The organism is Nitratireductor arenosus, assembly GCF_009742725.1.
Classification (GTDB): Bacteria; Pseudomonadota; Alphaproteobacteria; order Rhizobiales; family Rhizobiaceae; genus Mangrovimarina; species Mangrovimarina arenosa.
This window is the reverse complement of record NZ_WPHG01000005.1, coordinates 115343-172691: the sequence shown is the minus strand read 5'-3', so window position 1 is coordinate 172691 and position 57349 is coordinate 115343. Positions and strand designations below refer to the sequence as shown.

At 65.1% G+C, this 57349-nt stretch carries 51 protein-coding genes (1 of these 51 only partly in view); 27 read left to right on the top strand and 24 right to left on the bottom strand.

The window, feature by feature from the left end; genetic code table 11:
- On the bottom strand, positions 1-470 hold the 5' end (the start) of the coding sequence (locus tag GN330_RS19545; protein ID WP_343040946.1) for a glutamine synthetase family protein. It extends 841 nt beyond the left edge of the window; 470 of the gene's 1311 nt are visible here — the first part of the coding sequence; it begins with the start codon at positions 468-470; the stop codon falls past the left edge of the window.
- Between the two features lie 281 nt (positions 471-751).
- Complete coding sequence (locus GN330_RS19540) at positions 752-1036, bottom strand: acylphosphatase (RefSeq protein ID WP_156714617.1); 285 nt, start codon at positions 1034-1036, stop codon at positions 752-754.
- Between the two features lie 95 nt (positions 1037-1131).
- Between GN330_RS19540 and GN330_RS19535 the strand changes: the two genes are divergently transcribed.
- Entirely contained in the window at positions 1132-2109 is a 978-nt protein-coding gene (locus tag GN330_RS19535; RefSeq protein WP_343040944.1) for an NADPH:quinone reductase, read from the top strand.
- Between the two features lie 15 nt (positions 2110-2124).
- On the opposite strand, the gene GN330_RS19530 is transcribed toward GN330_RS19535, so the two are convergent.
- Positions 2125-2532: a hypothetical protein gene (locus GN330_RS19530; protein ID WP_156714615.1), complete on the bottom strand. Its 408-nt coding sequence runs from the start codon at positions 2530-2532 to the stop codon at positions 2125-2127.
- Positions 2533-2791: 259 nt separating this feature from the next.
- Between GN330_RS19530 and GN330_RS19525 the strand changes: the two genes are divergently transcribed.
- Positions 2792-3733, top strand: a complete 942-nt coding sequence (locus GN330_RS19525) for a LysR family transcriptional regulator (protein WP_156714613.1) — start codon at positions 2792-2794, stop codon at positions 3731-3733.
- 60 nt (positions 3734-3793) lie between these two features.
- Here GN330_RS19525 and GN330_RS19520 read toward each other — a convergent pair whose 3' ends face one another.
- A complete protein-coding gene (locus tag GN330_RS19520) occupies positions 3794-5242 on the bottom strand; it encodes a helix-turn-helix domain-containing protein (protein ID WP_156714611.1) in 1449 nt (482 codons plus the stop codon).
- 248 nt (positions 5243-5490) lie between these two features.
- Between GN330_RS19520 and aceA the strand changes: the two genes are divergently transcribed.
- From aceA to GN330_RS19490, 6 genes are all read left to right on the top strand, one after another.
- Positions 5491-6780, top strand: coding sequence for an isocitrate lyase (aceA, locus tag GN330_RS19515; RefSeq protein ID WP_156714609.1), 1290 nt, complete (start codon positions 5491-5493; stop codon positions 6778-6780).
- Positions 6781-6860: 80 nt separating this feature from the next.
- Complete coding sequence (locus tag GN330_RS19510) at positions 6861-7100, top strand: SMc00767 family acetate metabolism repressor (protein ID WP_156714607.1); 240 nt, start codon at positions 6861-6863, stop codon at positions 7098-7100.
- A gap of 260 nt (positions 7101-7360) precedes the next feature.
- Positions 7361-7765 (top strand): response regulator, encoded by a 405-nt coding sequence (locus tag GN330_RS19505; RefSeq protein WP_156714605.1) that lies wholly within the window; start codon positions 7361-7363, stop codon positions 7763-7765.
- Positions 7766-7838: 73 nt separating this feature from the next.
- Positions 7839-9272, top strand: a complete 1434-nt coding sequence (locus GN330_RS19500) for a glutamine synthetase family protein (RefSeq protein ID WP_156714602.1) — start codon at positions 7839-7841, stop codon at positions 9270-9272.
- Positions 9273-9416: 144 nt separating this feature from the next.
- Positions 9417-10703: an NAD(P)/FAD-dependent oxidoreductase gene (locus tag GN330_RS19495; protein ID WP_156714674.1), complete on the top strand. Its 1287-nt coding sequence runs from the start codon at positions 9417-9419 to the stop codon at positions 10701-10703.
- 142 nt (positions 10704-10845) lie between these two features.
- Positions 10846-11628: a DUF2189 domain-containing protein gene (locus tag GN330_RS19490; protein WP_156714600.1), complete on the top strand. Its 783-nt coding sequence runs from the start codon at positions 10846-10848 to the stop codon at positions 11626-11628.
- A gap of 10 nt (positions 11629-11638) precedes the next feature.
- Here the strand turns inward: GN330_RS19490 and GN330_RS19485 are convergent, their stop codons facing one another.
- Positions 11639-12715, bottom strand: a complete 1077-nt coding sequence (locus GN330_RS19485) for a hypothetical protein (RefSeq protein ID WP_197435247.1) — start codon at positions 12713-12715, stop codon at positions 11639-11641.
- 237 nt (positions 12716-12952) lie between these two features.
- Here GN330_RS19485 and GN330_RS19480 point away from each other — a divergent pair, with 237 nt between their 5' ends.
- Positions 12953-14407, top strand: coding sequence for a TrkH family potassium uptake protein (locus GN330_RS19480; RefSeq protein ID WP_156714595.1), 1455 nt, complete (start codon positions 12953-12955; stop codon positions 14405-14407).
- A 43-nt stretch (positions 14408-14450) separates the two neighbouring features.
- On the opposite strand, the gene GN330_RS19475 is transcribed toward GN330_RS19480, so the two are convergent.
- The 4 genes from GN330_RS19475 to GN330_RS19460 all read right to left on the bottom strand — a co-directional run bounded on the left by GN330_RS19475 (position 14451) and on the right by GN330_RS19460 (position 19814).
- Positions 14451-15575 (bottom strand): beta-ketoacyl-ACP synthase III, encoded by a 1125-nt coding sequence (locus GN330_RS19475; protein ID WP_156714593.1) that lies wholly within the window; start codon positions 15573-15575, stop codon positions 14451-14453.
- Positions 15576-15665: 90 nt separating this feature from the next.
- The gene (locus GN330_RS19470; protein ID WP_156714591.1) at positions 15666-17435 is read right to left on the bottom strand and encodes an SLC13 family permease; all 1770 of its coding nucleotides are present in this window, start codon (positions 17433-17435) and stop codon (positions 15666-15668) included.
- Between the two features lie 78 nt (positions 17436-17513).
- Entirely contained in the window at positions 17514-18263 is a 750-nt protein-coding gene (locus tag GN330_RS19465; RefSeq protein WP_156714589.1) for an SDR family oxidoreductase, read from the bottom strand.
- 75 nt (positions 18264-18338) lie between these two features.
- Positions 18339-19814: an aldehyde dehydrogenase family protein gene (locus tag GN330_RS19460; protein WP_156714587.1), complete on the bottom strand. Its 1476-nt coding sequence runs from the start codon at positions 19812-19814 to the stop codon at positions 18339-18341.
- A gap of 196 nt (positions 19815-20010) precedes the next feature.
- On the opposite strand from GN330_RS19460, the gene zwf reads away from it, so the two are divergent.
- The 3 genes from zwf to edd are packed head-to-tail and all read left to right on the top strand — an operon-like array spanning position 20011 to position 24022.
- Positions 20011-21483 (top strand): glucose-6-phosphate dehydrogenase, encoded by a 1473-nt coding sequence (zwf, locus tag GN330_RS19455; RefSeq protein ID WP_156714585.1) that lies wholly within the window; start codon positions 20011-20013, stop codon positions 21481-21483.
- Complete coding sequence (gene pgl, locus GN330_RS19450; protein WP_156714582.1) at positions 21483-22211, top strand: 6-phosphogluconolactonase; 729 nt, start codon at positions 21483-21485, stop codon at positions 22209-22211. Before zwf ends, pgl begins: the two co-directional genes overlap by 1 nt.
- Positions 22208-24022, top strand: coding sequence for a phosphogluconate dehydratase (gene edd, locus GN330_RS19445; protein ID WP_156714580.1), 1815 nt, complete (start codon positions 22208-22210; stop codon positions 24020-24022). The genes pgl and edd overlap by 4 nt, the downstream gene beginning before the upstream one ends.
- A gap of 47 nt (positions 24023-24069) precedes the next feature.
- Here the strand turns inward: edd and GN330_RS19440 are convergent, their stop codons facing one another.
- On the bottom strand, positions 24070-25851 hold the full coding sequence (locus tag GN330_RS19440; RefSeq protein ID WP_156714578.1) for a vWA domain-containing protein: 1782 nt from the start codon (positions 25849-25851) through the stop codon (positions 24070-24072).
- A gap of 209 nt (positions 25852-26060) precedes the next feature.
- Between GN330_RS19440 and GN330_RS19435 the strand changes: the two genes are divergently transcribed.
- Positions 26061-26243, top strand: coding sequence for a hypothetical protein (locus tag GN330_RS19435; RefSeq protein ID WP_156714576.1), 183 nt, complete (start codon positions 26061-26063; stop codon positions 26241-26243).
- Between the two features lie 58 nt (positions 26244-26301).
- Here GN330_RS19435 and GN330_RS19430 read toward each other — a convergent pair whose 3' ends face one another.
- On the bottom strand, positions 26302-27264 hold the full coding sequence (locus GN330_RS19430; RefSeq protein ID WP_156714573.1) for a GlxA family transcriptional regulator: 963 nt from the start codon (positions 27262-27264) through the stop codon (positions 26302-26304).
- A gap of 236 nt (positions 27265-27500) precedes the next feature.
- Between GN330_RS19430 and GN330_RS19425 the strand changes: the two genes are divergently transcribed.
- Positions 27501-28229 (top strand): GntR family transcriptional regulator, encoded by a 729-nt coding sequence (locus GN330_RS19425; RefSeq protein ID WP_156714571.1) that lies wholly within the window; start codon positions 27501-27503, stop codon positions 28227-28229.
- Positions 28230-28283: 54 nt separating this feature from the next.
- On the top strand, positions 28284-29876 hold the full coding sequence (gene ggt / locus GN330_RS19420) for a gamma-glutamyltransferase (RefSeq protein ID WP_156714569.1): 1593 nt from the start codon (positions 28284-28286) through the stop codon (positions 29874-29876).
- Positions 29877-30025: 149 nt separating this feature from the next.
- Here ggt and GN330_RS19415 read toward each other — a convergent pair whose 3' ends face one another.
- Entirely contained in the window at positions 30026-30724 is a 699-nt protein-coding gene (locus tag GN330_RS19415; RefSeq protein ID WP_197435246.1) for an FCD domain-containing protein, read from the bottom strand.
- A 174-nt stretch (positions 30725-30898) separates the two neighbouring features.
- Here GN330_RS19415 and GN330_RS19410 point away from each other — a divergent pair, with 174 nt between their 5' ends.
- The 7 genes from GN330_RS19410 to GN330_RS19380 are packed head-to-tail and all read left to right on the top strand — an operon-like array spanning position 30899 to position 37614.
- Positions 30899-31963, top strand: coding sequence for an ABC transporter substrate-binding protein (locus GN330_RS19410; protein ID WP_197435245.1), 1065 nt, complete (start codon positions 30899-30901; stop codon positions 31961-31963).
- Between the two features lie 34 nt (positions 31964-31997).
- The gene (locus GN330_RS19405) at positions 31998-32837 is read left to right on the top strand and encodes an ABC transporter permease (protein ID WP_197435244.1); all 840 of its coding nucleotides are present in this window, start codon (positions 31998-32000) and stop codon (positions 32835-32837) included.
- The gene (locus GN330_RS19400) at positions 32834-33610 is read left to right on the top strand and encodes an ABC transporter permease (RefSeq protein WP_156714560.1); all 777 of its coding nucleotides are present in this window, start codon (positions 32834-32836) and stop codon (positions 33608-33610) included. Before GN330_RS19405 ends, GN330_RS19400 begins: the two co-directional genes overlap by 4 nt.
- A 36-nt stretch (positions 33611-33646) precedes the next feature.
- Positions 33647-34819 carry a M24 family metallopeptidase gene (locus GN330_RS19395; protein ID WP_156714558.1) on the top strand — a complete coding sequence of 391 codons (1173 nt, stop codon included), beginning with the start codon at positions 33647-33649 and terminating at the stop codon, positions 34817-34819.
- A 16-nt stretch (positions 34820-34835) separates the two neighbouring features.
- On the top strand, positions 34836-35924 hold the full coding sequence (locus GN330_RS19390) for an ABC transporter ATP-binding protein (RefSeq protein WP_156714555.1): 1089 nt from the start codon (positions 34836-34838) through the stop codon (positions 35922-35924).
- Positions 35925-35963: 39 nt separating this feature from the next.
- Positions 35964-36311, top strand: coding sequence for a cupin domain-containing protein (locus GN330_RS19385; protein ID WP_156714553.1), 348 nt, complete (start codon positions 35964-35966; stop codon positions 36309-36311).
- A gap of 4 nt (positions 36312-36315) precedes the next feature.
- Entirely contained in the window at positions 36316-37614 is a 1299-nt protein-coding gene (locus GN330_RS19380; protein WP_156714551.1) for an FAD-dependent oxidoreductase, read from the top strand.
- Positions 37615-37649: 35 nt separating this feature from the next.
- Here GN330_RS19380 and GN330_RS19375 read toward each other — a convergent pair whose 3' ends face one another.
- From GN330_RS19375 to GN330_RS19355, 5 genes are all read right to left on the bottom strand, one after another.
- Positions 37650-38570 carry an ABC transporter permease gene (locus tag GN330_RS19375; RefSeq protein ID WP_156714549.1) on the bottom strand — a complete coding sequence of 307 codons (921 nt, stop codon included), beginning with the start codon at positions 38568-38570 and terminating at the stop codon, positions 37650-37652.
- Positions 38570-39637, bottom strand: a complete 1068-nt coding sequence (locus GN330_RS19370) for an ABC transporter permease (protein ID WP_156714546.1) — start codon at positions 39635-39637, stop codon at positions 38570-38572. The genes GN330_RS19375 and GN330_RS19370 overlap by 1 nt, the downstream gene beginning before the upstream one ends.
- Positions 39621-41162: an ABC transporter ATP-binding protein gene (locus GN330_RS19365; RefSeq protein WP_156714543.1), complete on the bottom strand. Its 1542-nt coding sequence runs from the start codon at positions 41160-41162 to the stop codon at positions 39621-39623. The genes GN330_RS19370 and GN330_RS19365 overlap by 17 nt, the downstream gene beginning before the upstream one ends.
- A 125-nt stretch (positions 41163-41287) precedes the next feature.
- Positions 41288-42382, bottom strand: coding sequence for a BMP family ABC transporter substrate-binding protein (locus GN330_RS19360; protein ID WP_156714541.1), 1095 nt, complete (start codon positions 42380-42382; stop codon positions 41288-41290).
- Positions 42383-42400: 18 nt separating this feature from the next.
- Positions 42401-43192 (bottom strand): GntR family transcriptional regulator, encoded by a 792-nt coding sequence (locus tag GN330_RS19355; RefSeq protein ID WP_246188764.1) that lies wholly within the window; start codon positions 43190-43192, stop codon positions 42401-42403.
- 245 nt (positions 43193-43437) lie between these two features.
- On the opposite strand from GN330_RS19355, the gene GN330_RS19350 reads away from it, so the two are divergent.
- The 5 genes from GN330_RS19350 to GN330_RS19330 all read left to right on the top strand — a co-directional run bounded on the left by GN330_RS19350 (position 43438) and on the right by GN330_RS19330 (position 48924).
- On the top strand, positions 43438-44295 hold the full coding sequence (locus GN330_RS19350) for an aromatic ring-hydroxylating oxygenase subunit alpha (protein ID WP_156714672.1): 858 nt from the start codon (positions 43438-43440) through the stop codon (positions 44293-44295).
- A 33-nt stretch (positions 44296-44328) separates the two neighbouring features.
- Entirely contained in the window at positions 44329-45234 is a 906-nt protein-coding gene (locus GN330_RS19345; protein ID WP_156714539.1) for an aromatic ring-hydroxylating oxygenase subunit alpha, read from the top strand.
- 21 nt (positions 45235-45255) lie between these two features.
- Positions 45256-47022 (top strand): Rieske 2Fe-2S domain-containing protein, encoded by a 1767-nt coding sequence (locus GN330_RS19340; RefSeq protein WP_156714536.1) that lies wholly within the window; start codon positions 45256-45258, stop codon positions 47020-47022.
- 10 nt (positions 47023-47032) lie between these two features.
- Positions 47033-47680, top strand: a complete 648-nt coding sequence (locus GN330_RS19335) for a glutathione S-transferase family protein (protein ID WP_156714533.1) — start codon at positions 47033-47035, stop codon at positions 47678-47680.
- 119 nt (positions 47681-47799) lie between these two features.
- Positions 47800-48924 carry an S-(hydroxymethyl)glutathione dehydrogenase/class III alcohol dehydrogenase gene (locus tag GN330_RS19330; protein ID WP_156714531.1) on the top strand — a complete coding sequence of 375 codons (1125 nt, stop codon included), beginning with the start codon at positions 47800-47802 and terminating at the stop codon, positions 48922-48924.
- A 120-nt stretch (positions 48925-49044) separates the two neighbouring features.
- Here GN330_RS19330 and GN330_RS19325 read toward each other — a convergent pair whose 3' ends face one another.
- From GN330_RS19325 to GN330_RS19295, 7 genes are all read right to left on the bottom strand, one after another.
- Entirely contained in the window at positions 49045-49938 is an 894-nt protein-coding gene (locus GN330_RS19325) for a LysR family transcriptional regulator (protein ID WP_343040936.1), read from the bottom strand.
- Between the two features lie 145 nt (positions 49939-50083).
- Positions 50084-51628, bottom strand: a complete 1545-nt coding sequence (locus GN330_RS19320) for an ABC transporter ATP-binding protein (RefSeq protein ID WP_156714529.1) — start codon at positions 51626-51628, stop codon at positions 50084-50086.
- A gap of 10 nt (positions 51629-51638) precedes the next feature.
- Complete coding sequence (locus GN330_RS19315; protein WP_156714527.1) at positions 51639-52571, bottom strand: ABC transporter permease; 933 nt, start codon at positions 52569-52571, stop codon at positions 51639-51641.
- 7 nt (positions 52572-52578) lie between these two features.
- Positions 52579-53616: an ABC transporter permease gene (locus GN330_RS19310; protein WP_246188762.1), complete on the bottom strand. Its 1038-nt coding sequence runs from the start codon at positions 53614-53616 to the stop codon at positions 52579-52581.
- 138 nt (positions 53617-53754) lie between these two features.
- A complete protein-coding gene (locus tag GN330_RS19305; RefSeq protein WP_156714523.1) occupies positions 53755-54735 on the bottom strand; it encodes a BMP family lipoprotein in 981 nt (326 codons plus the stop codon).
- A gap of 147 nt (positions 54736-54882) precedes the next feature.
- Positions 54883-55833, bottom strand: coding sequence for a BMP family protein (locus GN330_RS19300; protein ID WP_425487186.1), 951 nt, complete (start codon positions 55831-55833; stop codon positions 54883-54885).
- A gap of 87 nt (positions 55834-55920) precedes the next feature.
- On the bottom strand, positions 55921-57222 hold the full coding sequence (locus GN330_RS19295; RefSeq protein ID WP_156714518.1) for an amidohydrolase family protein: 1302 nt from the start codon (positions 57220-57222) through the stop codon (positions 55921-55923).
- Between the last annotated feature and the right edge of the window lie 127 nt (positions 57223-57349).

Sequence of the window (57349 nt, the reverse complement as noted above, 5' to 3'; positions counted from 1 at the left end):
TCCGGCCCGGCGGTGGCACCGACCGGAGCCGGCATGCCGTCGTCCCAGTCGGTTTCGGGATCGAGCAGGTAGAATTCGAGTTCGAAGGCGACGACCGGGAAAAAACCCTTCTCGTTGACCTCGGCGATCTTCTTCTTCAGCACCTGGCGCGGATCGGCCAGAAACGGCTCGCCCTCCGGCGTGAAGGTCTGCAGCAGGACCTGCGCGGTCTTGCGTTTGGCCCAGGGCACGATCGACAGCGTGCCGCGCGTGGCCCGGCAATAACCGTCCTTGTCGCCGGTCTCGATATGCAGCCCGGTCTCGTTGACCTCGCGTCCCCATACGTCGAGCCCGTGCAGCGACATGGGAAAGTTCACCCCGCCGAGATAGGCCTTTTTCAACGCATCGCCGGGCGCCCATTTGCCACGCATGACGCCGTTGGGATCGACCAGCAGAAATTCGACAGCTTCGAGATCGGGATGCTTTTCCACGAATGCGCGATATTCGGCCTCGTGTTCGGCCGAGGCAAACCCTTCACCGTCATCGGCCGTACTTGAGGCAATGCGGGGCTCTATCGCTGCCGCGACCTTGACTGGCGCTGCTTTGGAACCGGCGGGAGCCGTACCGGATGCGGGAAGGGGCAAAATTGGCCTGTTTGGCTGTTGCTGATCGCCTAAGCTGCCAGCGCGACTGCGAATTTGTCAATCGCCGTTTGCCGCGATCCGCAACCGCCCGCCCGCCGCCAATCCCGGATCGCACGCAGACCGGCACATCAGCCCAAAATCACAAAGCCGCCGTCCATGTCGCCGGGATCGGCATTCTCGACCGCAACGCGCTCCACCGCCGCATGGCGCGGTCCCTGGCGCAGCCGCGCCAGCAACGCCTCGACGCTTTCCGCTGTTCCCGCAATCAATGCCGTGACCGAACCGTCGGCCTCGTTGCGCACCCAGCCCGACAGGCCGAGAGCCTGGGCCTCGGCCCGGGCCCAGGCGCGATAGCCGACGCCCTGAACCCGTCCGGTTATCCGCGCCACCACGGCCTTGTGCTTGTCGCTCATGGCGCCCTCTTGTGCTTCACGGCCGAAGTGTGGAGGCTGTTTGCCGCCGGCGCAAGCATGCGCGACGCGAACAGGGACAGGATCGGAGAACGGGCGTGAAAGCGGTCTGGTACGAGAAGAACGGCGTGGCGCGCGATGTGCTGGTCGTCGGCGAGATGGAGACGCCGAAACCCGGGCCGGGCGAGGTCCTGGTGCGGCTGGCCGCGTCCGGCGTTAACCCGTCCGACGTCAAGAGCCGGGCCGGCCGGCCGCTGGTCGCCCCGCGCATCGTTCCCCATTCCGACGGCGCCGGCGTGATCGAGGCCGTCGGCCAGGGCGTCGCGCAACGCCGTCTGGGCGAACGCGTGTGGATCTGGAACGGACAATGGAAACGCCCATTCGGCACCGCGGCGGAGTTCATCGCCCTGCCTCACAATCAGGCCGTTCCCCTGCCCGACACGATCGACTTTTCCGTCGGCGCCTGCCTCGGCATTCCCGCGCTGACGGCCCTGCGCGCCGTCGACCTGCATGGCGCGGTCGCCGGGCGCACGCTGCTGGTCACCGGCGCGGCCAACGCGGTCGGCCACTACGCCGTGCAGATCGCCAAACGCCGCGGCGCCCGTGTCATCGGCACCGCTTCCGCCGCCCGCCGCGACCACGCGCTCGATGCAGGCGCCGACGCGGTGATCGACTACCGCGCAGAAGATGTCGCGGCGCGGGTGCAAGAGCTGACGAATGGAAGGGGCGCCGACGGCATCGTCGACATGGACCTGTCGTCGACCGCCGCCCTGCTGCCGCACGGCGTGTTGGCCGCCCACGGCAAGCTCGTGTGTTATGGGTCCAATCTCGCCGCCGAGATCCCGGTTTCGTTTCCCGCCATGCTGTGGAACAGCCTGACGCTGCAGGTGTTCGTCGTCTACGAATTGCCTGCCGACGTCAGGAGAAAAGCGATCGTCGAACTGACCCGCATGCTGGCGGCCGGCGAATTGCGCCACGCGATCGGCGCGACCTTTGCGCTGGAAGAAACCGCCGCCGCGCACGAGGCGATCGAAAGCGGCGGCACTACCGGCAATGTCGTCCTGTCGATCGGATGATCCTACGGGTCGCTTCTATTCAGCCGCTAACGGCATGTCGGCGTCCGCACGCCCGGACTGCCGATTGCCGACGACCAGCCAGCCGAACAAAAGCATGTCGGCGAAAACGACGATCGAGGAAACCGCCGCAATCGGCTCGCCGATCTCGCTCCCCGTCATGATCAGCGCGATACCGACGGTCATGACCGCGGTCGCGACGATCCAGACGCCGGCCTGCACCAGCGCCACGCGGCTGCGATCGAGCACCGGGTGCAGCCGGTAGAACACGCCAATCAAAAACAGCGACACCCATCCCAATAGATTGAGATGGGCATGGGCGGGCATAGTCGAATGGTCCTTGGAGATCGCCATGTAGATGCCCCAACCCATGCCGATTGCAGCCATCAGCACGGCGGCGGGAAAACTCACGGAGGAAGCGGTCATGATTCAATCCTGCGGTTTGGAAGCGGTTTCTCAAAACGTCCCTGATAGGCACGGTACAGCAGTTGCGAACCCGCGGACACGAAGCAGGCCGTCGTCGACCGGCGCATGTTGCGCGGCGGCGGGCCGCTCTATACCGTTTTACGACTGTCGGCCGCGCCGGGCCCTGCCCTTGCATGGCGCCAATCATCTGCACGGCAAACGGTAACCCGCGGGGATCGCGGACGGGAAATTGAATGTTGATATGGGGTGCATCACGATTATGAATTTTGCATCCTTCGACCTCAACCTCCTGCGCGTCTTCGATGCGCTGATGCGCGAGCGCAGCGCCACCCGCGCCGGCCAGACGATCGGCCTGAGCCAGCCCGCCGTCAGCAACGCGCTCGGCCGTCTGCGCCTCACGCTCAAGGACGAGCTGTTCATACGCCGGGGCAACGACATGGTGCCCACTCCGTTCGCCGAATCGCTGGCCGGCGCGGTCCGTGACGCACTGGCGCAAATCGAGCAGGCGCTGGCTGGAGACGACTCCTTCGACCCCTCAAGCGCCGAGCGCCTTTTCACGCTCTACGGCGCCGATTTCTTTTCCTCGCTGACGATGCCGCCGTTATTTGCCCGGGTCGCGGCATGCGCCCCCGGCGTTGCGCTGCGGCTTTTGGAAAGCGCGACCGGCGAGGTCGAGCGGTTGCTGCGCGACAACGTCATCGACGCGGCGCTGGAACGGCGGATGCCAATGCCGGACTGGGTCTCGAGCCAATCTGTTCTGCTTTCCAGCTTCGTGGTCGTGGCCGCGCGCGACAATGCCGAGATCGCCGCGACTGGCGTCAAGTCGGGTGACACCCTGCCACTGGCGCTTTTTTGCCGGTTGCCACACGCGCTGCGTTCGGTCGATGGCAGTATGTCGGGCATGGTGGACGAGGCGTTGCATGAGGCCGGCTTGGCCCGTCGCGTGATGCTGGCGCTGCCTCATTTCCACAGCGTCGCCGTCGCCGTTGCCCGCAGCAACCTGATCGCCGCCCTGCCGCGCCAGATGGCGGCGGCGATCGCCGAGCATCTGGGCCTGGCGATCTATCGTCTGCCCGTGGACGTGCCGGCCCAGGAGTTGCACCTCTATTGGCACCGTCGCCACGACCGGCACCCCGCCCATTGCTGGCTGCGCCAACAGGTCGTCGAGGTCGTCGGCACGATAACGGAAAGGCCGGCATGAGGCCCCGGCACTCCGCGTCCGGTCGTCGGGTTGCCGTCCCTATGCGGACGTAAACCGTTCTCAGCGGAAATCGAACGCAGAAAGCCCCGTCACCATCTCGTCGAGCCCGAGCGGTCGCGTCACCGGCGGCTCGGCGCGCGCCAGGCATCCGGTGCGCTCGCACAGCCGGCAGGCCGGCCCGACCGGGGTGGCCGCGACATCGCCGGGTTTGCCCGCACTTGCCGGCGCAGCGGCCGGCAACGCGGCCGCATAGACGATCTCCTCGCGAAAGCCGATGTCACAGCCGAGCAGCAAGGCGGTGCGGCGCGGCCGTTCGTTGAAGGCGCCTTGCGGGCCTTCCAGCGTGCGCGCGATGGTCAGGAACTCGGCCCCGTCGGGCATCTCGACCGCCTCGACCAGAATCCGCCCCGGCTGCTCGAAGGCGGCGTGAACGGGCAGTTTCGGACAACCGCCGCCGAAGCGGCTTTGCGGAAAACCCTGCGCGCCGGCCTTGCGGAAACGATGGCCGGCATTGTCGACCTCCAGCATGAAGAACGGCACGCCGGCGGCACCAGGCCTCTGCAACATGGTCAGCCGGTTCGCCGCCTGCTCGAAGGAAACCCCGAACCGCGATTTCAACACATCGATATCGTAACGCGCGCGCGCCGCCGCCGACTGGAACGCAGCATAGGGCATCATCACCGCATGCGCGGCGTAGCGCCCGAGCTCGAAACGGGCCAGCCGCCTTGCCTCGTCGCCGGACAGTTTCAGCGCCTCGATTTCCGCGCCGATCACGACGCTCATCCGCATCGCGCACGCCTCCATCGCGATCTCGCGCAACTGGTCGAAGGGCGACAGGCGCTCGGAGATGAACAGACGCTGCGAATGTCGGTCATAGCGCCGACGCCAGTTGGGCATGGTCGCGACCGGCAGAACGCGCACGCCGATACCATGCTCGCGCCTGAGCCAATCTTTCAGTGCGCCGGCCAGGTCGTCGCCGGCGTCGAGCACGGTCACGAACGCCTCCGCCTCTTCTTCGATGCGCAAAAAATGGTTCGGTCGGCGCTCGAAGACCTCATGCACCTCGTCGATCGGCAGCCGCGTGGCCGATAGCGCGGTCGCGTGGCCCTCGCGCGCCAGCAATTCCGACAGGTCCGAAAGCCGGCCCGCCTGCTCGCGATAGGCTCGGTAAAGCTTGACGACGGCGCCCGACACGTTCGGCGCCGCCTCGGCGATCTCCACCAGTTCCTGCTCGCCGGGCAGTTCGTCGGACAAGAGCGGGTCCGCGAACACCTCGCGCAGCGCCGCGATCGAGCCCCCGGCTTCGGCCTGCAGTTCCTCGGGTTCGACCTTGTAGACCGAGGCGAGCTTGAGGATCAGCTGGACCGTCAGCGGGCGCTGGTTGCGCTCGATCAGATTGAGATAGGACGGCGAAATGCCGAGCCCGCTCGCCATCGCCGTCTGGGTCAGCCCTTTGGCGTTGCGGATACGCCGGATACGCGGGCCGGCAAAGATTTTTCGTTCCGCCATGCGATGCCCTTTGTAAGGATTTTACATCTTCGGCACGACCAAGCGCCCAGGACAATTTTTTACAAGTTTGACAATTTTACGAGCCCTTACTGTCAAACACAAGACAGATTTTCCCGATTTTCCGCCGCCAAAACGATGATTTACTGGTGTCTTTTGCGCTGCAATGTAAATGAAGTCACACACGAAAGCGGATCAAGCCTCCCATAACCGCATTCGATGCAACGCCAATTGCCGCCAGGAGAATTGTCATGACCGATTTTTACAACCTCGTCCCATCCGCGCCCGAAGGCCGTTATGACGGGATCGAACGCCCCTATTCGCCCGATGACATCAAGAAACTGCGCGGCTCGGTCCATATTCGCCATTCGTTGGCCGAGATGGGCGCCAACCGGCTGTGGAAGCTGATCCACGAGGACGATTTCGTCAACGCGCTCGGCGCGCTTTCCGGCAACCAGGCCATGCAGATGGTGCGCGCCGGGCTGAAGGCGATCTACCTGTCCGGCTGGCAGGTCGCCGCCGACGCCAACACCGCCTCGGCGATGTATCCGGACCAGTCGCTCTATCCGGCCAATGCCGGTCCGGAGCTCGCCAAGCGCATCAACAAGACCCTGCAGCGTGCCGACCAGATCGAGACGGCGGAAGGCAACGGCCTGTCGGTCGACACCTGGTTCGCGCCGATCGTCGCCGATGCCGAAGCCGGGTTCGGCGGCCCGCTCAATTCCTTCGAGCTGATGAAGGCTTATATCGAAGCGGGCGTGGCCGGCGTCCACTACGAGGATCAGCTTGCCTCGGAAAAGAAATGCGGCCATCTCGGCGGCAAGGTCCTGATCCCGACCGCGGCCCATATTCGCAATCTAAACGCGGCACGCCTTGCCGCCGACGTGATGGGTGTGCCGACCCTGGTGGTCGCGCGCACCGACGCCGAAGCGGCCACGCTTTTGACCTCCGACATCGACGAGCGCGACCGGCCTTTCGTGAACTATGACGAAGGCCGCACGGTCGAGGGGTTCTACAAGGTCAAGAACGGGCTCGAACCGTGCATCGCACGCGCCGTCGCCTACGCCCCCTATACCGATCTGATCTGGTGCGAGACTTCCAAACCGGATCTGGACCAGGCCAAGCGGTTCGCCGAGGGCGTGCGCAAGCACCATCCCGACAAGCTGCTGGCGTATAATTGCTCGCCCTCCTTCAACTGGAAGAAGAACCTGGACGACGCCACGATCGCCAAGTTCCAGCGCGAGCTCGGCGCGATGGGCTACAAATTCCAGTTCATCACTTTGGCCGGTTTCCACCAGCTCAACTTCGGCATGTACGAGCTCGCCCGCGGCTATAAGGACCGCCAGATGGCCGCCTATTCGGAATTGCAGGAAGCCGAGTTCGCCGCCGAGACCAACGGCTACACCGCCACCAAGCACCAGCGCGAGGTCGGCACCGGCTATTTCGACGCGGTGTCGATGGCGATCACCGGCGGCCAATCGTCCACGACGGCCATGAGGGACTCGACCGAACAGGCCCAGTTCAAGCCGGCCGCCGAATAAGCCGGTGACAGGACAGGCTTCCGGGCCTCGCCCCGGAAGCCTCCGCGGCAAACGAGGCCAGAACACAAAGGAGAGCGCAGATGGCGCCGAGAACACGTGTTAAGGAACGCGCCGAAGAACAGGCTTCCAGCATGAATGCCGACCAGCAGGCGGCGATCCGCATGGTGGCGAACGATCTCCACCGGTTGAACCAATCGGTGATGAAGGCCGTCGAGGCCGGTGTGTCGGTGGAGCTCGTCCGCTCCGCCCGCCACCATGGCGGCAGCGGCAATTGGGGCGATCTGCTGATTCCGGTGATCGTGACTCAAGGACGAGACTGAGACCGCATCGCGGCCCGACCCGCAAGCGGCCAGGCCGTGCCAAAACAACCAAGCCGCGCGCCACCGGGCGCGCGGCTTGGTTGTTTTGGTCGCTAGCAAGAAAAATACGGCGGCAAACAAGAAAAGCCTTGCTTAACCGCCCATACTTTCCTTATGAAGCAGGCCATCGAAAATACAACCCTACATTGAATTTCCGCCATTGCTATCGGCGGCGACGCGATTTTGCGCGCCTGGACGGCTGAAACGACGGAAGCGACACCATGACAGGTAGTGCGAACAAGGCTCCCGCGGTCCTGGTGATCGGCAGATCGACGATCAACGGCGTCGTGGTCTCGCGGATCGTCGAGCGGGTCGGGCTGAGAGCACGAACCGAAACGCCGGAGCGCGCCGCGCAGGCCCTGGAAACGGACGCCCCGTCGATCGTCATTCTCGATCTGCTGCCCGAAGACCCGGTCGGCGCCGTGCTGTTCGAACGGCTCCGCGCGCAACGCGCAGCCCGCGCGCACGCCCTACCGGCTGTGATCCTGCTGTCGACCACGACCGACCCCACAAAAATCCCGAACGGCGTTGCCGTCATCGACATCGTGGTGGCCCGCCCGATCACGGTAGACCGGCTTCAGCCGGCGATCGAAGCGGTGCGGGCTCGCAATGGCGACTATGGCTGACCTGATCCAGGCCCTTCCCTAGCGGCCCGGCCGGCGTCTATAGTCGTCCCGTCCAAAGAACCATTGGTGATTGATGCCCCCCCCAAAGAAGGACGTCCGGGCCGCAGCGCGCGCGAGCAAGAAGCGCCCTCCCGCTTTTTTGAAGAATCTTCGCGGCGTGAAGAACTGGAAGGAGGCTGGCGCTTGGCTGGAGTGGCGGGATATCGAGGACATCGAGTGTATCACGCCCGATCAGGCAGGCGTGGCGCGCGGCAAGATGATGCCGTCGAGCAAATTCACCTCCAATACCTCCCTCGCCTTGCCGTCCGCTGTCTTCATGACCACTATTTCGGGCGGTTACCCGCAGGATCGCGGCGACTTCACCTATCCCGCCGATGACGGCGACCTGAAGCTGCTGCCCGACCTGTCGACCCTTTCGGTGGTACCGTGGGAATCCGACCCCACCGCCCAGGTGATCTGCGACCTCGTTCATCAGGACGGGCGTTCGGTCGAATTCACCCCGCGCAATCTGCTCAAGCGTGTGGTTCGAGCCTATGAGGAGCGGGGCTTGCGTCCCGTGGTGGCGCCGGAGATCGAGTTTTATCTAGTCCACAAGAACCCCGATCCCGACTACCCGTTGACCCCGCCGGTGGGACGCTCGGGCAGGCCCATCGGTGGCGGCCAGGGTTATTCCATCGCCGGCGTCAACGAATTCGACGAATTGATCGACGACATCTACCATTTTTCGGAGATGCAGGGTCTGGAGATCGATACGCTGATCCACGAGGAAGGGGCCGGCCAGCTCGAAATCAACCTGCGCCATGGCGATCCAGTAGAACTCGCCGACCAGGTGTTCCTGTTCAAGCGCACGATCCGCGAAGCGGCTCTCAAGCACGATACCTACGCGACCTTCATGGCCAAGCCGATCCAAGGGCAGCCGGGATCGGCCATGCACATCCACCAGTCGGTCGTCGATCTGGCCAGCGGCCGCAACATCTTCTCCGACGAAAGCGGCGATGAGACCGATGCCTTCCGCCATTTCATCGGCGGGATGCAGCGGCATATGCCGAGCGCGCTGGTGATGATGGCGCCCTATGTCAATTCCTACCGGCGGCTGACCAACGCGGCATCGGCCCCGGTGAATACGAACTGGGGTTACGACAATCGCACCACCGCCTTCCGTATCCCGCGCTCCGACCCGTCGGCGCGCCGGGTGGAAAACCGCATTCCCTCCTCGGACGCCAATCCCTATCTCGCGCTCGCCGGCTCGCTTGCCTGCGGCCTGATCGGCATCGCCGAACAAATCGAGCCCGAAACGCCGGTCGGCAAGGCCGCCAACGAGGATGAGATCGACCTGCCGCGCGGCCTGCTCGAGGCGGTCGGCCTGCTTGAGAGCGACGACGCTTTGCAGGCCATGCTCGGAGCGCCCTTCATTGCAACCTATGGCGCGATCAAGAAGGCCGAATTCGAGACCTTCATGGAGGTGATCAGCCCGTGGGAGCGCGAATATCTGCTGCTGAATGTGTGATGGCAGGGCGACCCGTGACGATCGAAGGCGCAAAGATGCGATGAATGCACGATTTCGCCTGAAGGACCAGTCCGGAAACGGCACGCCATGGACGCAGCGCGCGACTGGACTTCAGTCGCACCGATCTTCCTTCCCGGCCGGCACATGAGCGAGCAGACCTCCATCTCGCCGGGCTCTTCCTGGTACGAGGCGACCATCGGCAAACGGCCCCGTTATGCGCCGCTCGACGGCGATTGCCGGGCTGACGTCGCTATTGTCGGCGGCGGCTTCACCGGGCTTTCGGCCGCCGCGCATCTGGCCCGGGCCGGCGTCAATGTCGTCCTGATCGAGGCGCGCCGCTTCGGTGACGGCGCCTCGGGGCGCAATGGCGGCCAGCTCGGCACCGGCCAGCGCGCCTGGGCGGAGGAACTCGAGGCCGAGCTGGGTCTGTCACGGGCCAAGGCGCTGTTCGACCTTGCCGAGGAAGCCAAGGCGCATCTGCTGGACTTTGCGGCCACGTACGCGATTGACATCGACTACCGGCCGGGCCAGCTCTCGGTCGCCCACAAGCAGCGCTATGTCGACGACTACCGCGCCCATGCCGACATAATGGCGACGCGGTTCGGCTACGAGCACCTGACCTATATGGACGCCGACGAAACCGCCCGGCGGGTCGGCTCGACGCGCTATTTCGGCGGCGTGCGCGATACCGGCACCGGCCATATCCACCCGCTGAAGCTCGTCGTCGGCACCGCGCGCGTCGCCGGCCAGGCCGGCGCGCGCCTGCACGAACAGACGCCGGCGACCGGGATCGGCACCGCTGGGGGCTTGGTCAAGATAACCACCGGCAGCGGCACCATAACCGCCGAAAAATGCCTGGTCGCTGTCAACGCCTATGGCGACGGCCTCGAACCCGTCAGCGCCGCGCATGTCATGCCGATCGGCTCCTTCATCGGCGCCACGCCGCCGCTTGGCGAGGATAGTCCCGTCATACCGGGCGGCGAGGCGGTCGATGATTCGCGCTTTGTCGTGCGTTATTTCCGCCGCTCGGTCGACGGACGGCTTCTATTCGGCGGCCGGGAGATATACTCAACCGACGATCCGCAGGATATCGGCAAACAGATCCGCCGCCAGATCGTCGAAATCTACCCCGTTTTGCGCGATGTCGAAATCACCCATGCCTGGGGCGGTTTTGTTGGCATCACCATGCCGCGTAAACCGTTTGTGCGCGAGGTGATGCCGAACGTGATCGCAGCGGGAGGCTATTCGGGCCACGGGGTGATGCTGTCCAACTTCACCGGCAAGCTCTACGCCGAAACGGTCGCCGGCAATCGCGACCGGCTTAAATTGCTCGAGGACCTGAAAGTCCCGCCATTTCCGGGCGGTCGGCGCTTGCGCGCGCCGCTGTTGTTTCTGGCGCTGAACTGGTACGCGCTGCGCGACCGCATCTGAGGCCGGCTACACGAAGGCGACACCCGCCTTGATCCTGGTCAAGGCCGATTGCCGCCCCCGACACCATAAGCGACCATGGGAGAGAAGTCGGTGCTTTGGGCGATGTCCGCCTGGGTGGCACCGTGCTTTTCGGGAGGAGACCATGGCCAATCCGAACGATGGCGCTAAGCCGGCAATGCCCGAGGTGGTGGCGATCACCGGTGCGGATATTCGCGCGGCGATAATGCAGGGGCTGAACGATTTCGCGCGCGCACCGCTGTTCGGGCTTTTCTTCGGCGGCGTGTTCGCGCTCGGCGGCATGGTTATCGTGCTTGGTCTGACGATCTGGCGGGTGCCGTGGATGATCTATCCCTTCGCCATCGGCTTCCCGCTGATCGGGCCTTTCGCCGCCGTCGGTCTTTACGAGGTCAGCCGCCGGCTCGAGCAGGGCCAGCCGCTCGACTGGAAGGCGGTCCTGGCCGTGGTCTGGCACCAGCGCACGCGCGAATTGTCATGGATGGCGTTCGTGATGCTGTTCGTGTTCTGGATCTGGATGTATCAGATCCGCCTCCTGGTCGCGCTGGTCCTGGGGCGGATGTCCTTCGCCACGCTGGAACGGTTCCTCGACGTGGTCTTCACCACGCCGCAAGGCTGGACCTTCCTGGCGGTCGGTCATGTCGTCGGCGCGATATTGGCGATGGTGCTGTTTTCGATCACCGTCATCTCGATCCCGCTGCTACTGGAGCGCGAGATCGATTTCGTCACCGCCATGATCACCAGCGTGAAGTCGGTGCTGGCGAGCCCGGTGGCGATGATCGGCTGGGGCGTCACGGTGACGGCTTTGGTGCTTTTGTCATGCGTGCCGTTCTTTCTCGGCCTGTTCGTCACCCTGCCCGTGCTCGGCCACGCGACCTGGCATCTCTACCGGCGCACGGTCGTGGCCTGAGGCCAACCGGTCATCCCCCTTTAACCCGGCGTGGCATCGTGAATAGCCGGGCGCTGATCCAGATCAGATAGGCCAGCATCAGCAGCGAGATCAGGAACTCGCGCACTTCCGACAATTCGTGTCCCTCGCTCATCCGCCCGCCGAAAATCAGGAATATGGCCTGCGACGCGACCATCAGCATCGCCCACAGCCCAACGAAGGCGCGCTCCCCACGCGTTCCGCGCCGTTTATCGAGCGCGCAGTCGACGAGCAGGATTACGCCGAGCGCGAAGGCCACCTGCATCGGCACCACGTTCCAATATTCGTAGAACAGGCCGGAAATCGGCGCCGCCAGGAGGACGAACCCCGCCGGCGGGACGAAAAACGCGAAAGGCTTCAGCCACAACCCCGGCTGCTTCGGCCATGCATAGGGCAGGACGAAAAACAGCAGAAGCGCCGACAGATAATAGGCCGTTTCGAAGCGATACGTGTAGAAATTGTGGAAATTGGTTTCGTTCTGGATGTTTCCGGCGAAGGTTTCGGGCGTTTGCCAGCCGATCAGATGCTGACCCCATGACATTTCCTCGCCGAGGATCAGAAAGGCGACCAGCGCCATGGCAACGAAAGCCAGCGGGGCGGGAATAATGCCGATCCGTGCCGCGCCGACCGTGCGCGAACGTATTGCCGAAAACACGGCAAGCCCGATCGTGCCCGCCAAAAACAATTCGGAGACGATCTGCACCACTGCACCGTCGGTAACAAGCGGATAAAGCGCCTCGGGAACGAGGACGACGCCGATTATCGTCGCGATCATGGTAAAAAGGCTTGCCCAGGCAAAAGGTTTGCCCAATCGCGTGCCGGCGAGATCGGCAAGGAAGGGTCGTGTCTGGTCCCGAGCCGGCTTGAGCGCCAGATAGATCAGGAAGGCCGCGGCTGTCGAACCGGTGAAACGCAGCCAGCCGACAGTCGAGAAATCGGGCGGAAACTTCTCCAGAAACCGATAGCCCTGTGCGAGCGTGCCGACGCGTATCATGACGATCACGGCGGCCAGGCCGATGAGAAGCCCCGTCGCACGCATAAAATATGAATGCCGATATATCGCGGCCATGACCGTCCCCCTTTGCGCCGTTCATTCAAGCGACCGCCAATACATCTAATGCAACCACGTCCTTCGGCGGAAAAATTGTTAAGATATCGTTAACCGACAAACAGCCCGGACAGACCGCCGCGAGCCCCCCGCGATCAGCATGGATGGAGCCTTGCCGTCGGTGATGTAAGCCAATAACGTGGCCTGCCGCCGCGGGAGGAAGGCCGGCCAAAGCGAGGCATCCCAAAAGACCGCCTGATGTCGGAAACGCAGCTTCGGTTCTCCGCCTTTCTCACGGCGGTTTTCGCGCTTTACTTCGCCGCGGCAATGCTTGTGCCAGCGGCCGTCGACTATTTCCTCGACAATCCGGACTGGCGGGTCTTTGTCTCCTCGGCGCTGCTTGTCGGCGCGCCGGCAGCCGCCTGCGCGCTCGCTACACGCGCGAGCGCCCCGCGCGTCAATATCCGATTCGGCTTCCTTCTGGTCAATCTGTTGTGGACCGCCTCGGCGATCATCGGCGCCATTCCCTTCATGCTCGCCTCGATCCGCCTCGATCTGACCGACGCCGTGTTCGAATCCGTATCGGCTCTGACGACAACGGGATCGACCGTCATTTCGGGCCTCGACGCGCTGCCGCCGGGGCTGCTTTTATGGCGCTCGCTGCTGCAATGGATGGGCGGGCTCGGCGTCGTTGCTCTGGGCCTGTTCGTGCTGCCGCTGCTGCGTATCGGCGGCATCTCCTTCTTCAGGATCGAATCTTCCGACACCTCGGACCGGCCCTTCGCGCGATTTTCGACCTTCACCGTGGCTCTGATCGGCATCTACGTCGCGCTTACCCTGATTTGCGCGCTGCTCTATGCCGCCGCTGGAATGACCGGTTTCGACGCCGTCAACCACGCCATGACGACCCTGGCGACAGGCGGATTTTCGACCCACGACGCCTCGCTCGGCTATTATGGCGACAACGGCGCCGTGATCTGGGTGGGAACGGTCTTCATGTTCATCGCCGGCCTGCCGTTCTCGATCCTGATGCTGCTCGTCCTGCGCGGGCGTCTGGAGGCGCTCCGCGACCGGCAGATCCTTGTCTATGTCGGGTTTTGCGCGATCTTCACCCTGTCGGTCGGAGTCTATTTGCGGGTCAACTCCGACTACACGCCCTTCGAGGCGCTGACGCATTCGGCCTTCAATTTCGTCTCGCTGATCACCACCACCGGTTTCGCCAGCGCCGACTATTCTCTGTGGGGCGCCTTTCCCGTCGCCTGCGCCTTCCTGGCCACGATCCTCGGCGGCTGCTCCGGCTCCACCGCCGGCGGCATCAAGGCCTATCGCTTCCTGATCCTGTTCGAGATGGTGCGGCTCGGTCTCCGGCAATTGATTTATCCAAGCAGCATCGCGACCGTCCGCTACGGCGACCGGCGCGTCGAGCCCGACATGCAGAGCACGGCGGTGCTCTTCATCAGTGCATTCGTTGTCATCTGGGCGATCGCCCTCATCCTGCTGGCCGCCACAGGTCTCGACTTCATGACCGCTGCCACCAGTGCCCTGACCGCGCTGACCAATGTCGGCCCCGGCCTGGGAGACATCGTCGGTCCGGCCGGCAATTTTGCCACGCTCCCGGACGCGGCGAAATGGATTCTTGACGCCGCCATGATCCTCGGCCGCTTGGAAATACTCGCCGTTCTGGTGCTGCTTTCACCGGCATTCTGGTCATAGGCCAAGGCCAACCCGCTTCTCACGAGCGCGCGTGCCGCCCCCCCTACAACCGCCTGACGATCACGCTGCCGGCCGAATAGCCCGCGCCAAAGGAACAGATCACGCCGAGGCTGCCCGATGGCAGATCGTCGGAATATTTCGAAAACGCGATGATCGAACCGGCCGAGGAGGTGTTGGCGTAGTCCTGCAGCACGTTGGGCTGCTCGGCCCGGCTCGGGGCACGCCCGAGCACTTTTTCGCCGATCAAATCGTTCATGCTCTTATTAGCCTGATGCAGCCACAGACGCGTCAGTTCGGACGGCTCCACCCCCTCGTCGCTGAGATGCGAGCGCATCAGATCGACCACGACCGGAACGACCTGCTTGAAGACCTTCCGTCCCTCCTGGTAAAATTGCATGTCGCGCCGATCGGCCATGTGGCCGGCGCGGGTTCGACGCAGAAAGCCGTTATTGTTGCGGATATTGTTGGAATAGAGCGTCAGGCATCGCGTCGACAGCACCTCCCAGGCATTATCCGAGGCGAGATCGTCGGCCCGTTCGACCACCACCGCCGTGCATACGTCGCCAAAGATGAAATGGCAGTCGCGGTCGCGCCACTCGTGATGGCCGGACGTGATTTCCGGATTGACCATCAGGATCGCCCGCGCCGAGCCGCAACGGATCATGTCCGCGGCGGCCTGGATGCCGAACGTCGCCGAGGAACACGCGACATTCATGTCGAAGGCGAAGCCTTCTATGCCCAGCGCTTGCTGGATCTCGATGGCGACCGCCGGATAGGCGCGTTCGAAGTTGGACGCCGCGCAGATCACCGCATCGATATCGGCGGCGGTGCGGCCCGCGCGTTCAAGCGCCTTTCCAGCCGCCTCGACCGCGATCTCGGCCATCATCGACAACTCGTCGTCCGCCCGCTCGGGAAACACCGGATGCATGATCTGCGGGTCGAGTACGCCGGACTTGTCGATCACGTAGCGGCGTTCGATGCCGGATGCCTTGAGGATGAACGCCTCGCTCGACATCGGCTTGGCCTCCGCCTCGCCGGCCTCGATCGCCGCGCCGTTCGCTTCGTTCCAACTAGTGGCGTACTCATTGTAGGAGGCGACGAGCTCGGCATTGGTAATGATCTGATCCGGCGTGAAGATGCCGGTGCCGCTGATGACGACCTTGTGCATGATGTTCCCCCGACCCCGGTTTTTCCGAGGATCGGGCCGGGTTCGCCCCCGGTCAAGCCAAAAGGCGCCTCTTGCCCGCCCGAACCAGTCCTAAAGCGGCCAGAAGAATAGGATCGCCGGGACGGAGACCACGATAATCAGAATTTCCAGCGGCAGGCCCATGCGCCAGTAATCGCCGAAACGATAACCGCCCGGTCCCATGATGATGGTGTTGTTCTTGTGCCCGATCGGGGTCAGGAAGGCGCAAGAAGCCGCGACCGCGACGCCCATCAGGAACGGGTCGGGCGAAACGCCGATCGAACTGGCGATGCCGACGGCGATCGGCGCCGCAATCAGCGCGGTGGCGACGTTGTTGAGAAAGTCCGACAACGTCATGGTGACCACCATCAGCACCGCCAGAATGGCCCAGGTCGGCAGGAACGAGGTCTGCGCAACGATGGCGTTGGCGATCAGTTCGGTGCCCCCCGATTCCTCGAGCGCGAGCCCCAGCGGGATCAACGAGCCGAGTAGCACCAGAACGGGCCATTCGACCGATTCGTAGACCTCGCGCGCATTGACGATGTTGAAAAGCGCGTAAAGCGCGACGGCTGCCGCAAGCGCGATCGGCAAGCTGATCAGCCCGATCACCGAGGCCGCGATCGCAGCAGCGAAAATGCCGATGGCGAGCAGCGCCTTGCTGCGCTGGATCACCGCATGGCTGCGGTCGGCGAGCGCCATCGCTCCCATCCAGTCGACCGCGTCGGCGACCCGATTTTCCGGTCCGAGCAAGAGCACGACATCGCCGGCCTGGATGGTGAGGTTGCGCACACGCTCACGAAAACGGGTGCCCTGACGCGAAACACCGATCAGGGTCACGCCCCGCCTGGCCAGTAGACGCATGTCGAGCGCGGTGCGACCGACAGCGCGCGCCCCCTGCGGCACGATCGCCTCGGTCAGCGTCATCGAACGGCCAATCAGCCCGTCCTCCTTCGGCTTGACCGCGATTTCAAGCTTGGCCGCGCCAGTGAAGGCTTCGATCGATTTCGGATCTCCCTCGAGCACGAGGCGGTCGCTCTTGCGGATCTCCTCACTCATCGCGAAACCCGGCAGGCGCTTGCCGCGACGCACGAGGCCGAGAACGGCGACATCCAGCTCGTCGGCTTTTTCGACAAGGTCGCGAGGCGTTTGCCCCACCCACTCGGAATCAGTGGGAAATCCGGCCTCGGCGACGAACATCCCGCTTCCGGTTTCACCCGCCTTTTGCGGCGCGATGCGCTCCGGGATCAGCCGCCAGCCGACACCGGCCACGAACGCGATACCGGCAATGGCGCACACCAGACCGACGGGGGAAAAGTCGAACATCGAAAACGGCTCGCCCAGCGCCCTGTCGCGAAACTGCGCAATCACGATGTTGGGCGGCGTTCCGATCATCGTGACCATGCCGCCAAGGATGGTGGCGAAAGAAAGCGGCATCAGCGACAACGACACCGAGCGGCCCGCTTTCTTCGCCGTTTCCATGTCGAGCGTCATCAGAATAACGAGCGCGGCGACGTTGTTGATGATGGCCGACAGCGCTGCGCCGGCCACCGACATCACGCCGATATGGGTGGAGAGCGAGCGCCCGGCATCAACGACATATTGCGCGATCAGCTCGACCGCGCCGGAATTCATCATGGCGCGCGAGGCGATCAACACCAGGGCAATGATGATGACGGCTTCGTGGCCGAAGCCGGCGAAGGCATGCTCGGCCGGGATCGCACCGCCGGCAACGCCGATGATCAGCGCCGCGAAGGCGACCAGATCGTAGCGGATGCGCCCCCAAACCAGGAAAGCGAACACCGCGCCCAGCAGGCAGAAGATGAAGATCTGTTGCCCGGTCATGAAATCGCTATGCTCCTGCTGCTGGGGCCTTGTTTGAACGTTTCGGGAGAGGTCCGGTTCCGCGAGCGGGACACGCGATCAGATGCAGCGGCCGCCATCGACCTCAAGCGCGACGCCGGTGATGAAGGCGGCCTCGTCAGAGGCAAGCCACAGGGCGGCATTGGCGATGTCGAGCGGCGTCGAAAGCCGCCCGAGCGGGACCGATGCACGGAACTGGGCGCGCTTTTCGGGCGTGTCCTCGCCCATGAACTGGGCCAGCATGCCGGTTTCTCCGGCCACCGGGCACAGGCAGTTGACGCGGATGTTCTTCGGCGCGAGTTCAACCGCCATCGACTTTGTGGCCGTCACCGCCCAGCCCTTGGAGGCGTTGTACCAGGTCAGCCCCGGGCGCGGCCGGAGCCCCGCCGTCGAGGCCGTGGTGATGATGGAGCCGCCACCCTGTTTTTCCATGATCGGCACGACGGCGAGCGCGGCGAAATAGATCGCCTTCATATTCACCGCCGCGATCAGGTCGAACGTCGCCTCGTCGACGTCCAGCATGCTCTGATTGGTGTGGGTGAAGCCGGCATTGTTGACCATGATGTCGATGCGGCCATGAGCGTCCATCGCCGTGGCCACCATGGCGTCGATATCGGATTTCAGCGACACGTCCGCCGTCACCGGCAGCGCCGCCTGACCGATCTCGCCCGCCACCCGCTCGGCACCCTTGGCATTGAGGTCGGCCACGACCACCTGCGCGCCCTCCTCGGCAAAGCGTTTCGCCATGCCTTCGCCGAAACCCGACGCCGCACCGGTGATCACCGCAACCTTGTTTTTGAGACGTGCCATTCTCGTTCCTAACTTTCGTCCTTGGGCCGCGTTGCGGGCGATACCGCCCTGCTTTGCGCGGCATTTATCCCATTCTTACCCGTGATTGAACACGACCGTCTTGGTGGCGCTCATGTCGTAAAGCGCTTCAAAGCCCTTTTCGCGACCGTGGCCTGATTTCTTGAAACCGCCGAACGGCAGTTCGATGCCGCCGCCGGCGCCATACCCGTTGACGAATACCTGGCCGGCCCGCACGCGCTTGGCAACACGATGCTGGCGCGCGCCGTCGCGGGTCCATATGCCGGCAACCAGGCCGTAATCGGTGCCGTTGGCAAGCCGCACCGCGTCCGCCTCGTCCTCGAACGGCATCACCGCCAGCACCGGGCCGAAGACCTCTTCGCGGACGAGCGGCTGGTCGGGGTCCACCGAACCGAACAGAACCGGCGCGAAATAATAGCCGGCTGACGGTGCGTCGGCATGAACCGAGCCGCGCGCCAGAACCGGCACGCCGGCGTCCTCGGCCGCCGCCACCAGACCGGCGACGCGTTCCTTCTGGCGTTGATTGATCAGCGCGCCGAGATCGAGATCGGCATCGTGCGGGCCGGCCGTCAGCTTGGAAAACCGTTCGGCCAGGGCGCGCGACACGGTCTCGTAGACCGGGCGCTGCACCAGGACCCGGCTGCCGGCGGAGCAGGTCTGGCCGCCGTTCTGGATGATGGCGTTGACAAGCACCGGCAGCGCCGCCTCCAGATCGGCGTCCTCGAACACGATTTGCGGCGACTTGCCGCCGAGTTCCATCGTCACGCCGCGATTGTTGACCGCGGCGGCCTGCTGGATCGCGGTTCCCGTCAAGGTCGAGCCGGTGAAGGTGACGTAGTCGACCAGCGGATGGCCTGAAAGCGCGGCTCCCGCGTCGTGCCCGTAGCCGGTAATCACGTTGAAGACGCCATCGGGCACGCCGGCCTCATGCGCGAGTTCGGCGATGCGGATCGCTGTCAGCGAGGCGTCCTCGGCCGGCTTGACGACCAGCGTGTTGCCCATGGCAAGTGCTGCGCCGGCCACGCGGGCCAGGATCTGAAGCGGATAGTTCCACGGAATGATGCCGGCGACCACGCCGTGCGGCTCGCGCAGGGTGAGCGCGGTATACCCGTCAAGGAACGGGATCGTGTCGCCGTGCACCTTGTCGGCCGCGCCGCCATAGAATTCGTAATAGCGCATCGTCGCCGTCACATCGGCCTTGCCCTGGCGCACGGGTTTGCCGGTATCGCGCGATTCCAGCGCGGCCAGTTCCTCGCCGTTTTCCTCGACCAGGCGGAAAAGCCGGGTCAGGCAACGCCCGCGCTCCACCGCCGGCATCCGGCTCCACGGTCCGTCGTGGAAGGCGCGATGCGCAGCGCGCACGGCCCGGTCGACATCGTCCTTGCCGCTTTCGGGGATCGAGGCGAACATCTTGCCGTCGGACGGCGACACGACATCGATGCGCCGGCCCGACGTGGCCTCCTGCGATCGACCGTCGATGAAATTCGCGAAGGCCAAGCCCTCGGCGACGCTGCGCGAGAAATGCGTGTTCATTGTCCCGGTTCCTCTTTGCGGCGGCCGCGCTTTATGGTGGACTGGTCCGCATGCGCTCCGTCGCCCGAAGGTGAAACCCGCCTGCTCCCGCACTGTCAAGCGCGAAGCGACGTCGGCATGGGGCTGGCGTTTTTAAATCGATTAGATTATAGCGGCGGCAACAGTCGTTCCAGCACGCGAAAGGCTTGCGACATCCATGACGAGCCAGATCATCCCGGTCGATCCGTTCGATTTCATTGCTTTCGGCGGCACCGGCGACCTTGCCGAGCGAAAATTGCTGCCGGCGCTGTTCCAGCGCCAGCAGGCGGGACAGTTTTTAGAACCCACGCGCATCATCGGCGCGTCGCGCTCGAAACTCAGCACTGAAGAATACCGTGATTTCGCCCGCACGGCGATCACCGAGCACGTCCGGGCCGAGGAGATCGAGCCGGGCGAGCTCGACCGTTTCCTCGACCGGCTGAGTTATGTCGCAGTCGACGCCAAGAGCGGCGACGGCTTCGCCGCGCTGGAACAGGAAATCGGCGACAGCGACCGCATCCGCGTGTTCTATATGGCCGTCGCACCGTCGCTGTTCGGCTCGATCTGCGCCAAACTCAAAGAACACGCGCTGGTGAGCCTGAACGCGCGCATCGTGGTCGAAAAGCCGATCGGCCGCGACCTGGCGAGCGCCCGTGCCTTGAACGACCAGATCGGCGGCGTGTTCGACGAGCACCAGATCTTCCGCATCGACCATTATCTCGGCAAGGAGACGGTGCAGAACCTGATGGCGCTGCGCTTCGCCAACGCGCTCTACGAGCCGTTATGGAACTCCGCCCATATCGACCATGTCCAGATCACCGTCGCCGAGACGGTCGGGCTGGAGGACCGGGTGAGTTATTACGACCGGGCCGGCGCGCTGCGCGACATGGTGCAGAACCACATCCTGCAGCTTTTGTGTTTGGCGGCGATGGAGCCGCCGGCATCGATGGACGCCGACGCCGTGCGCGACGAGAAGCTGAAGATCCTGCGTTCGCTGGCGCCGGTCGACACCGACAATGCCGCCAAGGTGACGGTGCGCGGCCAATACCGGGCCGGCGCCTCCGCCGGCGGCGCGGTCAAGGGGTACAAAGAAGAACTCGGCAATGGCGAAAGCACGACGGAAACCTTCGTCGCCATCAAGGCCGACATCGCCAACTGGCGCTGGGCCGGCGTGCCGTTTTACCTGCGCACCGGCAAGCGGCTGAGCGCGCGCGCCTCCGAAATCGTCATCGCCTTCAAGCCGATCCCGCATTCCATCTTCGAAACCGGCGCCGGGCGCGTGCACGCCAACCAACTCGTCATCCGCCTGCAACCCGACGAAGGCGTCAAGCAATGGATCATGATCAAGGATCCGGGTCCCGGCGGTATGCGCCTGCGCCACGTGCCGCTCGACATGAGCTTCGCGGAAGCCTTCAACGTGCGCAATCCCGATGCCTACGAGCGCCTTGTGATGGATGTCGTGCGCGGCAACCAGACCCTGTTCATGCGCCGCGACGAAGTCGAGGCGGCCTGGGCCTGGATCGATCCGATCCTGGCCGCCTGGGAGGATTCCGGCCGCGAACCCCAGGGTTACACGGCCGGCACCTGGGGCCCGTCCGGTTCCGTCGCCCTGATCGAGCGCGACGGCCGTACCTGGCACGACCCGAACTGATGCGCCCGCCACCCCCCTATGGCTTCCAGGCCTTCGAAGGCGCCGACGCGCTGGCCGAAGCGTTGGCCGAAACGGTCGCCGGCCATCTGGACAAGGCCGTTGGCAGCAATGGGCGGGCCACGCTCGCCGTCTCCGGCGGCACCACGCCGGCACGGTTTTTCCGGCAGTTGTCGCAACGGCCGATAGACTGGGAGCGCGTCACCGTCACGCTGGTCGACGAGCGGCTTGTACCGCCGACCGCGGCACGCTCCAACGAGCGGCTGGTGCGCGAAACCCTGCTTCGCGATCGGGCGGAACAGGCCCGCTTTGTCGGGCTCTGGTCCGGCACGGCCGACCCGGCCGCGGCCGCGACCGCTGCCGACGAGCGGCTTGCCGACTGTCCGCTGCCGCTCGACGCCGTCGTGCTCGGCATGGGGCTCGACGGCCATACCGCGTCTTATTTTCCCGATGCCGAAAATCTCGATACCCTGCTCGACCCCGCCGCGCGCGCGCGTGTGCTGCCGGTGCGCGCGCAAAGCGCCGGCGAAGACAGGCTGACGCTTACCCTGCCGCTCGTCGCGCGGGCGCGTTTCCTGGCCCTGCATATCGAAGGCGAGGCCAAGCGCACGGTTTTCGAGCAGGCCATGCAGGCCGGCACCGCGTCGCCCGCCCCGATCCGCGCCGTCTTCGAGCGCGCCACCACCCCGCCAACCGTCTATTGGGCACCCAGCGAGGACAAAAAGCCATGACCGCCGCACGGGCCATCGAAACAATCACCGACCGCATCCGCGAACGCTCCAGGCCGACGCGCGAGCTTTATCTCGCCCGTCTCGACGAGGCCGCCGGCCAGCGGCCGAACCGTTCCGTGCTGTCGTGTGGCAACCTCGCCCACGGTTTCGCCGCCTGCGCGACCGGCGACAAGGCCGACCTTTCCGGCGACCGGGTCCCCAATCTCGGCATCATCACCGCCTATAACGACATGCTGTCGGCGCATCAGCCCTTCGAGAGCTTTCCCGCCCTGATCAAACAGGCCGCGCGCGAAGCCGGCGGCGTTGCTCAGGTCGCCGGCGGCGTGCCGGCGATGTGCGACGGCGTCACCCAGGGCCAGCCCGGCATGGAGCTGTCGCTGTTTTCGCGCGACGTGATCGCCATGGCGGCGGCGATCGGTCTGTCGCACAACATGTTCGACGCCGCCGTCTATCTCGGCGTCTGCGACAAGATCGTGCCCGGGCTTCTGATCGCGGCGCTCAGCTTCGGCCACCTGCCGGCGGTCTTCATCCCGGCCGGGCCGATGACTTCGGGCCTGCCCAACGACGAGAAGGCGCGCGTGCGCCAGCTTTTCGCCGAGGGCAAGATCGGCCGCGACGAATTGCTGGAAGCGGAATCGAAATCCTATCACGGTCCGGGCACCTGCACCTTCTACGGCACCGCCAACTCCAACCAGATGCTGATGGAGATCATGGGCCTGCATTTGCCCGGCGCCTCCTTCGTCAATCCCGGTACGCCGCTGCGCGACGCGCTCACCCGCGAGGCGACGCAGCGCGCCCTCGCCATCACCGCGCTCGGCAACGACTACCGGCCGGTCGGGCGCATGATCGACGAACGCTCGATCGTCAACGGCGTCGTTGGCCTGCACGCCACCGGCGGCTCGACCAATCACACCATCCACCTGATCGCAATGGCAGCGGCCGCCGGCATCCGGCTGACCTGGCAGGACATTTGCGACCTCTCCGACCACGTGCCCCTGCTCGCCCGCGTCTATCCGAACGGGCTTGCCGACGTGAACCACTTTGCCGCCGCCGGCGGTCTCGGCTTCCTGATCCGCGAATTGCTCGACGCCGGCCTGCTGCACGAGGACGCCGAGACGGTGTGGGGCAGCGGCCTGCGGGCCTACACGGTCGAGGCCTGCCTTGGCGCGGACGGCGCGATCGCACGCCGGCCCGCGCCCGGAAACAGCGGCGACGACAAGGTGCTGGCCCGCCATGAAAAGCCGTTTCAGGCAAGCGGCGGCCTGACGGTGCTGTCGGGCAATCTCGGCCACGCGATCATCAAGACCTCGGCCGTCAAGCCCGAGCGCCGCGTGATCGAGGCGCCGGCGCGGGTGTTCGAAAGCCAGGAGGCGCTCAACGCCGCCTTCAAGGCCGGAACGCTTCAAGGCGATTTCATCGCCGTGGTCCGCTTCCAGGGGCCGAAGGCCAACGGCATGCCCGAACTGCACCGGCTGACCACTGTGCTCGGCGTGCTTCAGGACAGAGGCCAGCGGGTCGCGCTCGTCACCGACGGGCGCATGTCGGGCGCGTCCGGCAAGGTGCCGTCCGCCATCCACGTCACGCCCGAAGCGCTTGCCGGCGGCGCGATCGCCAGGATACGCGACGGCGACATGATCCGCGTCGATGCCGAGCGCGGTGTGCTGGAACTGTTCGTCAACGAGGCCGAACTGGCGCGACGGCCCGTGTCGCAGCCCGACCTTGCGGCCAATCAGTACGGGCTTGGCCGCGAGCTTTTCGCGCAGTTCCGCCAGATGGCGGCGCGCGCCGACGAGGGCGCCGCCGTCTTCTGAGCGCGGCCGGCGGCACACAAAGCGACCGCCGGCGCGGTTGGGGACGCCTATCGCACCGTGATCGGCCGACGGGCGAGAACGTGCCGCCCGTCGCTGGCTTGCATGACGTAACGAAGTTCGTACGCGCCGGCTTCGTTTGGCGCGGCGATTGCGCTTTTTCGCTTGCCGCCTTCGTCGCCGGCCGCGTCCGTATAGGCGTAGGCAAGTTCGCCCGACGTCTCCTGGTAGCCGGCCGGCACCAGGTCGAGATAATCGCCGCGCCGGTTGGGTCCCGCCCAGATCACGGCAATATCGCCGCCCCTGTCCACAGCCTCAGGCGCCTCGAGCTGAGCGTCCACACCGGTCACGGAAAGCGCCCGGCGTGTAAGCACCTTGCGCCCGTCCGACGCCTGAAGCACGTAGCGCACCTGATAGCGGCCCGCCTTGCCCGGCGCGACCAGTTCCCCGGTCTCTCCGTCTTCGGAGGATTCGATATAGAAATAGGCGATTTCGCCGCTGGTCCGGTCATAGTCTTCCGGAACGAGATCGACATAGTCCCCGTCAGCTGCCGGTCCGCTCCAGGAAACCGAAAGCACCGAGCCGGCCTCGGCTTCGGCCGGGAGAGCCACGCTTGCTACCGCCTCCGTCACCTCGAGCGGCACGGCAAGCAGCACCTGGCGGCCCTCCGGCGCCTGCAGCACGTAGCGCAGTTCGAAACGCCCGGGATTGCCCGGTGCCTTCAGCCGGGCCGGATTGCCGGTTTCCGTGTAGGCGTAGGAGAGTTCGCCGCCGGTCTTGTCATACCCATCGGGCACGATGTCGACATAGTCGCCCGCCGTAGCCGGTCCCTTCCAGTCGACCGTGAAGGTTTTCCCGGCCATCACCCGCGCCGGCGCGATCAGCGCCACGGCGCTGTCGACCACTTTCAGTGGCGCCCGCGCCAGCACGTGGCGCTTGTCCGGCCCTTCCCAGACATACCGCACGACATAGTCGCCGACCTCGCCGGGCGCGCGCAAAACGGCCGTCTCGTCCGCCTTGACATAGGCATAGGAGAGTTCGCCGCGCGTTTCCTCGTAGCCCACCGGCACGATATCGAGATAGTCGTTCTTGTCCGCCGGCCCGCTCCATTCGACCGTGAGCCCGGAGCCGATCGGCGCCTCGTCGGGACCCTTGACGCTCGCCGCCGGCAACTCGACCGGCGGTGCCTCGGCCTTCTCGCCCTCGTCCGGACGCGCGCTCACCGTCTGCGTCAGCGCCTCCTCCAGCTCGGCGGCGTCGCCGGCCTGGATATATTTCCCGCCGGTGTTCTCCGCCAGGCAGGCAACCTGGCGCCCTTCCTCGCGCGACAGGCCGAAACCGACGACATGGGCGGTGAAGTCCACCCCCGACTGCTCGAGACTGTTCGCCAGCGCACACGGATCGGCATTGCAGGTCTCGATCCCGTCGGTGATCAGCACTACGGTCGCCTTGTCCTCGGTATAACGCAGCGCCTCGGCGGCGCGCTCGACGGCGGCCGAAAGCGGCGTCTTGCCGAGGAAACGCAGCGCCGCGGCGGCCTCCGCGATCCGTGGCGCGGTCCCCGCCGCCGGCTCCACGACCAGCTCGATATCCGCGCAATTGCCCTTCTCGCGATGGCCGTATGCCATCAGGCCGAGTTCGAGGTCGGCCGGCAGCGTCGCCAATACGCCGGCCAGCGTCTCGCGCGCGATCTCCAGCTTGGGCTTGCCGTCGATCTGGCCCCACATCGAGCCCGATGCGTCGAGGACGATGACGGCGCGCTCCGCCGCGCCGGCCGATGTGGCGGCCAGCGCGCACACGGCCGCGGCGGCAAGCAATTTCAATGTCTTCATGAACAAAACCCAAATTAGTTGACGTCACGGAAGCTAGAAAGAAGCCGGCCCGTTAGCAAGCCGCTGCACGCCACGCCACGCGTTCGCCCGCTATTCGCGCCGCGTGCCGCCGGACACGTCACATGCCCGCAGCGCTGTACCTGAACGCTTGCCGCGGCGGTCAAAATTGCCGTTGTCGAAGCTGCCGGCAGACGATAGTGTCCCGCGCCATGACAAGACGCCTGATCCTCCTTCTCCCCATGCTCGCGCTGGCCGCCTGCGCCGGCTCTCCGTACGGCGTGGAAACCCGCGCGCCGAGCTCGGCCGATCTCGAACGGCAGGCGGTTGAGGAGAAGATCTGGGAACAAAAACGCGTCCAGCGCGCTCAGGGTCGCTCCGAAGCCGCGCTCTAGCTTTGGAAAGATAGCGCTTGTCGTCCCGGCAGAGCGCGGCCCGGCCGCGCGGTTGCGCTCAGTATGCAGTGCGGCGTTCCTCGCTCGGCGGCCGACCGAACTGCAGCCGGTAGCTCTGCGCGAAATAGGAGTGCGAGGTAAAGCCGGTCGCGATCGCCACGTCGAGGATCGGCAGATTGGTCTGGCGCAGCAATTCGCGCGCGCGCTCCAGCCGCAGGCGCATATAGTAGCGCCCCGGCGTCATGTTGAGATGGCGCAGGAAAAGCCGCTCGACCTGGCGCACCGACAATCCCGCGCCCTTGGCCAGCTCGACCGCCGAGAACGGCTCGTCGAGGTTTTCCGCCATCATGGCGACGATTTTCTTCAGCTTTTCCGACTTGCCGGTCAGGTCGCGCTCGGGCCCGATGCGCTGCCGGTCGGTGTCGCCGCGAATGCGCTCGTGATGGAACTGGTTGGCGACTTCGTTCGAAAGGCTCGAGCCGAATTCGGCCCGCACGATCTCCAGCATCAGATCGATCGAGGTGGTGCCGCCGGCGCAGGTGTAACGCTTGCGGTCGATCTCGAACACATTGCCCGTGCATTCGATGTCGCGAAACCGTTCCTGGAAACCGGCCCGGTTTTCCCAGTGGATCGTGCAGCGATAACCGTCGAGCTGGCCGGCCTCGGCCAGAAGATGCGAACCGACCGACAGGGCACCGAGCGCGCCGCCGCGCCGCCCCCATGAGCGCAACGCGCCCAGCACCTTGCTTTTGCCGGGAAAATCGAGCGCCAACCCCACGCACACGAACAGGATTTCCGACGGCGGCATGTCGACCACGGAATAGTCGACCTTGAGCGGCAAACCGTTGGATGCAATGACGGATTCGCCGTCCGGCGACACGGTGACCCAGCCATAATGATCGCGGCCGATGGTCCGGTTGGCCGAACGGAACGTGTCGATCGCCGCGGCCAGCGAAAACATCGAGAACTTGTCGACGAGCAGAAAGGCGAATTGCCGGACTGGCTGAGCGAAATCGGACATCACAGCGCTTCTACAGCAAGTCGCAACCCCGGCAAAGAGCCCTTGCAAGGCAGTCCGAGCGCCGTGCGAACCTGCGCGCCGGCAACGGAAATCCGCCGGCACGCGCTTGTCGCCCGAGCGGTTTCGCAACCGCGCGCCGGTCTATTCGCCGGGTCCGATCCGCAGGCACGATGATCGAAGGGTGAATAAAATACCAAATGATTGACAATTGTATACCATCGTGATTGGAGCGCACCATGAAAGGCCCCGACACTATCGACAGGAGCCCGGCCACGCTGAAGCAGACGGCGTTCGACCGCGTGCGCGCCATGATCCTCAGGGGCGAGGTGCGACCCGGCGAGCCGCTGCGCGAACGCGAGCTGTCGGACAAGCTCGGCCTCAGCCGCACGCCGCTGCGCGAGGCGCTCAACAAGCTCGAGATCGAGGGGCTGGTGGAAAACCAGCCGCATCGCGGCTACACGGTAACCGTCGTCGACCTGAAGACGGCCGGTGAGCTTCTCGATCTGCGCATGCTTCTGGACGCCCACGCCGCCGCCCTCGCCGCCGACTCGATCACCGAAAAGGGCATCGCGGAGCTCGACGCGGTGATGCGGCGGCTCGCCGCCTTCGAGGCACACGAAGACCTGTCGCTCGACGATCTCGCCGAAGAGGTGCGCACCGGCATGCGCATCCACGAGATCATCGTTCGCGAAACCGGCCAACGCTTCCTGATCGACACGCTGAACGCCCTTTATGGGCGCCTGTCGCTGCTGATCTGGGTTGACGTTTTGTGGATCGACCGTTGGGATTTGACGCGCGCCGAGCACAAGGAGATCGTCGCCGCCGTCACCGCGCGCGACAGGAAACGCGCCGCCCGCGCCGCCGAGCTGCATGTGCAGCGTTCGCGTGACGACCTGCAACGGGTGGTCGACGCGCAATCGCTGCTGCACGGCACACACCGGCCACTCGCGGAAGGGCGCCGGTGACGAGCACCACACCCATTTACCGGCTGGAAGAGGCCGCACTGAAGGACAAGATCGATGCGTGATTTCGAGAATCCGGGCCGCTCGCTTGCGGCGAGCCGCAACGCCATGGCGGCAAGCTCGCACCCGCTGGCCACAGTGGCCGCGCTCGACATTTTGAAGGCGGGCGGACACGCCATCGACGCCGCCGTCGCCGCCTGTGCGGTACAGTGCGTGGTGGAGCCCGGATCGACCGGCATCGGCGGGGACTGTTTCGTGCTGATGACGCCTGCAGGCAGCGCCGAACCCCTTGCATATAACGGTTCGGGGCGCACCCCGGCGGCCGCGACGCTCGACTGGTACGAAACCGCCGGCATCGCCGCCATCGACCGCGCCAGCCCGCATGCCGTCACCATTCCGGGCGCGGTCGAGGCCTGGGCGCGACTGGTCGCCGACCACGGCCGCATGCCGCTTGCCGAAATCCTCGCCCCGGCGATCGACCTCGCGCGCGACGGTTATGCGATCACGCCGCGCGTTGCCCGCGACACCGAGCTGCAGCAAGCCCTGATCGCCGCCGACCCGGCGGCAAGCGCCACTTTCCTGGTCGACGGCAAGCCGCCCGCCATCGGCGCCGTCCAGCGCCAACCGGCCCTCGCCGACACGCTGGCCGCGATCGGGCGCGAGGGCCCCGACGCCTTTTATCGCGGCGCGGTAGCCGAGGAGATGGTCGAATTTCTGCGCACGCGCGGCGGCCTGCATACGCGCGACGATTTTGCGGCCGCCGCCGGCGAATATGTCACCCCGATCAAGACCGACTATCGCGGTTGGACGGTGCACGAATGCCCGCCCAACGGCCAGGGCGTGGTCGCGCTCATGATCCTGAATATCCTGGAACGGATCGCGCCGTCGGGTGCCCCGCAGGGGATCGGCAATCTGCATGTGCTGGTCGAGGCGACCCGCCTCGCCTATGCCGCCCGCGACCTTTACGTGGCCGACACGGGTGCCGCAGAGGTGCCGCTCGACGACCTCCTGTCGGACGCTTTCGCCGACCGGCTGGCGCGCCGGATCGACCGCGACCGGGCAATGCCCCCACAGGCGGCCGCCGACACGGTCGAGCATCGCGACACGGTCTATATCTCCGTCGTCGACAAGGACCGCAACGCCGTCAGCTTCATCAATTCGATCTTCCATCCCTACGGCTCCGGGCTGATGACGCCGCGATCGGGCGTGCTGTTCCACAACCGGGGCCAGAGCTTCAGCCTTCAACGCGGTCACCGCAACGCGATCGCGCCCGGCAAGCGGCCGATGCACACCATCATCCCCGGCATGCTGTCGCGCAATGGGCGCGCCGTCATGCCGTTCGGCGTAATGGGCGGCCACTATCAGGCCATGGGCCACGCCCAGTTTCTCAGCCTGATGATCGATCACGGTTTCGACGTCCAGGCCGCGATCGACGCACCACGGCTGTTCCCGCTGCCAGGCACGGCGACCGTCGAGGCCGAAACGCGGCTGCGCCAGGCGGTCGGGCCGGAGCTGGAGCGGCGCGGCTTCACCGTGCAGCCGCCCAACTGGCCGATCGGCGGCGCCCAGGCGATCTGGATCGACTGGGAGCGCGGCACGCTGCTCGGCGGCTCCGACCCGCGCAAGGATGGCTGCGCGCTCGGCTACTGACGCATCGCCACCGACACGGTAAGGCCCAACTGTCGCGGCGACCGGCCTTTCATCGACATATGCGTGGCGACCGCCACAAACCGCATCTGCGCGCGCGGTTCTTGCGCCGGGGCGCCGGCGATGAAATGCCCCGTCCCCGGAGGAGTGGTCTAAAGGTCCGAGGTCGCCATCTGCGCGTTGGCCCGCACGCCGCCAAGATGGCGCCTGAGTGCGTTGCGGGCGCTCTCGGCATTGCGGTCGAGCAGCGCCGCCACGATCACCTCGTGCTCCTGCTGGTAGATTTGCCATTTCTCCAGCGAGAAGCTGCCCTCCTTCAGCCGCATCCAGCTTCGACTGTCGCGCATAGCGCTCAGCCGTTGGCCGAGATCGGAAAAGATGCGGTTGTCGGTGGCGTCGAACAGGCCGCGATGAAAGGCCCGGTCGGCTTCCTCCGCCTCCTGCCATACCTGCACGTCGCGGCCGCCGCGCACCAATGCGGCCAGAGCGTCCAGCCGTGCGTCGGTGGCCGTGACCACGATCAGTTCGACCAGCGAGGGCTCCACCATCAGGCGGAATTCCATCAGTTCGGCCGGCCTGAAATCGCCCCCCTCGGCGCTGGGCACCGCCTTGGCCGCATCCTCGGCCACATAGGTGCCGCGCCCGACATGGCGTACGATCAGCCCTTCCCGTTCCAACAGGTCGAAGGCCGCGCGCACCGTCGAACGCGACAGGCCGGACATTTCCGCCACCCGGCGTTCATTGGGCAGCCGCTGGCCCGGCTGGAGGCTTCCGTCGCCAAGCGCCTGCCGGCACTGCGCGAGAAGATTGTCGCGCGAATGCGCGCGCACGATGCTCCAGCCTTGCGTCACGCCGCCCTGTGCTCCGTATGGTTGTCCTTCACGCATCATACCAATCATACCTATTTACACAAATCAAGCAGGCCATTCCGGCAATTTTCCTCTTTACAACGTTGTTTTATGGTGTTTACCCTCAAATTGGTCTACATGGTACTTACCAATTCCAAGCCAAAGGAGGCTGGCAACATGACCCGCAATCCGAAATCGTTCATCCCCACCCGCCGCGACATTCTCAAACTCGGCGGCGCCGGCGTTGCGCTGATGGCCGCGCCCGCGGTGCTGCGCGCGCAACAAAACGGCGAGATCGTCTTTTCGTCCTGGGGCGGTTCCTGGGAAGCCGCGATGCGCGAGGCCTGGTTCGATCCGTTCACCGAAAAGACCGGGATTGCCGTGCGCTCCGTGCCCGGCAACAGTTACGGCCGCATCCAGGCCATGGTGGAATCCGGCAACACGGAATGGGACATCGTCGAGGTGCTGCCCGACTTCCAGTGGATCGGGGCGGAAAAGAACCTGCTCGAGCCGATCGATTTCGGCGTCGTCGACAAGGGCCCGATCATGGAAGGCCAGGATCTCATCACCGACTATTCGGTGCCGCAGGTGCTGTTTTCCCGGCTGATCGCCTACAACAAGGATCTTGCGCCCGGCCCCAAGACCTTCGCCGACGTGTTCGACGTTGAGAAATTCCCCGGCAAGCGCGCCTTCTACACCAAGGCCAACGGCGCCTATCTGGAAGCCGCGCTGCTTGCCGACGGCGTCGCGCCGGCCGATCTCTATCCGCTCGACATCGACCGCGCGCTGGCCAAGCTCGGCACGATCCGCGACCATATCCTGTTCTACGAGACCAATGCCCAGGGCGAGCAGTACCTGTCGGACGGCCAGGCGGCGATCGGGCTCGTTCCCGACGGCCGCGCGCTCAACGCGCGCAACAACGGCGCACCGATCGAGATCGAATACGGGCTGAGCTTCCTGACCTGGTCGGCGATGGTCGTGCCGAAGGGCGCCCCCAACAAGGACGCGGCCATGCGCTTCCTGGCTTATGCGCTGACCCCGGACGCGCAGGCCGCCATCGCCAAGGCCTACACCTACGGACCGGTCGTGCCGGAAGCCTTCGAGATGATCCCGCAGGAGCGTGCCGAGACCCTGTCCGGCGGACCGCAAATGCGCGACAAGGCCGTGATCCTGGGCGAAAAATGGTGGGGCGAGAACCTCGCCGCCGTGACCGACAAGGTCAACGCCTGGAAGCTCTCATAAACGACCGCGCCCGAACGCGACGGAAATGGACGTAATGCCCGGCAAATCGATGAACTGGCGCTCCGGCGCCCTGCTGCTGCCCGGTCTCGCCTTCCTGGCGATCCTCTTCGCTTGGCCGGTCGCCCGCCTGGTGGCCACCAGCTTCAGCGATTCGGCCGGCGCATTCATCCATTACCAGCGTGTCTTTCTCGACCCGATCTATGTCAGGGTGATCGGGCGCACGCTGTTGCTCAGCACCCAGGTGGCGGTGCTGTGCCTGCTGCTCGGCTATCCGCTCGCCTATCAGCTCAACCGGTCGGGCCCGCTCGGCAAGGCGGTCATCTTGCTGTGCGTGCTGATCCCGTTCTGGACCAACCTGCTCGTGCGTTCCTATGGCTGGATCGTGCTGTTGAACCCGCAAGGCATCATCAACGGCCTGCTGCGTGAGATCGGCCTGATCGACGGCGCGATCCCCCTGGTTCACAACACCACCGGCGTGCTGATCGGCATGACCCAGATCATGTTGCCTTATATGGTGCTGCCGCTGGCAGCTGTTATGAGCCGTCTCGACCCGACTTTGCCGAGCGCGGCGCGCTCGCTCGGCGCCAGCCCGCTGGCCGCCTTCGTGCGTGTCTACTTACCCCTGACCATGCCTGGCGTGCTCGCCGGCCTGCTGCTCGTCTTCATGCTCAGTCTCGGTTTCTTCGTCGTGCCCGCGCTTCTGGGCGGCCCGCGCGACATCCTCCTCGCCCAGCTCATCGAGTTCAACATCAACAGCACGCTGAACTGGCCCTTCGCCGCCGCCCTGTCGACGGTGCTGCTGGTGGCCACGATCACGCTCTACTGGATCGGCGACCGCTTCTTCGACCTCGGCCGCCTGTGGGGGACACGATGACCGGGCGCCTGTCGAGCGCGATGCTGACGGCCTTTGCCGCCGCGATCTGCGTATTCCTGGTGCTGCCGACATTGGCGGTGGCGCCGATCTCCTTCACCGAGACCAATTTCATCACCTTCCCGCCGCGCGGTTTCACCCTGCACTGGTATCGCGAGTTCTTCGAACGGCCCGAGTGGATCGGCTCGCTCGGCACCAGCGCGGTGGTCGCGGTGCTGACGGCGGCGCTGTCGACGACCCTCGGCACGATGATCGCGCTCGGCCTCGGCCAACTCCCGCGCCGGACCGGACGCGCGGTCACCTTCTTCTTCATCATGCCAATGGTGGTGCCGACCATCATTACCGCCGCCGCGCTCTACACGCCCTTCGCACGCGCCGGGCTGGTGGCGAGCATCCCCGGCCTGGTGCTCGCGCACACTGTGCTCGCTTTGCCTTTCGTCATCATCAACGTCTCGGCCGTCCTGCAGAAGCTCGACCGGCGCGTGGTCGACGCCGCACGCAGCCTCGGCGCCACGCCGGCGACCGCTTTCCGGCGCGTGACCCTGCCCATCCTCGCGCCCGGCATTACCGCCGGCGCGGTGTTCGCCTTCATCACCAGCTTCGACGAGGTGGTGGTGGCGCTGTTCATCGCCGGCGCCGACGCGACCACTTTGCCGGTCCAGATGTGGAGCGGCATCCGCTTCGAGATCAGTCCGATCGTGGCGGCAGCCTCCTGCCTGCTGCTGATCGTGTCATGCGTCGTCTTGACATTGTTCTGGCTCGTCCAGCGCAAATAACCCTGCTTTCCTTCAACCTGGACATCCGCACCGACCATGACAACGACAATTCCCGCCGAAGAATTCAGCGCCCGCCGGCAACGCGCCTCGGCAGCCGCGAAAGAGCGCGGGCTCGACGCGCTGCTCGTTTGCTCGCGCGGTGGCGGCACGCTCGACCGCTACGCCGACGTATTCTACCTGACCAATTTCTATACGCACTTTCCCTTCATCCCGGACTTCGCGAACAATTGGTCGGGACGCGCTCACACCTTCCTGGTGCTGCCGGTCGGCGGCGACCCGCGACTGGTGATCGACGTTCCTGACGACGGCCGCATCCGGCTCGACGACGGCACGGTCGACTATACCGACTTTGTCGTCGAAGGCGCTATCGAGGCACTGCGCCGCGCCGGGCTCGGCAAGGGGCGGGTCGGCCTGGTCGGCGGCGATGTGCTGTCCTTCACCATGGCAGCCCGACTTGCCGAGGCGCTGCCGGACATGACCTTGCTGGCCGCCGACGACATCGTCGGCGAGCTGCGCGCCATCAAGTCGCCTGCCGAGATCGCACTGCTGCGCCAGGCTTCCAGACTGGGCTCGCGCATGATCGAGGCGATGATGGAAGCCGCCCGCCCCGGCGCATCGCATGGCGAGGTCGTGGCCGCCGGGCTCGACGTGCTGGTTCCGGCCGGCGGCGTTCTCTACAATTCCTTCATGGCCTCCGGCGTCGGCGGCGATCCCTCGCGTTTTTCCAGGAACAATTTTCCGACCTGGGGATCCGACAGAAAGCTTGAGGATGGCGGCTGGATCAGGCTCGGCATTTCGGGCGCCCTGAACGGCTATGTCTTCGACCTTGCCCGCGCCAAGGCGATCGGCCCGGTGTCGAAACGGCAGGTGGAGTTTCTGGAGGCGGCGAAGGCTTGCGTGGACGCCACCATCGCCGCGGTGCGTCCCGGCGCGACCGCCGGCGATCTCGGCGCGGCCGGGCTCGACAGGCAGGAAGCGATGGGCTTCCCGATCACCGGCGTGTTTTCCGCCATGGGCCACGGCGTCGGCCTCGGCTGGGACGCCCCCTGGCTCGCCCGCGGCGTCAGCCGCGAGATCGTGCCCAACATGGTGCTTTCGGTCGAGCGCACGATCTCCCGCGACGGCTATCTCGGCGATTTCGAGGAGACCATTCTGGTCACCGAAAATGGCCCCGAGCTTCTGACCGACGCAACGCAGCGTTACTGGTAAACGACGGAGAAACGCTATGCCCGGTGCAGCCGTCCAGATCACGGGACTGAACAAGCGTTACGGCGATTTCGTCGCCGTCGACGACGTGTCGCTTTCGATCGAGCCCGGTGAGTTCGTGACCCTTCTGGGTCTGAGTGGTTCTGGCAAGACGACCACGCTGATGGCGGTCGCAGGGTTGACGGAACCGGATTCCGGCGCCATCAGCATCGACGGTCGCGACATCCTTTCGCTGCCGCCCGAAAAGCGCGGCCTCGGCGTCGTTTTCCAGAACTATGCGCTGTTTCCTCATCTCGACGTGTTCGACAACATCGCCTTCCCGCTGCGCATGCGTAAATGGGCGGACGCCGACATCCGCAAGGCGGTCGAGCGTGTGCTCCAGGTCGTGTCGCTGGAACAGTTTTCCGACAGGCGCATCAGCGCACTATCGGGCGGTCAGCAGCAGCGTGTCGCACTCGCGCGCGCGCTCGTCTTCGAGCCACCCGTGCTGTTGATGGATGAGCCGTTGGGCGCGCTCGACCGCAGCCTGCGCGATCAGTTGCAGACCGAAATCAAACGTATCCAGCGTGAATTCGGCGTCACCGTCATCTACGTGACCCACGACCAGGAAGAAGCGCTGGCACTGTCGGACCGCATCGCGGTGATGGCGAATGGCAAGATCTGCCAGCTCGGTTCGCCCGACGAGATCTATGAGCGGCCGAACACCGGCTTCGTCGCCGGTTTCGTCGGCGATTCCAACCGCATCGCGGTCTCGATGGGAAACCCCGAAGACCAGTTCCGCAGGGTCAGCGCCCCGGCGGCCCCCGAATTGGAACTGCTTGCCCTGGACAGGACCGAAGGCAATTCGGGACAGGCGGTGCTGATGGTGCGGCCGGAGGCGATCGAGATGTCCGGCGAACGGCCGGACACCGACGTCAACCTCCTTGAAGCACGTGTTGAGCTCCGCGAATTTCTCGGAGCAAGCATCCGCTTCACCTTGGACACGCGGCTCGGCCCTATCCATGTCCGCAAGGGGCGCTCCGGCCCCGCCGCCGGGTTCAAGCCGGGCAACGATATCTGGATATCCTGGTCGCCCTCCGAAGGTGCCTTGTTCCCGCCGGCGTCCTGAACGTCGCCCGCCCCGATACCCATCAGAAGTATTGCCAGCATGAACAAGCACATCATCGATTTCGACCGCGCCGAAACCGAACCGCGCGAAACCAGGCCCGCTGCCGAGCGCATTCTCCGCGGCGACCCGCAATGGCGAAGCTGGATCTTCTTCACCGACGGCGGCATGACGAGTGGTCGCTGGGAATCGACGCCTGGCTGCTGGACGATCGCCTACGACAAGTGGGAATTCCTCAATGTCCTCGAGGGACGCGGCCGGATTCGCGGTGAAGACGGCACCGTCATCGCACTGGAACCGGGTGCGACCGCCCTGATCGCACCGGGATTTCGTGGAACCTGGGAGGTCGAGGAGACCATGAGCAAACATTTCTTCGTAAGGCAGGACTAGAGCCGTGCGCGGCGCCCCAGCCCGGCCGGCGGCCCAGGGTCTTTGGGCCGCCGCGGCGGCCACCGCACCGTTTGAGGAGCGCGCACTCGAAGGTGAGCACAAGGTCGATGTCGCAATCGTCGGCGGCGGGTTTACTGGCCTGTCGATCGCGCTGCATTTGGCCGAGCGCGGCGTGGCGGTGGCCCTTTTGGAAGCGCACGAGATCGGCAATGGCGCCAGCGGCCGCAATGGCGGTCAGGTCAATCCGGGCATCAAGCTCGACGAAAGGGCGCTCGCCGCCCGTTTCGGCGACGCCGGGCGTGGGCTGCATCGCTTCGGCCAGGAGGCGCCCGACTTTCTCGGCGCGCTGATCGCGCGCAAGGCGCTCGATTGCGGTTGGCGCCAGCCCGGCCTCTTCCGCCTCGCCCACAACGCTACCGCGCATGCCAAACTCACGCAGGCCGCCAAAACCCTGAAACGGGAAGGCGTCGCGGTCGAGGAACTCGGTCCGGACGACGTCGCCCGCCGGGTCGGAACGACGCGCTATCCGGGCGGTCTCTACGATCCGCGCGGCGCCAGCGTGCAGCCGCTCGACCTTGCCCGCGAAATGGCGCGCGCCGCCCGCGAGGCCGGCGCCGCGATCCATCCCCATTCCCCGGCCACAGCCTTGTCGCGCGAGCGCGGCCTGTGGCGCCTCGACACCGCGCATGGGCGGCTACGGGCCCGCAAGGTGGCGGTCGCGACCAACGCCTACAGCGACGCGCTCGTTCCCGGCCTTGCCCGCTCGCTGCTGCCGGTCAACAGTTTCCAGATCGCCACCGCCCCTCTCGGAGCCGCGCACGACCATATTCTGGCCGGGGGCGAGACGGTTTATGACAGCCGCCGGCTGGTGCTTTATTTCCGCCGCAGCCCCGACGGACGTCTGGTCATAGGCGGCCGCGCGTCGTTTTCCTCCGCGCAGGCGCAAAACCCGGACGCGCCGGACTATGCGGTGCTGGAGCAGGTGCTGCACGGTATCTTTCCCGATCTCGCCGATCTGCCGATCGAGCAGCGCTGGACCGGGCTGGTCGGCATCACCTTCGATTACCTGCCGCACTACCACAGGCTCGCCGACGAGCTTCACGTGCTTGCCGGCTTCAACGGCCGCGGCGTGGCGCTGTCGCATCGCCTCGGCGCCTGGCTGGCGGCGCGCCTGGCCGGCGCGCCGGAAGAGCACTCCATGCCCGAAACGCCGTTGCGCCCGTTTCCGCTGCATCGCCTGCGCGCGCCGATGCTCAATCTCGGCATGCGCTGGAACCGGTTTCTCGACATTCTCGGCTACTGAGAGCCCGACACGCGGCGATCGCGCCGGCAGGCGCCTCAGTTTGCGGGCCTGAACGGCTTGGCCAGCGAGGCCGGGAAATGCAGCGCCAGCATCTGGCGGTTCTGCGAGATGATGACCAGCACCACGATGGTGGCGGCATAGGGCAGCGCCGACAGGAGTTCGGAGGGAACGCCGAGCCCGAGCGCCTGGCCCTGCAATTGCAGAATGGTCATGCCGCCGAACAGCCAGGCCCCGAGCAGCACCCGGAGCGGACGCCAGGTCGCGAACACCACCAGCGCCAGCGCGATCCAGCCGCGCCCGGCCGTCATGTTCTCCACCCACAGCGGCGTATAGGCGACCGACAGATAGGCCCCGCCGAGACCCGCCATCAGCCCGCCGAACAGAACGGCGAGATAGCGGATCTTTATCACGGGAAAGCCGATCGCGTGCGCTGTCTCCGGCGATTCGCCGATCGTGCGCAGCACCAGTCCCGCCTTGGTGCGGTAGAGAAACCAGCTGATCACGGCAAACATGAACAGCGCCAGATAGACCAGCGGATCGAACCGCAGCAGAAGCGGCCCGACCAGCGGAATGTCGGACAGCACCGGCAGGTGGATCGCATCGAGCGCATCGATCGGCGCGCTGCCGAACCCCCTCCCGATGAAGGCCGACAGGCCCGAACCGAAGATCGCCAGCGCCAACCCGGCGGCGTACTGATTGGTCAGGAAGGTGAGCGCGAGAACGCCAAACAGCAGCGAGGAGGCCGCGCCGGCGAGCGCGCCGGCAAGGATGGCCAGCGGCATCGGCAGGCCGGCGATCACGCCCCAGAAGGCAAACGCCGCCCCGACCAGCATCATGCCCTCAATGCCGAGATTGAGCACGCCGGACTTTTCCACCACCAGTTCGCCGAGCGCGGCGAAGATCAGCGGCGTGGCGGCAATGATCGTGCCGGTGAAGATCGCGATGAAAAGGTCCATCAGGCGTGCTCCCGTAGCGGGCGGATGCGGTAGAAGATGAAGAAATCGGCGGCCAGCAGGAAAAACAGCAGGATGCCCTGGAAGATGCGCGTCAGCGCCGACGGCAGGCCGAGCGTCATCTGCACGGAATCCCCGCCGAGGAAAAGCAGCGACATCAGCAGCCCGCCCAAAACGATGCCGAAGGCGTTGAGCCGGCCGATAAAGGCGACGATGATCGCCGCAAAGCCGTAGCCGGGCGAAATCTGCGAGGAAAGCTGGCCGAGCGGACCCGCCGCCTCGGCCATGCCGGCAATGCCGGCCGCCGCCCCGCCGGCCAGCAGCCCCGTCCACACCGCCGCGGATTCGCGGAACCCGGCATAGCGCGCGGCAAGCGGCGCCGCGCCGCTGACAGACATCTTGTAGCCGAGGAAGCTGCGGTCGGTAAAAAGCCACATCGCCACCACCGCGACCACGGTGATGAAGACCGAACCGTTGAGCCGGTAGGCATAGTCGAACGGCTCGAACATCGCCGCCGGCGGCAAGAGCGCGGTCTGGGGATAGTTGAAGCCGGCCGGATCGCGCCACGGACCGTGCACGAGCCACGACAGAAACAGCACCGCGATATAGGTCAGCATCAGCGTGACCAGGATCTCGTTGGTGTTCATGCGCGCGCGCAGGAAGGCCGGGATCGCCGCCCAGCCCATGCCGGCGAGCGCGCCCGCGACGAACATCAGCGGCAGCAAGAGAACGCTTTCCGGATCGGGGTAAAACAGCCCCACGCCGCTGGCAGCGATCGCGCCAATGATCAACTGTCCCTCGGCGCCGATATTCCACACATTGGCGCGAAACCCGACCGCCAGACCGCAGGCAATCAGGATCAGCGGCGAGGCCTTCAACAGCCACTCCGAAAGGCCGTTCATGGAACTGAGCGGCGCGACGAAAAACGCATGCAGCGTCGCAAGCGGGCTATGCCCGAGCGCGGCGAAGACGATCGAGCCGACCAAAAGCGTCAGCGCAGTCGCCACGATCGGCGCGGCGACCCGCATGCGCGCCGACGGTTCGGGCCTTTGTTCAATCCTGAAGTGCAAGCTCGCCGCTCCTCTTGTCGCTGCCTTGTCCACCGAGCCGTGTCATCAACAGACCCACCTCCTCGCGATCGGTTTCGGCCGTGTGCAGCGGCGCCGAAACCTGGCCCTGACAGATCACCAAAAGCCGGTCGCAGATCTCGAACAACTCGTCGAGTTCCTCCGACACCACCAGCACGGCCGCGCCGGCGCGGCTGAGATCGATCAGGGTCTGGCGCAGAAAGGCCGCCGCCCCCACATCGACGCCCCATGTCGGCTGCGCGACCAGAAACAGTTTCGGCGCCAGTTCGATCTCGCGACCGACGATGAATTTCTGCAGATTGCCGCCCGAAAGGCTCTGCGCGCTCGCGCCCGGCCCGTTGGCCTTGACGTTGAACCGCTCGATGATCGACCCGGCGAATTCCCGCGCCTTCGGCCGGTTGACGAGCCCGTTGCGCACCAGTCCCTTGCGATGACCGGTCAGGATGGCGTTTTCCCACAGCGCATGCGGCGGCACGGCGCCGCGACCGAGCCGCTCTTCGGGCACGAACGCAGTGCCTATCCGCCGCCGCCCCGCTGCGTCGAGGCGACCGACCGGCCGACCGTTGATGCGGATCGTATCGGCCTGCGGGTGAAGCCGTTCGCCGCTCAGCAACGAAATCAACTCTGCCTGGCCGTTACCCGACACACCGGCGAGCCCGACGATTTCACCGCCATGGACGCAAAACGAGATGTCCTTCAAGCCGATGCCGTAGCGATCCTTCGGCGGCGCCGACAGGCCCCGCACGTCCAGGACCGGCTCAGGGCTCGGGTTCGAGGGATTGAGACGCATTTCCGGCAGATCGGAGCCGACCATCATGCGCGCGAGCTCCACGGAGGTGGATTCGCGCGGCCGCGCCGTGCCGGTCACGCGACCGTTGCGCAACACGGTCGCCGAATCGCACAGCTCCTGCACCTCGTCGAGCTTGTGGCTGATATAGAGAATGCTGCAGCCCTCCGCGGCCAGCTGGCGCAGGGTCTCGAACAGCTTCACCACCGCCTGCGGCGTCAGCACCGAGGTCGGTTCGTCGAGGATCAACAGCTTCGGCGCCTGCAACAGGCAGCGCACGATCTCCACGCGCTGGCGTTCGCCGACCGACAAATCGTGCACCCGCCGATAGGGATCGATCGGCATGCCGTAGCGCTGCGACAGTTCCGTGATCTGGGACGCGAGGCTTTCAAGATGGAATTCGCTGCTTACCGACAGCGCGATGTTTTCGACCACCGTGACGGATTCAAACAGCGCGAAGTGCTGGTATACCATCTCGATGCCGAGCGCGCGCGAGCTCGCCGGATTATGCGTCTCCACCAGTTGGCCGTCGCAATGGATGGTGCCGGAATCGGCCTGCGCCGCGCCATAGATGATTTTCATCAGGGTTGATTTGCCGGCGCCGTTCTCGCCGAGCACGGCATGGATTTCGCCGGGCGCGATCGACATCGAGATATCGTCATTGGCGACGACGCCCGGATAGGTCTTGCAGATATTGCGCAGTTCGAGGCGTGGGGTCATTGCGGGTTGCCTGGCTAGGATCTTCTACGGCTCGCAAGAACCGCAAAAAGGTCGCGTTCACTGGGGCGCACGGCGTCCGCCCGGGAGGCATAGCCTGCCAGGCGGACGCGCCATGATTGCGGTCGTCAGCCGAGCTGGCCGATCATGCCCTTGACGAACCAGTTCATGCTGCGGATGTCGGGATCGGACAGCACCGATCCGGCCGCGGCCTTCACATTGCCGTCCTGATCCTGCAGTTCGCCGGCATAAGGATGGACCGCCCCGCTGCCGATATCGGCCTCGAGCTGTTTGAGTTCGGCCTGCACCTCGGTCGGAATCGCCTCGTTATAGGGCGCCATCTTGACGAAGCCGCCCGCCAGACCCTTCCAGCGTTCCTCCGCCTTCCAGGTACCGGCGGAGACCGCCTTGGCGGCGCCCACATATTCGCTCGACCAGTCGAGCACGAAGGCGGTCAGGTGTTTGCCGTTGCCGAACGGGCTCATGTCGCTGGCATAGCCGATCGACCAGGCGCCCTTCTCGCCGGCAACCTGCACGCCGGTCGCCGTGTCCGTCATCGAGCAGATGACGTCGCAGCCCTGCGAAACCAGCGTATTGGCCGCTTCCTTCTCCTTGCCCGGATCGAACCAGGAATTGAGGAAGATGGTGTTGCAGGTCACGTCCGGATTGACGCTCTGCGCACCGAGCAGCAGCGCGTTGGCCGGACCGACAATGTCGGGAATCGGGAAGCCGCCGATAAAGCCGATCTTGCCCGATTTGGTCATATGGCCGGCGGCCGCGCCGGCGACATAGGTGCCTTCGTAATATTTGGCCTCGAACGTGCCCAGATTGTTCAGATGCACGATGCCCGAGCAATGTTCGAAGGCGACATCGGGAAAGCGCGGCGCGACCTTCTGCAGCGGCGTTCCGTGCGAGAAGCTGGTGCCGAAGACGAGCTTGTTGCCACTTGCCGCGAGTTCGCGAAACACCCGCTCGGCATCCTGCGGATTGAAGATATTGTCGATGACGGTCATGTCGACTTTGTCGCCGAGTTCCGCCTTGATCGCGTCAACGCCGAGGCTGTGCTGTTTGGTCCAGCCGATCTCGGCCACCGGCGAGACGTAGACGACGCCGATCTTCAGCGGCTCCTGCGCGTGCGCCAAGCCGGCAAAGCCGGGAGCGCCAAGTGCGAGCCCGGTCGCGCCTGCGCCTTTCAGGAAGGTTCGTCTGGAAAATCCGTTCATCATTGTTCCCTCTGTTGGTTACGGATCGCCGGCCTGAGTGCGCCGGAGATTGGCTGGCGGGATTGCATAGATCCGTGCGCCGTTCTGCTCGGCGCCCGCCTTGTCGCTTGCCGCATCGGTCTTGTCGCCATCGCCCGCGAGATAGGGTGAAAGCGCCTCGCGTGGGCTTAATTCGGGGAAGACCGCGCGGTCCATGATATAGCCGCGCACGACCGAGCGGTGATGCGTGTCGATCAGTTCCATCGCCTTCTTCAACCGACCTTTTTCCAGAAGGTCGATAACACGCGAATGGTCGTCGAGAAGATTGCAATAGTCGAAATCCGCCGTGATCAGGGAGCGCAGCAGGGTCGTGCGCCGCACCAGCTGGGCGTGAATGTCCTGCATGACCTTGTTGCGGCTCAGCCGCACGAACACGGAATGGAATTCCTGACCGAGCACATCGGCGAGCGCGTCGTTGCCGGCCGCAACGGCCTGGCGCTGGCGTTCCACGTGCTGGCGCAATTCGGCCCATCCGCCGGGCCCGAGCCGTTCGCTCAGTTGGGCCGCCACGCCCTGCTCCACCAGCGTCAGCGCGTCGTAGATCTCCATCGCCTCCTGCATGCTCGGCTTGGCGACGAAGGCGCCGCGATTGCGCTCGATCTGGGCAAGCCCGTCATCTGCCAGCCTGATCACGGCCTGGCGCACGACGATCCGGCTGACGCCGAATATCTCGGCGAGCTCGCGCTCTCCCAGCTTGCAGCCGGGCACGAGGCGATGATCGATGATCGCCCGCGTCAGGATGTCGGCAATGGCCTGCGAGCGGCTGCTCATGACAGGGTCTCCTCCCGGCCGCGGTCCCCCTTCCCGTCAGCCGGGCGCACCCTGTCCAGGTGAGCCACATCGCGGGAACCTGCAGCGCGTTACGATTGGAGGGCAACAAGCAAGGTTTCACAATCAATAAATGCCGAAAGGACTTTCAAAAAAACAGGAATTGCTATCCAATTTTACATCGATCAGGCTTCAATCCAACCGAAAATGAGCCAAAATTGGCCGACTGGGAGAAGAGTTTCATGACCATGGACCGGACCTGCGGCGATCCCGTGCTGGTGAACGACTGGCATATCATTGCCGACCTGACCGCCTTGCCGCACGGCCGAATCCGGATGGCGCGCCTGCTTGGCGTCGATTTGACAGCGAAAAAGAGCGAAACCGGCTATACGGTCAAGCGTCTGGATACGAACGAACCGGTCGCGGCAACCGAGCGTTACGGCTTCTTGTGGGCATGCCTCGGCACGCCCGAACGCGATATCGTGACGATTCCGGAAGCCGCCGAGACGGACCGCCACATCATCAGCGGTGGTTCGATCGGGGTCAGGGTCTCGGGCCTGCGCGCGGTCGAGAATTTTCTCGACATGGGTCATTTTCCCTTCGTGCACACTGGCTCGCTCGGCGAGGAGCCTCACACTGAAGTGCAGCCGTACAAGGTGCACCTCACCGAGGGAGACGAAGTGCTGGCCACCGAATGCCGGTTCTTTCAGCCCGCGGCTTCGCCGACCGCCAGCGGCGGCATGATGGTCGACTACGTCTACAAGGTCGTGCGGCCCTACACCGTCGCGCTCTACAAGAGCAATCCCGTCCAGCCGGATCGGCTCGACGTGATCTTCCTGTTCGTCCAGCCGGTCGACGAGGAAAGCTGCATCGCCCACCCCTTGCTGTGCTATCTGAAGGACGGGATCGACGCGGCCGGCGTACGCGCCTTCATGCAGTTCATCTTCGGCCAGGACAAGCCGATCCTGGAAAACCAGCTACCCAAGCGGCTGCCGCTCGACGCGCGCGCCGAAACGCCGATCCGAGCGGACGCCGTCTCGGTCTACTACCGCCGCTGGTTGCGCGACCACGGCGTGACCTATGGGGCCATTCCCGCCCGCCACTGACGCACGGCCCAGACCGGAACCGAAAGACCCGCCATGACCCAGCCGAAATGCACCGACCCCGTAATCTTGAACCAGTGGTACCCGCTGGGCGCCATCGACGAGGCGCCGCGCTCACGCGTGGCCGACACCGTCCTGCTTGAGGAAAAACTGTCCTTCGCCGTCGCCGGAGACGGCGCGGTCGCCGCCTGGCGCACTCGCGACGGCCTGAAGGCCGGCGCGCCGGTCGAGATCGCGGCACTGACGGACACGCTGCCGGCGATCAGCGCCTATGGCTACGTGTGGGCCTCGCTCGGCACGCCGCCGGTCAAACTGTTCCCGATTCCGGAATATGCCGAGCCCGACCGCCGCAACCTCAATGCGGCGACCATCGGCGTCAATGTCTCGGCGCCGCGCGCGATCGAGAATTTTCTCGACATGGGTCATTTCCCTTATGTCCACACCGACATTCTGGGCGCCGAACCGCATACCGAGGTCAAGGAATACGATGTCGAAATCTCGATCGACCGCGACGAAATCCTGGCCACGCGCTGCCGCTTCTTCCAGCCGATGGCCTCGACCACATCTGATGGCGGTGCCGATGTCGATTACATCTACCGCGTGCCGCATCCCTTCTGCTCGGTGCTCTACAAGTCGAGCCCGCTCGACGAGACGCGCCAGGACGTGATCGCGGTGTTCCTGCAGCCCACCGACCAGGAACATGTCCGCGCCCACATGATGTTGTGCGTCCTCGACGATGAAAACGAGGACAAGGTCATCAAGCGGTTCCAGCAGACGATCTTCGGTCAGGACAAGCCGATCCTGGAAAACCAGTATCCCAAGCGTCTGCCGCTCGACCCGCGTGCCGAAACGCCGATCCGCGCCGACAAGTCGGCCATCGCCTATCGCCGCTGGTTGAGCCAGAAGGGCGTGACCTACGGCGTCATCCCGGCCGCCGCCTGATCCTTTCATCCGGAGTTCGACATGCTGGACCAATCCAGGAACCGCTGGCACCCGATTGCCGCATCGCACGATCTCGCCTACCGCCACGTCTTTCACGGACAGTTGCTCGGGCGCGAATTCGCCGTCTGGCGCGCCGACGACGAATACGTCAACATTTGGGAAAATCGCTGCCTGCATCGCGGCGTGCGCCTGTCGATCGGCATCAATGACGGCCGCGAGCTCAAATGCCAGTATCACGGCTGGCGCTATTCCAACCGCACCGCTGGCTGCACCTACATCCCGGCCCATCCGGCCGACGCGCCGGCCCGCACCATCACCAACCGCACCTTTCCCGCCGTCGAGCGCTACGGCTTCATCTGGACGGCCGAGGAACCTTCCGGCGAGGTGCCCGAGATCGCCGCGCTGCCGGAGGGCGACCTGCTGGTGCTGCGCGGCATTCCCGTCAATGCCGCCGCAGACCGGGTCGTCGAGCATCTGAAAACCTACCGTTTCCAGCCGGTCGGCGCGCTCGACGCAGACGGCGCCGAGGTGAGTGTCGAAGCGATTGGCGACTTTTCGCTGACGCTGGCGGCGCGCGAGGGGGCGAGCGCGACGCGGTGCGTCCTGTTCGTCCAGCCGGTCGACGCCGCCCGCTCCGTCATCCGTGGCGTGCTCGACAAGCAGCCGGAGGCGGACGAACGGATCGCGGTGTTGCGCCATCACAATCAGCGCCTGTCGGCCCTGCGCGAAACGATCGAGGACGCCGTGCGCGGCGAACCCGCGCCCGCGCCGATCGAGCCGGTCTTCGAACGGGTGTCGGCCGAGCTCGCCGAGATGCCGCAGCCGACGCCGCACGGCCGCAAGGCGACCTTGCGGGTCGAGGTCGCGCGCAAATGGACCGCGGCCGACGGCATCGCCGGCTTCGAGCTTGCGCCACTGGGCGGCGGCCTGCCGACCTTTCAGCCCGGCGCCCATATCGACGTGCACATGCCGAACGGCGAAATCCGCCAATATTCGGTCATCAACGGCCCCGGCGAAAGCGACCGTTTCAGCATCGGCGTCAAGCGCGAGCCAGTGTCCAAGGGCGGGTCCTCGTGCATGCACGAGACCGTACGAGAGGGCGACGTGCTGGCGATCTCCGAACCGCGTAACAATTTTCCGCTGCGCCGCGACGCCACCAAAACGCTGCTCGTGGCCGGCGGCATCGGCATCACGCCGCTGCTTGCCATGGCGCAGGCGCTGCACAATCAGCAACTCGCCTTCGAACTGCATTATTTCGCCCGCGACGAGGCGCAGATGGCCTTCCGCGACCGGCTCGACACGCTCGGCGAGGCGTTGCGTCCGCATCTCGGTCTCGATCCGCAAGCGACCGGCGACACGCTTTCGGCGCTGTTTTCGGACTATCAGGACGGCATGCATCTCTATCTGTGCGGTCCGGGACCGATGCTGGAGGCCGCCCGCCGCGTCGCCGCCGACCGGGGCTGGCCCGAAAGCGCGGTTCATTTCGAGTATTTCAAGAACACCAACGAGATCGACGACAGTTCGACCTTCGAGGTCGCGCTCGCGCGCTCCTGCCTCACCTTCCAGGTGCCGGCCGGCCGCACCATTCTCGACATGATCCGCGAAAACGGCGTCGACATGCCGTCGTCGTGCGAACAGGGCGCCTGCGGCACCTGCCTGGCCACCGTCATCGAGGGCGAGCCGGACCATCAGGACGTCTATCTGAACGATACCGAAAAACGCTCGGGCACCAAGATCATGACCTGCGTGTCACGCGCCCGATCGGCGCGGCTTGTGCTGGATTTGTGAGGCGAGGCGGATGATCAAGCTCTACGATTACGAACTTTCCGGCAATTGCTACAAGCTGCGGCTGTTGATGAGCATTCTGGGGGTCGAATACGAGACCGTGCCGGTCGATTTCTATCCCGGCCGCGAGCACAAATCGGCCTGGTTCCTGCGCGTGAACCCGCTCGGCCAGCTTCCGGTTGTCGACGATGACGGGCTGGTGCTGCGCGACGCCCAGGCGATCCTGGTCTATCTGGCAGCGCGCTACGACACGTCCGGCACGTGGTATCCACGCGACGACGCCAGGCTTCTGGGCGAGATCAGTCAGTGGCTGGCCTTCGCCGACGGCATCACCGCGACGGCGTCCGCCGCCAGGCTGCATGACGGCCTGTTCTACGATGTCGATATCGACGCCTGCCGGGCCGGCGCACACCGCCTGTTCCGCATCCTCGACGAACATTTGTGGTTCGGCGAACAGGAAGGCCGCGACTGGCTGTGCGGCGCCGCGCATCCCACCATCGCCGACATCGCCTGCTTTCCCTATGTGATGCTGTCGGAGGAAGGCGGCATATCGCGCCAGGATTATCCGGCGATCCGGCGCTGGTGCGACCGGCTCAAGCGGGTTGACGGCTTCATCGTCATGTCGGGCATCTTCCCGGCCAGCCGGGCACGTGCGGCCTAACGTATCGCCCTTGGGATAGGAATCGATTTCCTGGCTGTTCCGCGCTTAAACGGGCGCAGGTCGCGCGGCGCCGCGCCATCTCCAAACCCATAATAATGTGATTGAAGAGGATTGTTACGATGAAGACACGAGCGGCTGTTGCGGTTGGGGCGGGCAAGCCGCTTGAGGTGATGGAGGTCGATCTTGAGGGGCCGCGGGCCGGCGAGGTTCTGGTCGAGATCAAGGCGACCGGCATCTGCCACACCGACGAGTTCACGCTGTCGGGCGCTGATCCGGAGGGGATTTTTCCGGCGATCCTCGGCCATGAGGGCGCCGGCGTCGTGGTCGATGTCGGGCCGGGCGTGGAAAGCCTGAAAAAGGGCGACCACGTCATCCCGCTTTATACGCCCGAATGCCGCCAGTGCCCGTCCTGCCTGTCGCAGAAGACCAATCTGTGCACCGCGATCCGCGCCACGCAAGGCCAGGGCCTGATGCCCGACGGCACCAGCCGGTTCTCGATCGGCAAGGACAAGATCCACCACTATATGGGCTGTTCGACCTTTTCGAACTTCACCGTCCTGCCCGAGATCGCGCTGGCCAAGGTCCATCCGGACGCGCCGTTCGACAAGATCTGCTATATTGGCTGCGGGGTCACCACCGGCATCGGCGCCGTCATCAACACGGCAAAGGTCGAGATCGGCGCCACGGCGGCCGTGTTCGGGCTGGGCGGCATCGGCCTGAACGTCATCCAGGGCCTGCGGCTGGCCGGCGCCGACCGGATCATCGGCGTCGACCTCAACAACGACAAGAAGGCGTGGGGCGAGAAATTCGGCATGACGCATTTCGTCAACCCGACGCAAGTCGACGACGTGGTGGCCGAGATCGTCAACATGACCAAGCGCGGCGCCGACCAGATCGGCGGCGCCGACTACACGTTCGACTGCACCGGCAATGTCAAAGTGATGCGCCAGGCGCTGGAAAGCGCCCATCGCGGCTGGGGCGAGAGCATCGTCATCGGGGTCGCCGGCGCCGGCCAGGAGATTTCCACCCGGCCGTTCCAGCTCGTCACCGGCCGCACCTGGAAGGGCACCGCCTTCGGCGGCGCCAGGGGCCGCACCGACGTGCCGAAGATCGTCGACTGGTACATGGACGGCAAGATCCAGATCGACCCGATGATCACCCACACGCTCACCCTCGACGAGATCAACACAGGCTTCGACCTCATGCACAAAGGCGAAAGCATCAGAAGCGTCGTGGTGTACTGAAACGGCGGAGGCGAAAGCCTCCATCCCAGCCATCTCCCGCCGGCAGCCCTATACACATCTCGTGCGAAAAGGGCGCCGGCGGGCCTGTTTCCGGCCCCGACGCCCCGTCTTCGCCCGACCTCAGCCCTCTCGCTCGGCGTCGAGCAGATATTCCTTCATCTTCTGGGCGACAGGCGACAGGGCGCGCTGGCGGTGCTGCAGCACCGACACGTCGCGGCTGATCGCCGGCTCGACCAGTTCCATCACCTTGACGTCGACCAGCGGCGCGAGCTGACGGGCGTTTTCCGGCAACACGGAAACGCCCAGCCCGGCCGCGATCATGCTGATCGCGGTAGTTGAAAACCGCACCTCGTAGGACGGCCGGATATCCGGCGCCACGTGCAGCAGTGCCCGGTCGACGAGGTCGCGCAGCGGGTTTTCCTTCGCCAGCGCAATCAGCGCCTCGCCGGACAGATCCGACCAGCGCACGTTCTTCTGGCGCGCGAAACGATGATCGGCCCGGCATACCAGCATCAGCCGGTCGCGCATCATGTGGGTGGATTCCACCTCCGGGTCCTCGTCGGCGACCGTGCCGATCGCCAAATCGACCTCGTTGCGCTTCAGCGCCGGACGGATTTCCTCCTCCGGCATGTCGCGCACCTGCACGCTGATATCGGGATAGCGCCGGTTGAACCGGGCAATCACCGGCGGCAGGAAGGTCGCCGCCAAAACGATCGCCGAGGCGACAAGAACCCGCCCGCGCCGCAGCGAGGCCAGTTCGTGCACGCTGTCGACCGCGATCTCGAGGTCCTCCAGCACCTTGCGGGCCTGGGGAAAGAACTCGCGCCCCGCCCCCGTCAGGCTGACCATGCGGGTATGGCGGTCGAACAGCCTCTGCCTGAGCTCGGTCTCCAGCTCCTTGATCAGGATGCTGATTGCCGACTGGGTCAGGTTCAGCCGGCCGGCGGCGAGATTGAAACGGCCAAGCTCCGCCACGGCGACGAAGGCCTGTATCTGGCGAAGCGTTACGTTCACACGGCGGGTCCCGTCCTGCTGGGTCCGATGGCCGTTGCGGCCATCTCGGTCCGGCAGGGTGAGGCTATCGCGATTGATTTTCAATCCGACAATATTCGCGAAATTGTTTCGAATTTTGAATGAGAGTGCCGCGTACGCCTGCTCATCAGGTCCGCGCGGCGGCCAGCCGGGCCGCTTCCTGCCTGTCGCCGGCCATCAGCAGGCCCATCTCCTCGATGCGCCCCCGGTCGGGAGGCAGCTCGCCGACCAGCTCGCCGTGGAACATCACCAGGATGCGGTCGCAAATGGCGAACAATTCCTCCAACTCGGTCGAGATCAAAAGGATCGCCCGGCCCGCCTCGCGCTGTTTGAGAACCTCCTGCATGACCAGTTCCATGGCGCCGATATCGATGCCGCGGGTGAGCTGGTTGATAAGCAGGAAATCGGGATCGCGCGCCAGTTCGCGCGCCACGACCAGCTTTTGCTGATTGCCGCCGGACAGGTTCTGGATCAGGTCGAACTCGCCCGAAGCCTTGACCCGGAACCGACGGATCAGGTCGCGGGTGTGCTCGGCGATCGTCCCGAATTTCAACAGGCCGTGCTTGGCGAAGGGTGGCCTGTTGTAACGTTGCAAGAGCACGTTTTCCGTCAGCGCCAGAGGCAGCACGATACCCATCTTGTGACGGTCTTCGGGAATGTGCCCGATCGGCCGGCGGTTGACCTCGCCGGGCGGCAACCGGCTGATCTCCTCGCCATTGAGCGAAATCGTTCCCGAGGTGACCGGCAGGAGGCCGGTCATGGCGAGCGCGAGTTCGCTCTGCCCGTTACCGGACACGCCGGCAATGCCGACGATCTCGCCTTCGCGCACCTCGAGCGAGACATTGCGCACCGCCGGCAGACCGATCTCGTTGTCGCAACTCAGCCCGTCGACGGAAAACACCGTGCGCCCCGGTGTCCGGTTCGTGCGCGGCAGCTCCATCAGCACGTCGCGGCCGACCATCATGCGCGCCAGTTCGCGCGGATTGGTGTCGGCGGCCCGCGTGGTGAACACCACCTTGGCGTCGCGCATGACGCTGACGCGGTCGCTGACCGTCATCACCTCGTCGAGCTTGTGCGAGATGAAGATCACCGTCTTGCCGTCCTTGACCAGGTCGCGCAACAGCACAAGCAAGCGGTCGGTCTCCTGCGGCGTCAGCACGGCCGTCGGTTCGTCGAGGATCAGTAGATCGATGCCGTGAAACAGCACTTTGAGGATCTCCACCCGCTGCTGTTCGCCGACCGAAAGGTCCTGGATCAGCGCATCGGGACGCACATCGAGCCCGTAACGCTCGGACAATTCGCGGATACGCGCATAGACGTCGCGCATATTGCTGATCACGCGCGCCGGCATGCCCTGCCCCAGCACGTAGTTTTCCGCCACCGTCAGGTTCGGAACCAGCATGAAATGCTGATGCACCATGCCGATGCCATGCCGGATCGCCTCGCGCGGCGAGCCCAGCCGCAACGGTTCGCCCCTGTAGATGATCTGGCCTTCGTTCGGAGACAGAACCCCGCACAAAATATTCATCAGAACGCTCTTGCCGGCACCGTTCTCGCCGAGCAGCGAATGAATTTCGTTCTCTTCCACCTCGAGCGTGACGCCGCCGCTGGCGACGAGATCGCCAAAGCGCTTGTGGATGTCGTCCATGCGAAGGAAGGGCTGTGTGTTCATCGGTCCCGCCTCACGCCTTGGTGTAGGGAACGCCGAGCATCTTCGGCGTGTCGCCCTTATTGCGTACCATCACCAGAGCGACGATGGTCATCACGTAAGGCAGCGCCTGCAGGGCCTGGTAGGGAATGTTGAGCGCCGGCTGTGCCTGAAGCTGAAGCTGCAACGCGTAGAACAGGCCGAACAACATGGCGACGAAGAAAGCGCCCACCGGCGACCAGCGCGCGAACACGACGACCGCGAGCGCGATGAAGCCGCGACCGGAGGTGATGTTTTCGACGAACTGGTTGGAATGACCAAGTGTCAGAAACGCGCCGCCGAGACCGGCAAGCCCGGTGCCGATCATGACCGCGCCGTAGCGGTAGGCGGCCACGCTGCGCCCGACCACGTCGACCGCCTTGGGATGCTCGCCGACGGCGCGCAGGGTCAGTCCGAACGAGGTCTTGTAGAGAACCACCACCGCGAGCACCACCACAAGCAGCGTGCTGTAGACGATGGCGTTGTGACGGAAGAACGCCTCGCCGAAGAACGGCAGGTCGCTGAGACCGGGAATGTCGAGCGGTTGCGCGATTTCGACGCCCCGACCCGTGCCGACGAAATAAGTGCGGAACAGGAAGGCCGTCAGTCCCATGCCGAGCAGGTTTATCGCCGCGCCGACCACAATCTGGTCGGCCTTGATGGTGATGGTGAAAAAGGCGAACAGCAGCCCGACGACCGCGCCGGCCGCTACCGCCGACGCCAGCCCGAGCGGCAGGCTGCCATAGGCGAACATGGTGGCAAAGCCGACGAAGGCGCCGACCAGCATCACGCCTTCCAGCCCGATATTGAGCACGCCGGCCCGCTCCGAAAACACCTCGCCGATCGCGGCGAAGATCAGCGGGGTCGCCAGGCGCCAGGTGGCGCCGATCGTGGTGGCGATGAAACCGAGTGTCGCGACGTCTTCCATGATGAACCTACTGCGAACGGGAGGCGGAGCGGAACCGGTAGACGCCGAAGGCGACGACCGAGAGAATGACCATGCCCTGGATCACCGACACCAGAACCTGCGGCACCTGGGCGGTGATCTGCATCAACTCGGACCCGGAGCGCAGTATGGCGAACAGCCCGCCGGAAAAAATCGCTCCGATCGGGTTGTTGTTGGCCAAGAGCGCGACCGCGATGCCCTCGAAGCCGTAGCCGGGCGAAATGTTCTGGTAGAGCCGGCGCGTGACGCCGGCGACCTCGAACGCGCCGGCCAAACCCGCCATGCCGCCGCTGATGCAGATGGCGATCATGATGTTGCGGCCGACATTGATGCCCGCATAGCGCGCCGCATTGGCGTTGATGCCGACCACGCGCACCGCATAACCGGCGCTGCTGCGGAACAGGAATACATAAAAGGCGATCGCCAGCGCGACGGCGACCAGGATGCCGATATGCAGCCGTGTCGGCGGCAGAATGCGCGGCATCCAAGCCTCCTTCAAAAGCCGCGCCGACTGCGGATAGGCCGAGGCGGCGTCGCGCAGCGGGCCCGTCACCAGATAGCTGGTCCCGATCAGCGCGATATAGTTGAGCATGATCGTGGTGACGATCTCGCTGGCGCGGAAATAGACCTTGAGCAGGCCGGCGATCCCGGCCCAGGCCGCGCCGGCGAGCGCGCCGGCCACCATGACGAGCGGCACGTAGATCCAGGGTGTCAGGCCCTCGAAAGCGACGCCGACGATCGTCGCCGCGACCGCACCGGCATAAAGCTGCCCCTCCGCGCCGATGTTCCAGATGCTGCAGCGAAAGGCCACGCACAGCCCGACGCCGATCAGGATCAGCGGGATCGATTTCAGCAGGATCTCGGCGATCGAACGTGTGTCCTGCAGCACGCCGACAATCATGACGGAAAAGACGTCCCATCCGTTGAAGCCGTTGAGGCTCAAAAGTATGCCGCCGCATATAAGCGCGACCAGCACCGCCGCGACGGGCAGGGCGATCGCCTGTGCGATCCGAACCAACATGCTCATGGCATTTCCCATAATATCGGTATCCGCGGCGCGCGGCCGCTCGTTTTCGATGTTCGCCATGATCCTGTCGTCGTTCGAAAAACTCGCGAAAGCATGGAACCGGGCACCGGTCGGTGCCCTGTCCTTGCAGGTGATGGGTTAATCGGCGCGGGTTGCAATCTCGCCGGCGATGATCCCGTTTTTGACCTCCTCCACCTTGCGGCGGACATCGTCCGGCACGGAACGGGCGGAATGATCGTTGTAGGAAAACATCATCACGTCGGTGTCCTTGAGGCCGAACACGATATTGCCGGCCGCCTCGAAACTGCCGTCCTTGATCTGCGAGACGATGCGCACGATGCCCTGGCCGTAATCGGCGACATAGACGCCGAGCGTGTTTTCAGGCGCCGCCTCGGTATAGTCGGAATAGACGCTGAAGGTCTGGACGTCCGGCCCCGCTTCGCGCGCCGCCTGCACGACGCCGAGACCGGCCGCATTGGCGTTGGGCACGACAATGTTGGCACCACGCGCGATCATGCCGACCGCCGCTTCCTTGGCCGCGGTCGAATCGGTGAAGCTGCCGACATAGACCTGCGAGATCGGAAAGTTCGGATCGACGCTGCGCGCCCCGTTGATGAAACCCTCGAAGGACTGCTTGATCGGCGGGATTTCAAGCCCGCCGACCAGGCCCGCCGACTTGCCGGTCATCGCCGCGATGACACCCATGAGATAGAATGGCTCGCTGGAATCTGTGTTGAGGCCGATCACATTGCCGTCGAAGACGTGGCTCGACGAAATCAGGAATGTCGTATCGGGAAAATCCGCGGCAACGGTCAGCGCCGCGTCTTGGAACTGGAAGCCATGGCCGAGCACCACGTCATAGCCCTGGCTGGCATAGTTGCGGAACGCGTTTTCGAACGCCGACGGGTTTTCGTGCAGCTCGACATAGCTGATATCGGCGCCGAGTTCCTTTTCGACACGCAGCAAGGCGTCATAGGCGATGCGGTTCCAGCCCTCCTCGGCGACGCTGCCCGGCACAAGCAGCCCCATCTTGAAATCGTCAGCCAGCGCTGGTCCGGTCGCGCCCGCCATGGTCAGGCCGGCCAGCGCCGCAAGGCAGGTCCTTCTCGAAAACTTCATGATGCTCTCTCCCTCATCACGCGGTCGGCAAGGCCGTCGCGCGCCTGCCGCCACCATGAGGGCACGTTCTTCGCGCCCTCACGGTTCGTCTCGCCTGGTGTTGCACGATCCATCCGGAAAGCCGGCGACCGGCTTTCGCGGCCCGCTTCAGCGCGCGCGGGTCTGGATCTCGCCGGCGGCGATCTTCCCCTTCACCTCTTCGACAACGGCGCGAATGTCGGCCGGAACCGGGTTCTTCACGTCGTCGCGGAAGGTGAATTTCATCACCTCGGGATCCTTGAGGCCGAACTCGACGTTGCCGCTCGGCACGTCACCCTCCTGGATCCCCCGCACCACCTTCACCACGCCCTGGGCGTAGTCGGCAACGTAGAGGCCCAGAATATTGTCCGGGGCGACCTCGGTGAAATCGCTGAAGATGCTGAAGGTGCCGACATCTTTGCCCGCTTCCGCAATCGCTTGGTAGCCGCCGATCGTGGCGCCGGACGCGTTCGGCACGAGGAAGTCGACGCCTTGCGCGATCATGCTCAGGGCCGCTTCCTTGGTGGCCGTGGTGTCGGAGAAATTGCCGATATAGGCCTCGCTGATCGGGAATTCGGGATCGACGCTGCGGGCGCCATTCTTGAATCCCTCAAAGGCCTGCTGGATCGGCGGGATTTCCATGCCGCCCACGAGGCCGGCCTTCTTGCCCATTTTCGCAGCGACCAAACCCATCAGGAAGAAGGGCTGGCTGGTGTCGGTGTTGAGGCCGATCACGTTGTCTTCGTGAATGTAGCTCGAGGAGATCAGGAAGACGGTATCGGGATAGTCCGGCGCCACGTCGAGCGCGGCATCCTGAAACTCGAAGCCATGGCCCAGGATAACGGTGTAGCCCTGGCTTGCATAGTCGCGGAACGCCTTTTCGAAAGAGGCCGGATTCTGCTGCAGCTCGACATAGCTGACCTGCGCGCCCAGTTCCTTCTCCACGCCTTTCAGCGCGTTGTAGCCGATGCGGTTCCAGCCTTCCTCCGAAACGCTGCCCGGCACCAGCAGCCCCATCTTCAGCGTGTCGGCCCAGGCCGCGGTCGGCAGCGACATCGTCACCGCGGCTGCGACCGCCATGCCCGCAATATAGTTGCGTCTAGTCATAGTCATGATGCTCCTCCCAGATATCATTCATCATGCGTCCCGGCTCCAGTCGGATGCCGGTCAGCCGCTCCCCGCCGGCTGGCGGTGCTCGTCTCCCGCGACCGGCCTGGAAGCCGTGTCGAAAACGGGTTTGCCCTTGGCGATCACCGTCATCGCGTCGGCGCCGCCGGCAACCAACGTGTCGACATCGGCGCAATCGGTGACCAACAGATCGGCGAACGCGCCCTCGCGCAGACCGTAATCCGCCCCCAAACCCATCAACCGGGCCGGGATATCGGTCATCATCGAATAGACGGTCTTCAGTTCGTCGCCGCGTAAATGGCCGGCAAGCAACGTCCAGCGGCCGATTTCCAGCATGTCGCCGGCACCGGTCGGCACGAACGGGTCCTGGATATTGTCCGACGCGGTCGCGATCGGAACGCCCGCACGCACCAGCTCGGCCACGCGCGTCAGCCCGCGCGGCGGCAGCATGTCCGCGTCGCGCCCCTGCAGATAGAGATTGGCCGCCGGCAATGTGACGACGCCGAGATCAAGCTCGAGAATCTCGTTGCGGACGCGCTCGAAGGCATCGCGCGGCATCGCGCTCAACACCGAGACGTGGCTCAGCACGGTGCGGCCCTCGAGCCCGAATTTGCGCACCCGGTCGAAGACCGCATCGAACAGCGGCCGCTGCGGATTGAGATGTTCGTCGAGATGCAGGTCGACCGGCTTGCCGTGACGGGCGGCCGCGCCGAACAGAATGTCCATGTAGCGAAAGGGATCCTCGGCCACGGCCGGCGTGCCGCCGACCACGTCCGCCTTCTCGACGGCGGCGTCGATATTGGCTTCGAGCCATTCGAGATCTTGCCCGGGATGCGGGGTCATGAACGCCACCAGTTGCAGCGTCAATCGGTCCGCCCAACTGTCTCGCAGCGCCGAGAGCGCCTCGATCCCGTTGAAACCGGCATCCTTGTCGACGTTGACGTGACTGCGGATCGCGGTCGTCCCGCGTGACAGGCAGCGCGCCATGGTGCGCTCGGCGCGGCGCGTAATGTCGTCCGGCGGCGCGTTGCGGGCATATTTGGCAAATGCCTCGCGTGCGCCTTGCAGCGTACCCGACGGATTCGGTGTGAACCGCAGCACACCGGTTTTGTCGAGATGCTGATGGGCGTCGACGAGGCCGCTCACCACCAATCGGCCGGAAATGTCCACTATATCGGCACCGGGGTCGCTTACCCCCTCCCCGATCCGGGCGATGCGCCCGTCGACGCCGACAAGGATATCGGCGTTGCGGATCTCGTCGGCGCTCACGACGATGCGCCCGCCGCGCAAAACATAGGCGCGGCCGGCACGGGGATGAAGGACGTTACCGTTTGCCAGCATCCAAAACTCCCTTTCCTGGCTTTCACCATCGACGGCAACGCTAGCGCCGGACCCATTGATTAGGCAAATTCATTATCCAGATAAATTCTTTCTGAATTTCAATGAATGGGCCCAGCCCGCCAAACGC

Bases quoted from the DNA above. Each gene is read 5' to 3' on its own strand.
- GN330_RS19390 (WP_156714555.1), top strand. From the start codon at position 34,836: ATGCCCGGTGCAGCCGTCCAGATCACGGGACTGAACAAGCGTTACGGC.
- GN330_RS19395 (WP_156714558.1), top strand. From the start codon at position 33,647: ATGACAACGACAATTCCCGCCGAAGAATTCAGCGCCCGCCGGCAACGC.
- GN330_RS19360 (WP_156714541.1), bottom strand. From the start codon at position 42,382: ATGAACGGATTTTCCAGACGAACCTTCCTGAAAGGCGCAGGCGCGACC.
- GN330_RS19315 (WP_156714527.1), bottom strand. From the start codon at position 52,571: ATGGAAGACGTCGCGACACTCGGTTTCATCGCCACCACGATCGGCGCC.
- GN330_RS19490 (WP_156714600.1), top strand. From the start codon at position 10,846: ATGGCCAATCCGAACGATGGCGCTAAGCCGGCAATGCCCGAGGTGGTG.
- GN330_RS19320 (WP_156714529.1), bottom strand. From the start codon at position 51,628: ATGAACACACAGCCCTTCCTTCGCATGGACGACATCCACAAGCGCTTT.
- GN330_RS19365 (WP_156714543.1), bottom strand. From the start codon at position 41,162: ATGACCCCACGCCTCGAACTGCGCAATATCTGCAAGACCTATCCGGGC.
- GN330_RS19505 (WP_156714605.1), top strand. From the start codon at position 7,361: ATGACAGGTAGTGCGAACAAGGCTCCCGCGGTCCTGGTGATCGGCAGA.
- GN330_RS19460 (WP_156714587.1), bottom strand. From the start codon at position 19,814: ATGAACACGCATTTCTCGCGCAGCGTCGCCGAGGGCTTGGCCTTCGCG.
- GN330_RS19440 (WP_156714578.1), bottom strand. From the start codon at position 25,851: ATGAAGACATTGAAATTGCTTGCCGCCGCGGCCGTGTGCGCGCTGGCC.
- GN330_RS19525 (WP_156714613.1), top strand. From the start codon at position 2,792: ATGAATTTTGCATCCTTCGACCTCAACCTCCTGCGCGTCTTCGATGCG.
- GN330_RS19300 (WP_425487186.1), bottom strand. From the start codon at position 55,833: ATGGCGGTCGCAGCCGCGGTGACGATGTCGCTGCCGACCGCGGCCTGG.
- GN330_RS19385 (WP_156714553.1), top strand. From the start codon at position 35,964: ATGAACAAGCACATCATCGATTTCGACCGCGCCGAAACCGAACCGCGC.
- GN330_RS19310 (WP_246188762.1), bottom strand. From the start codon at position 53,616: ATGAGCATGTTGGTTCGGATCGCACAGGCGATCGCCCTGCCCGTCGCG.
- GN330_RS19470 (WP_156714591.1), bottom strand. From the start codon at position 17,435: ATGACCGGGCAACAGATCTTCATCTTCTGCCTGCTGGGCGCGGTGTTC.
- edd (WP_156714580.1), top strand. From the start codon at position 22,208: ATGACCGCCGCACGGGCCATCGAAACAATCACCGACCGCATCCGCGAA.
- aceA (WP_156714609.1), top strand. From the start codon at position 5,491: ATGACCGATTTTTACAACCTCGTCCCATCCGCGCCCGAAGGCCGTTAT.
- GN330_RS19480 (WP_156714595.1), top strand. From the start codon at position 12,953: ATGTCGGAAACGCAGCTTCGGTTCTCCGCCTTTCTCACGGCGGTTTTC.
- GN330_RS19500 (WP_156714602.1), top strand. From the start codon at position 7,839: ATGCCCCCCCCAAAGAAGGACGTCCGGGCCGCAGCGCGCGCGAGCAAG.
- GN330_RS19435 (WP_156714576.1), top strand. From the start codon at position 26,061: ATGACAAGACGCCTGATCCTCCTTCTCCCCATGCTCGCGCTGGCCGCC.
- GN330_RS19465 (WP_156714589.1), bottom strand. From the start codon at position 18,263: ATGGCACGTCTCAAAAACAAGGTTGCGGTGATCACCGGTGCGGCGTCG.
- GN330_RS19405 (WP_197435244.1), top strand. From the start codon at position 31,998: ATGCCCGGCAAATCGATGAACTGGCGCTCCGGCGCCCTGCTGCTGCCC.
- GN330_RS19350 (WP_156714672.1), top strand. From the start codon at position 43,438: ATGGACCGGACCTGCGGCGATCCCGTGCTGGTGAACGACTGGCATATC.
- GN330_RS19430 (WP_156714573.1), bottom strand. From the start codon at position 27,264: ATGTCCGATTTCGCTCAGCCAGTCCGGCAATTCGCCTTTCTGCTCGTC.
- GN330_RS19355 (WP_246188764.1), bottom strand. From the start codon at position 43,192: ATGAGCAGCCGCTCGCAGGCCATTGCCGACATCCTGACGCGGGCGATC.
- GN330_RS19425 (WP_156714571.1), top strand. From the start codon at position 27,501: ATGAAAGGCCCCGACACTATCGACAGGAGCCCGGCCACGCTGAAGCAG.
- GN330_RS19485 (WP_197435247.1), bottom strand. From the start codon at position 12,715: ATGGCCGCGATATATCGGCATTCATATTTTATGCGTGCGACGGGGCTT.
- GN330_RS19410 (WP_197435245.1), top strand. From the start codon at position 30,899: ATGACCCGCAATCCGAAATCGTTCATCCCCACCCGCCGCGACATTCTC.
- GN330_RS19495 (WP_156714674.1), top strand. From the start codon at position 9,417: ATGAGCGAGCAGACCTCCATCTCGCCGGGCTCTTCCTGGTACGAGGCG.
- GN330_RS19520 (WP_156714611.1), bottom strand. From the start codon at position 5,242: ATGGCGGAACGAAAAATCTTTGCCGGCCCGCGTATCCGGCGTATCCGC.
- zwf (WP_156714585.1), top strand. From the start codon at position 20,011: ATGACGAGCCAGATCATCCCGGTCGATCCGTTCGATTTCATTGCTTTC.
- GN330_RS19530 (WP_156714615.1), bottom strand. From the start codon at position 2,532: ATGACCGCTTCCTCCGTGAGTTTTCCCGCCGCCGTGCTGATGGCTGCA.
- GN330_RS19475 (WP_156714593.1), bottom strand. From the start codon at position 15,575: ATGCACAAGGTCGTCATCAGCGGCACCGGCATCTTCACGCCGGATCAG.
- GN330_RS19375 (WP_156714549.1), bottom strand. From the start codon at position 38,570: ATGGACCTTTTCATCGCGATCTTCACCGGCACGATCATTGCCGCCACG.
- GN330_RS19540 (WP_156714617.1), bottom strand. From the start codon at position 1,036: ATGAGCGACAAGCACAAGGCCGTGGTGGCGCGGATAACCGGACGGGTT.
- GN330_RS19335 (WP_156714533.1), top strand. From the start codon at position 47,033: ATGATCAAGCTCTACGATTACGAACTTTCCGGCAATTGCTACAAGCTG.
- ggt (WP_156714569.1), top strand. From the start codon at position 28,284: ATGCGTGATTTCGAGAATCCGGGCCGCTCGCTTGCGGCGAGCCGCAAC.
- GN330_RS19305 (WP_156714523.1), bottom strand. From the start codon at position 54,735: ATGAAGTTTTCGAGAAGGACCTGCCTTGCGGCGCTGGCCGGCCTGACC.
- GN330_RS19510 (WP_156714607.1), top strand. From the start codon at position 6,861: ATGGCGCCGAGAACACGTGTTAAGGAACGCGCCGAAGAACAGGCTTCC.
- GN330_RS19400 (WP_156714560.1), top strand. From the start codon at position 32,834: ATGACCGGGCGCCTGTCGAGCGCGATGCTGACGGCCTTTGCCGCCGCG.
- GN330_RS19295 (WP_156714518.1), bottom strand. From the start codon at position 57,222: ATGCTGGCAAACGGTAACGTCCTTCATCCCCGTGCCGGCCGCGCCTAT.
- GN330_RS19330 (WP_156714531.1), top strand. From the start codon at position 47,800: ATGAAGACACGAGCGGCTGTTGCGGTTGGGGCGGGCAAGCCGCTTGAG.
- pgl (WP_156714582.1), top strand. From the start codon at position 21,483: ATGCGCCCGCCACCCCCCTATGGCTTCCAGGCCTTCGAAGGCGCCGAC.
- GN330_RS19340 (WP_156714536.1), top strand. From the start codon at position 45,256: ATGCTGGACCAATCCAGGAACCGCTGGCACCCGATTGCCGCATCGCAC.
- GN330_RS19345 (WP_156714539.1), top strand. From the start codon at position 44,329: ATGACCCAGCCGAAATGCACCGACCCCGTAATCTTGAACCAGTGGTAC.